This is a genomic window from Rhodococcus sp. 3258 (assembly GCF_031456475.1).
Classification (GTDB): domain Bacteria; phylum Actinomycetota; class Actinomycetes; order Mycobacteriales; family Mycobacteriaceae; genus Rhodococcoides; species Rhodococcoides fascians.
This window is the reverse complement of record NZ_JAVDUT010000011.1, coordinates 1-57,671: the sequence shown is the minus strand read 5'-3', so window position 1 is coordinate 57,671 and position 57,671 is coordinate 1. Positions and strand designations below refer to the sequence as shown.

Here is a 57,671-nt window from a genome sequence, read left to right as displayed (position 1 = left end):
AGGTCGGTGCGCATGCGCGGACTGCGCTGGGAGCGGCCGCATTGCCCATGAACAACACCGTCGTCGTGTCAGCGGAACTGGAGATCGACGGGTAGGTTTTTCTCCACTCGTCATTACAGCGAAAGCAGGCCTAGATGGTGCGCAGATCCACTCTGGTTCTGGTCGCGATTCTGATCGGCATACTCGGATTGTCCGGGTGTAGTTCGTCGTCGCAATCCCTCCTGGACCGAGTGCGCGACGACGGTGTACTCGTCGTCGGCACCGAGGGCACGTACAGCCCGTTCAGTTATCAGGGCGGGGACGGCCAACTCACCGGCTACGACATCGACGTCATCAACGCGGTCGGCGACGAACTGGGCGTCCGCGTCGACTTCGTGCAGACCCCCTTCGACTCGATCTTCGCCGGGCTGCAATCGCAACGCTTCGACCTGATCGCGAACCAGGTGTCGATCACCCCCGCCCGGCAGTCGACCTACGACCTGTCCAAGCCCTACACGGTGTCCGAAGGCCAGATTCTCACCGCCGCGAACAACACCACGATCACCTCGACGGCCGATCTGGCCGGCAAGACCACCGCCCAATCGTCGACGAGCAACTGGGCCGAGGTCGCTGCCGACGCGGGCGCGAACGTCGAGGCGGTCGAGGGATTCGTCCAAGCGGTCGCGCTCGTCAAGGACGGCCGGGTGGACGCCACCGTCAACGACTCGCTCGCCATCGCGGAATACCTGCAGCAGACCGGCGACACGGGAGTGCGGGTCTCCGGAAACACGGGCGACACGACGCTGCAGTCCTTCGTGGCCCGCAAGAACAGCGGCCTGATGGACGAGGTCGACGCGGCCATCGACACCCTCCGTGACAACGGCACCATCGCCGAGATCTCGAAGAAGTACTTCGGGAGCGACGTCGCGGCACCGACCGCCGACACCGCGGCACCGGTGAGCGAGGACGCAGGAACCACTGCGCCGTCGAAGATGCAGTTGGTACTCGACAACCTGTGGCCGATGCTCAAGGCGACGGTCACCATGACGATCCCGCTGACCGCCGTCAGTTTCGTTGTGGGACTGGTCATCGCGCTGGCCGTGGCACTCGCCCGGATCTCGTCGATCGAGCCCCTCGCCGCAGTGGCCCGGTTCTACGTCTCGATCATTCGCGGCACTCCCCTACTGCTGCAGCTGTTCATCATCTTCTACGGCCTGCCGCAGTTCGGCATCGTGATCTCGCCGTTTCCGGCGGCGGTCGTGGCGTTCTCGCTCAATGTCGGCGGCTACGCGGCCGAAGTCATTCGCGCTGCGATATTGAGCGTGCCCAAGGGCCAGTGGGAGGCCGCGCAGACGATCGGCATGGGATACCGAACCACGTTGCAGCGCATCGTGCTTCCGCAGGCACTGCGCACCGCTGTGCCGCCGCTGTCGAACACGTTGATCTCGCTGGTCAAGGACACCTCGCTGGCATCGACCATCCTGGTGACCGAACTGCTGCGCGTCGCGCAGCTGGCGGCGGCTCCGACGTTCGACTTCTTCACGCTGTACTCCGTTGCCGCCCTGTACTACTGGGTGATCTGCATTATTCTCTCGTTCTTCCAAGGCAAACTCGAAGTCCGACTCGACAGGTACGTGGCGAAATGACAGACCTGCTGGAAGTATCCGCACTGAAGAAATCGTTCGGACCGATCGAAGTATTGAAGGACGTCTCGTTCACCGTGCCGTCGGGCACCGTCACCGTCATCATCGGGCCGTCCGGCTCCGGCAAGACCACAGTGTTGCGAACGCTCAACGCTCTCGACCGAGCCGATGCCGGCCTGATCCGCATCGGCGACGTGTCGGTCGACTTCGCCGAGCCCGTGGACGCCGCGCGACTGCGCCACTTCCGCGCGCAGAGCGGCATGGTGTTCCAGAGCCACAATCTGTTTCCCCACAAGACCGTGCTGCAGAACATCATCGAAGGACCGGTGATCGTCCAGAAACGGGCCAAAGACGACGCCACTCGCGACGCACACGCGATCCTCGATCAGATCGGTCTCGACGCCAAGTCCGACCAGTACCCGTTCCAGCTTTCCGGCGGCCAACAGCAACGCGTCGGAATCGCCCGGGCCCTCGCCCTGCGCCCCAAACTGATGCTGTTCGACGAGCCGACCTCCGCGCTCGATCCCGAACTGGTCGGCGAAGTACTGGGTGTCATCAAAGGCCTCGCCGCCGAAGGCTGGACGATGGTGATCGTCACCCACGAGATCCGCTTCGCCCAGCAGGTGGCCGATCAGGTGTTGTTCCTCGAGAACGGCGTCGTCGTCGAACGCGGGACACCCGAGCAGGTTCTCGCGAACCCGACCGAGCCCCGTACTCGACAGTTCCTACAGCGAATCTTGGCCTAGAGGGGCTGCGCCCGATCGTGATTGGAGCCTGCGCAACGAATCCATCGAGGCATGTGAGTGGAGCCTGCGGAACGAATCCATCGAGGCATGTGAGTGGAGCCTGCGGAACGAATCCGTTGAGGCAGGTGAGTGGAACTTCGTAGCAGGGGTCGAGTTTCCACTCACATGCGGCGACGACGCTCTAGAGGTGCGGTAGCACCTTGTCCAGGGTGATCGGCAGGTCGCGGACTCGGATGCCGGTGGCGTTGTAGACCGCATTGCCGATGGCTGCCGACGAGCCCACCGCACCGATCTCACCGATTCCCTTACCGCCCATCGGTGCGAGCTCGGTGTCGACCTCCTCGATCCACACGGCCTCGAGATCGGTGACGTCCGCACAGGCCGGGATGTGGTACTCGGCGAGGTCGTGGTTGGCGAAGCCGCCGAATTCGTGATCGACGACGCCGCTCTCCATCAACGCCATCCCGAGTCCGAACGTCATGCCGCCGATGAGCTGCGACCGGGCCAGCCGTGGATTCATCACCTTGCCGATGCCGAACACACCCAGCATCCGGCGCACTCGTACTTCGCCGGTGTCGACGTCGACTGCCACCTCGGCGAACTGGGCACCGAACGCCATGCGCGCCAACTCTTTCTGGGCTTCGACGTCGTCGGTTGTATCGGCCTCGGCGGAGTTACCCGGCTGCAACGGTCCCTGGTCCCGCAACGCGTTACAGACCTTGGTGACCGCCCAACCCCAGGAGGAGGTGCCCGAGGATCCACCGGCACCGGGGGCCTTGGGCAGAGCGCTGTCGCCCAATTGCAGCGTGACGGCATCCGCATCGACCTCGAGCGCATCGGCGGCAATCTGTCGCAGCACGGTCCGCGCACCGGTTCCGATGTCGGATGCAGCGACGGACACCGTGATCGTGCCGTCCTGCTCGACACGCGCCGCCGCGGTACTCGGCGAGATCAGCACCGGGTAGCTCGCTGTCGCGACGCCCATTCCGAGCAAGACATTGCCTTCTCGGCGTCGGCCCGGCGTGGAGTCTCGACGATCCCAGCCGAATTTCTCGGCACCCTCGCGCAGGCACTGCACCACACTGCGGGAGCTGAACGGATTCCCACTCGCGGGATCGACGTCGGGTTCGTTGCGGATCCGGAGCTCGATCGGATCGATTCCGGTGGCCGTTGCCAATTCGTCGATCGCCGTCTCGACGGCAAACATGCCGGGTGCCTCACCCGGGGCTCGCATCCAGCGCGGGGTGCCGACATCCAGCGACGCGAGCCGATGCGTTGTGGCGCGGTTGGGCGAGGCATATATGTGCCGGGTCGATTCCGACGTCTGCTCACAGAACTCGAAGATCGTGCTCGTCTGTTGGAAGGAATCGTGAGCAATGGCCTGCAGCCTGCCACTCGAATCCGCACCGAGGCGAACGTGATTGAGGGTCGGGGTGCGGTATCCGACGACATCGAACAGGGCCTGCCTCGGTAGAACCAGCTTGACGGTCTTGCCGGTTGCTCGCGCCGCCATCGCAGCGAGAACTGCGTTGGGCCGAGTACTGCCCTTCGCTCCGAAGCCTCCGCCGACGTTCTCGGCAATCACGCGAACATTCGCGGGTTCCAGTCCGAACGCCGTGGCGAGATCGCCCTGAACTTCCGACGGTGCCTGCGTCGAATCCCAGACCGTGAGTACACCATCGGACCATTGGGCCGTGGTGGCATGCGGTTCCATCGGACTGTTGTGCATCGGAGCCGTCGAGTACCAGTTGTCGACGACGTGCTCGGCCGTCGTCAATGCAGCGTCCGGATCACCCACCGTGACGTCGGTGGGGAACCCCGCGTTGACGGACTCGGGCGCGTACAGCGAGCTGTGATCGGCGCTCAGGGTGTTGTCGGGTGAGCGAACGTCGGCGTAACGCACCTGTACTCGGGCAGCAGCCGCGCGGGCATCCTGGAGGGTGTCGGCCAGAACGACGGCCACGATCTGGCCGCGGTAAGCAACGGCATTCGATTGCAGCACATGCAATTCCGCATCTTCCACGTCGCCCAGCTTCTCGGCGTTGCCGTGCCACAGGAGCGCGTGCACCGACGGGTCCCCGTCAGCGAGTTCGACGTTCTCGACCGTCCCGACGGGAACCGTCGCGGGCACGTACCAGGCGTACACCTGGCCGGCGATCGGCGGCTGCTCGGCGGCGTAGCGCGCTCGGCCGGTGACCTTGTCGACGGACTCGGTGCGCTGAATCGACTGGCCGATCGATGCCGTCATGACCGATCTCCCAATTCTTCGTGTGTGCCCAGCTCAGCCAATTCCACCAAAGTGCGCGTCACCAGGTTCGTGACCAGAGGAACTTTGAAAGCGTTGTCTCGCAACGGCTCTGCTGCGTGCAGCTCCTCGGTGATCGCAGCCCGGAACGACGCCTCGTCGGGAGCGGTTCCGAGCAATGCATGTTCGGCGGTTCGGGCCCGCCACGGTCGGTGCGCGACGCCGCCCAGCGCGATCGCCACCCCACGTACGATTCCGTCCTCGACGTCGAGCACAGCACCGATGGACGCGACCGCGAACGCGTACGACTGCCTGTCCCGTACCTTGCGATACGTCGAGACAGTGCCGCCGGCAGCCTTCGGAATTTCGATGGCTGTGACGATCTCGTCTCGGGCGACAGTGTTGTCTCGCGTCGGATCATCGCCGGGCAATCGGTAGAACTCGTCCATCTCGAGTTTCCGTTCACCGTCGACTCCGCGCACGACGATGCGCGCGTCGAGAGCCGACAGCGCGACGGCCATGTCGGACGGATGCGTCGCCACGCACGACGACGAGGCTCCGAGGATGGCGAGGTTTCGATGCTCGCCATTACGTGCCGGACAGCCCGAACCGGGTTCGCGCTTGTTGCACGGCTTGGATGCGTCCATGAAGTAGACGCATCGGGTGCGCTGGAAAAGGTTTCCACCGGTGGTGGCCATGTTGCGTAGCTGGCCCGAGGCCCCGGACAGCACTGCCCGCGAGAGCACCGGATACCGCTGGCGGACAACCGGATGCACCGCGAGATCACTGTTGGACACCCCGGATCCGATCCGCAACGCTCCGTCGTCGGCGACGTCGATGTCGTGCAGCGGCAATCGCGTGACATCGATCAACGCCGATGGTGCGGCCACACCCAGCTTCATCAGATCGACCAGATTGGTGCCGCCACCGAGCAACATCGCGTTCTCGTCCCCCGCCAGGCGTTCGAGAGCGTCGTCGACCGCAGTGGCGGTTCGGTACTCGAATGTTTTCATGACGCGTCCTGCACTGCGGGAACGATGTTCGCGTACGCACCGCAGCGACACAGGTTGCCGCTCATGCGCTCGCGCACTTCGCCGGAGTCGAGTTCGACGTCGGTGGCCTCCAGGTCCTCGGTGACCGCACTGGGCCAACCCTGTTTCGCCTCCTCGATCACCGCGACCGCCGAGCAGATCTGCCCGGACGTGCAGTACCCGCACTGGAAGGCGTCACGGTCGACGAAAGCTTGCTGCACGGGATGTAGCGTGTCGCCGTCGGCGAGGCCCTCGACCGTGGTGATCTCGCGCCCGCCCTGCGCGACGGCGAACGTGAGACAACTGTTGATTCGGCGGCCATCGACCAGGACGGTGCACGCACCACACTGACCGTGGTCACAGCCCTTCTTGGCCCCGACTAGATCGAGGTTCTCGCGAAGTGCGTCGAGCAGAGTGGATCGAGTGTCGCAGTCGATCTCGCGATCGGTTCCGTTGACACGCAGAGTGACGTTGGTCATGCCCGAGCGGATACCCGGGGTCCGGGCCACCAAACGCTCGAGCCGGCGGGTCGTGTGCGGAACTTCGTAGTGGACTACGAAGTTCCGCGCACGTGGTGCTAGCGCTTGCCCTTGAACTTTCCGCCGCCGCGCGGACTGCCACTACGTCCGGGAGGACCGGAGTCGGGCTGCAGCTGAATCAACACGCCGCTGATGCGGGTGCGGCGCAGCGCCTCGACCGTCTCGTCGGCGAGGTCGGCAGGCAACTCGACCAGCGAATGGTCGGGACGAATGCTGATGTGCCCGAAGTCGCTTCGACGCAGACCGCCTTCGTTGGCGATGGCACCGACGATGGCACCGGGAGCGACGTGATGACGCTTACCGACGCTGATGCGGTACGTCGCCATTTCCTGGCCGGTCTTGCGGTGGTGCGAGCTGGCCGCATCCTCGTCGAACGTCCGCGGTGGCCGCGGCTCCCGAGGCTCGCGGGGTGCCCGCGGCGGGGCAGGCGGCTCGGGCTTGAGCAGGAAGGCTTCGCCGTCGCGCGACTGGATGGCCAGAGCTGCTGCGATATCGACCAGCGGCACGTCGTGCTCGCGCTCGTAGTCCTCGATGAGCCGGCGGAACAGCGCCAGATTCTCGTTGCCGAGGCTCTCGGTGATGGAGTCCTTGAACTTCGTGACGCGCTGCGCATTGACGTCGTCGACGCTGGGGAGCTGCATCTCGGTGATGGGCTGACGCGTCGCGCGCTCGATGGCCTTGAGCAGGTGACGCTCCCGGGGCGCGACGAACAGCAGAGCCTGACCGGCGCGACCCGCGCGGCCGGTACGGCCGATGCGGTGTACGTAGGACTCGGTGTCGTGCGGGATGTCGTAGTTGATGACGTGCGAGATGCGGTCGACGTCGAGACCACGAGCCGCAACGTCGGTGGCCACCAGAATGTCGATCTGGCCATTTTTGAGCTGGCCGATGGTGCGTTCGCGCTGTGCCTGCACGATGTCGCCGTTGATCGCGGCGGCGGAGAATCCCCGTGCGCGCAACTTCTCGGCGAGCTCTTCGGTGGCCTGCTTGGTGCGCACGAACATGATCATGGCCTCGAACTCTTCGACCTCGAAGATTCGAGTGAGCGCCTCGAGCTTGCGCTGATGGGCCACCTGGACGTAGCGCTGCGTGATGTTCGGTGCCGTCGACGTCTTGGTCTTGACGGTGATCTCCACCGGGTCGTGCAGGTACTGCTTGGAGATCTTGCGAATCGCGGCCGGCATCGTGGCCGAGAACAACGCGACCTGCTTGTATTCGGGAGTGTCGGAGAGGATGCGCTCGACGTCCTCCTGGAACCCCATCTTGAGCATCTCGTCGGCCTCGTCGAGCACGAGGTATTCGAGCCCGGAGAGGTCGAGTGTGCCCTTCTCGAGGTGGTCGATCACACGGCCCGGGGTTCCGACGATGATCTGGGCACCCTTGCGCAGGCCGGACAACTGGATCCCGTACGCCTGACCGCCGTAGATGGGCAGAATGTGCAGACCCGGAATGTGGGTGGCGTACTTCCCGAACGCCTCGGCCACCTGCAACGCGAGCTCGCGGGTCGGTGCCAGCACCAAGGCCTGCGGCGTCCGACGCGAGACATCGAGACGAGACAGGATCGGCACCGCGAACGCGGCGGTCTTACCCGTTCCGGTCTGCGCGAGGCCGACGACGTCGTTCCCCGCCATCAACGGCGGGATGGTGGCCGCCTGGATGGGCGACGGGCTCTCGTATCCGACGTCGCGCAGGGCCTTCAGGACCCGCTCGTCTATTCCGAGATCGGCAAAAGTGATGTCGTCATCCGCTGTCGAAGAAGACTCACCTGCGTGGACGGGAGGGGACGAACTCGTCTCGTCAGACGTCACGGCGGCATCCTGATCAGATTCTGAAGTGCTCATATACACCCGAGTTTAGTACCTGCCCGGCCCCCGCGACTCCTTCTGCGCTGATCAGGTGACGAAAACAGCGGTGATGGGGGCACGCACACGCGGCCCTGCGAGGGCGACCCGACGGAGACACACGACCGGACACCGTTATGTTGTACCCCGAGTCACACTCACCTCCCCCGAAAAACGACCGAAAATTCACAAAGCGGACAACCTCGGTGGTGCGTTACGGACTCGGGTGTGATGAAATGCACAACTACCACGCTATTTATCCGTAAGGGGTCCAGCAGTGCGCGAATATTCTGTGCCGGCGTCATTCACCATTCCCGACGACGCATCCATGGCCGACACCGTCTTCCGGTACCAGAAGGAATCACCGAACTTCGTCCCGTTCCAGCGCCTGGTGAACGGCACCTGGACCGACGTCACCGCGGGTCAGTTCGCCAAAGAGGTCACCGCCGTGGCCAAGGGCCTGATCGCGTCGGGCGTCGAACTCGGCGACCGCGTCGCGATCCTCAGCGCGACCCGCTACGAGTGGGTCGTCCTCGACTACGCCATCTGGACCGCCGGCGGGTGCACCGTCGCGATCTACGAGACCTCGTCGCCCGATCAGGCGCAGTGGATCCTCGAGGACTCCGCGACCAAGCTGCTGATCGTCGAGACCGCGTCTCACGTCTCGAACCTGAAGGACGTCACCGACGGGGCCGCCGACCTGCGTGAGGTACTGCAGATCGACGCCGGAGCCATCGACGAGCTGACCACGCGCGGCGCAGGAGTCAGCGACGAGGACGTCCATACCCGTCGACACCAGGTCACTGCCGCCTCCCCCGCGACCCTGATCTACACCTCGGGCACCACCGGCCGCCCCAAGGGTGTGCAGCTGACACACGCGAACTTCTACGCCGAGGTCCAGGCCACCCAGATCGCGCTGCACGACTCCATGCGCGAGGGCAACCGCACCTTGATGTTCCTGCCGATGGCGCACGTGTTCGCCCGCGCGGTGTCGTTCGGCTCGTTCGAGTCCAAGGTGACCGTCGGTCACACCTCGGACGTATCGACCCTGGTGGATCAGTTCGCCGTCTTCAAGCCGAACTTCATTCTGTCGGTGCCGCGCGTGTTCGAGAAGGTCTACAACTCGGCCAAGCAGAAGGCACACGACGGCGGCAAGGGCAGCATCTTCGACAAGGCCGCCGCGACGGCCATCGAGTGGAGCGAGGCCCAGGAGAAGGGCGGCGCGGGCCTGGTCCTCAACCTCAAGCACACCGTCTTCGACAAGCTCGTCTACTCCAAGTTGCGGGCTGCGCTCGGCGGCAACTGCGATCGTGCGGTCTCGGGCGGCGGCCCCCTCGGCGCTCGCCTCGGCCACTTCTTCCGCGGCGCAGGGGTACCGGTCTACGAGGGCTACGGACTGACCGAGACCAGCGCGGCCGTCACCGTCAACACCACCAAGGAACAGCGCGTCGGCACCGTCGGCAAGCCCATCGACGGTCACGCGGTCAAGGTCGCCGAGGACGGCGAACTGCTGCTCAAGGGCCCGGTGGTGTTCAGCGGCTACTGGCACAACGAGAAGGCCACCGCCGAAGCGATCGTCGACGGCTGGTTCCACACCGGCGACCTCGGCTCGATCGACCAGGAGGGCTTCGTCTCGATCACCGGCCGCAAGAAGGAAATCATCGTCACCGCAGGCGGCAAGAACGTCGCCCCCGCAGTGCTCGAGGACGCGCTGCGCGCCAACGCGATCATCAGCCAGTGCCTCGTCGTCGGTGACGCCAAGCCGTTCATCGGTGCGCTCATCACCCTCGACCCCGAAGCAATGCCGGGCTGGCTCGAACGCCACAACCTCGCTGCCGACATCCCGTTCTCGGAGCTGTCGAAGAACGCCGACCTCGTCGCCGAAATCGACAAGGCCGTGGCCGAGGCCAACAAGAAGGTCTCCAACCCCGAGCAGATCAAGAAGTACACGATCCTCGAGAACGACTTCACCGTCGAGACCGGCGAGCTGACTCCGACGATGAAGCTCAAGCGCAACATCATCCACACCGAACGTGGCAGCGACATCGAGGCCATCTACTCGTAGATCACCCAGCACGAGTGCCGAAGGGCCCGACGCGAGCAGGCGGATTCTAGGGGTCCTCGCAACACCTGATGGTCAGATGCCTGTCAGTAGATCACGTAAACGCTCGGCTGGAGTTTTCCAGCCGAGCGTTTTGCGTGGACGGGAGTTGAGGCGGTGGGCAACGTTCTCGAGGTCGGTGGCGCTGTACACGGACAGGTCCGTGCCTTTGGGGAAGTACTGGCGTAGCATGCCGTTGGTGTTCTCGTTCGATCCGCGTTGCCATGGTGAGTGTGGATCGCAGAAGTACACCGGCACCCCGGTGGCGACGCTGAACTGCTTGTGCGCTGCCATCTCGCACCCTTGGTCCCACGTCAGTGAACCGCGCAAATGCGTTGGGAGAGAACCGATCAGAGGAACCAGAACGTCCCGGACCTCCTCTGCAGTGTGCCCGCCGGGGAGGTGACCGAGAAGCAGGTACCGGGTAGAACGCTCGACCAATGTCACGATCGCCGACTCCGATCGAGTACCGACGATCAGATCACCCTCCCAGTGCCCGGGCACGGAGCGGTCGGCGACCTCCGCCGGCCGCTCGGAGATCATCACCATCGCATCGACGAATCGTGAGGTGCGCTGCTCGGGTGAGCGGTGCTGTACGCGGCGAGTACGTCCGGTGCGCAATGCGGCAGCAACTTCTCGGCGTAGTCCGCCGCGCGACTGTACGTAGATGGCCTGGTAGATCGTTTCGGTGCTCACACGCATCGCCTTGTCATCGGGGAAGTCGACAACTAGAGCGTGGCAGATTTGCTCGGGCGACCACTGCAGGGCGAGTTTGCCGGCGACGTAGAACCGGAGCGAACCCTGTGCCGCCAGCTTCGCCGGTTTCGGCCGGGCACGCGAGATAGCCCACAGCCGATGTGCCCGGTGCGGGTGGTACTCGTCGGCGATGCCGTAGGTGTCGATCTCGCGTTTGACGGTCGAGGCCGCCCGGCCGAGGCTGCGTCCGATCTCACGCAGCGAACACCCGGCTCGACGCAGGTCGGCGATCTGTTCACGGTCGGTCACCGTCAGATACCGAGGGTGCAGTGTGGACTCGATGCGGGCCAGCGACGGCCTCTGAGCAGCGGTGACGAACGTTGTCATACCGGTTTTGTAGTCGATACGTCGACCATCCGGGTGCAGGCGCGCACCACCGATCTTGCGGATGCCCCCGTCCCAGTCCTGCGCGGTCCGGAGGTGGACCCCGACCTCCCGAGCAGCCTCGCGCCGCGAGATTCCCGACGAGCGAAGTTCCTCGTATCGTCCCCGACCCGAATGCTCGGCCCGGCCGCTCTTTCCGCGCCCTTGCACACCCGCCTGACGAACCCACCCGAAGGCAGTGTTCCGGTTCACCCCGACACAGCGTGCGGCCGCGCTGACATTCCCGTCCTCACGGTCCAACGCCTCGAAAAACCGCACCTTCAACCCAGCACATGCCACGATCCCCGCAACTCCCTCAAATCGAGGGTGTTGCGGGGATCGTTAGAACCCGCCGCAATCGCGTCGGGCCCTTCGTCGTACAGCATGTGATCGTCAGTGCATGTGGTCGTCAGTGCATGTGGTCGTCAGTGCATGTGGTCGTCGAGGAATTCGGCGACCACCGTGGTCACGGCCTGGTGAATCTTTTCGTGCAGCAGATCGTGTCCGCCGTCCTCGAACTCGCGCAGGCTCGCCTGCGGAACGCGTCCGATCCATTCACGCACGGCATCGACCGGTGCCAGACGATCGTCGACGCCGTGGACGGCCAGCAACGGGATGACGTTGTCGGACAGGTCGTCGACAGAACCGGTCACGGACTTGGGCGTGCCGCACAGGATTGCGCATCGGACGGCCTCGGGATGCGCACCCAGCGCTGCGATGGCCGTCGCGGCACCGAGCGAGTGGCCCATCAGGGCGAACGACAGTTCGGGGTGCTCGGCCTCGGCGATGTCGATCAACTGCAGCGCGTTCTGTGCGAGACCGGGGATCTGCGCTGCGTCGGTCAGTTCACCCTCGGTCAGGCCGTGCCCCACGTGATCGACCGCCCACACGTCCACCCCACGCTCGTTCAGCAGCCGCGCGAAGCGGTGGTAGTGGGCGCTGTTCTGGCCGAGACCGTGCAGGAAAACGAGACCGAATCGAGCGTCGGCGACGGTCCAGGTTCGATAGTGGACAGCACCGGTGGCTCCGTCGAAAAAAGGCATTGAATCATTTTGCCTGTTCCCGCCGGCTTCCGCGCGCAACGTGACCGGTGCCGCTGTCGTGGGTCGCTAGGGTGGACGCTTGTGTTCCTCCTCGGCGATCAGGTCGTCTACAGCGCCAGCGACCTCGCCGCGGCGGCGTCCTGCGAATTCGGCCTGCTCCGACGACTGGACGCTGTATCCGGCCTGATCCCCCGGCAGAGCGTCGCAGCCGATCCGATGCTCGACCGCACGTCCACGCTCGGATTCGAGCACGAACGACGCCAACTCGAGGCGTTCGAGCAGCGCTTTCCCGGTGGCGTCCTGACCATGGACCGACCGGGCCGTACCGCACAGGAACTGGCGGACGCGGCGTGGGCGACCTTCACCGCCCTGACCTCACGCACGCCGGTGCTCTATCAGGCCACCTTCTTCGACGGACGATTTCTCGGTTTCTGCGACTTCCTGGTTGCCGACGGTTCTCGTTACACCGTCTACGACACGAAACTGTCGAGACATGCAAAGGTGCCGGCGCTGCTGCAGTTGGCCGCGTACGCCGACGCCCTGCAGGCCGGGGGTATCACTCCGAGCGAGCAGGTCCATCTGATGCTCGGCGACGGCAGCGACTCCGCGCACGCACTGGCCGACATTCTTCCGGTCTACCGGCAGTCGCGAGCACACCTGCAGCACATTCTCGACGAGCATCACGCCGAGGGCACCGTCGTCGAGTGGTTCGATCCGCGGTATTCGGGATGCGGGCAATGCGATGCCTGCACCGCCGAGGTGGAGCAGCATCGCGATCTGGTGCTCGTCGCCGGCATGCGCGGCAGCACCAGGGACCGCCTACTGGACGCAGGTATTTCATCGATCGACGAGCTCGCCGAGTCGAGTACCCCGGTGGACGGCATGTCCTCCCGGACACTGGAGAACCTGCGGTCGCAGGCGGCCTTGCAGGTACGCCAAGAGCGCAGCGGGGCAGTCGAATTCGAGATCTTCGACGCCGAGGCACTGGGGGTGATTCCCGAGCCCGACGACGGGGACATCTTCTTCGACTTCGAGGGAGATCCGCTGTACGCGGAGTCCGGTTCGTCCGACTGGGGTCTCGAGTACCTGTTCGGCGTCTACACCGCGGACGGCGACTTCCTGCCGTTCTGGGCTCACGACCGTGCGCAGGAACGTCGTGCGCTCATCGACTTCCTCGACTATGTCGCCGCCCGCCGAGCCGAGTATCCGAAGATGCACGTGTATCACTATGCGCCGTACGAGAAGACGGCTCTGCTGCGGCTGGCCGGCCGGTACGGAGTGGGCGAGGACGCCGTCGACGATCTGCTGCGGGAGAACGTTCTCGTGGATCTCTACCCCGTCGTACGGTCGGCTGTTCGGATCGGTGCCCGCTCGTACAGCATCAAGAAACTCGAACCGCTGTACATGCCCGCGGCCCGTGACGGAGACGTCACCGACGCGGCGGCGTCGATCGTCGAATACGCGCACTGGTGCGAACTGCGCGATCGAGGCAAGGACGCCGAGGCGGCAATTCTGCTCGCCGACATTGCCGAGTACAACCGCACCGACTGCGAATCGACACTGCGACTGCGTGATTGGCTGCTCGATCGGGCATCGGACGCCGGGGTGGCACCGCGGTCCCCGCAGCAGCTGGACCTCGAGGACGTCGTCGACCGCACCGCGACCCCACTCGAACTCGAACTGGCCGAGCACGCCGGACTGCCGTGGGATCGCACGCCGACGCAGCACGCGCTCGGATTGTTCGCCGGTGCCATCGGATATCACCGACGAGAGAACAAGCCGTTCTGGTGGGGCCACTACGACCGCCTGACCCATCCGCTCGACGAATGGGCCGACGCCGCGGACGTATTGAAGGTCGAGCGCGCCGAGCTGGTGCACGACTGGATGAAAACTGCACCCGGACAACGGGTGCTGCGTCGTCAGGTCAAACTGGTCGGGCACCTGAGCAACGGCGTGCTGTCCGGCTCGAAGGTGAAGCTGCTGTACGAGAACCCGGCGCCGGAGGGGTTGACGAAGCAGCAACCGACGCATCGGGCCACCACATCGGTCGAGATCGTGCAGACCGGGTACGAGGGAACCCTGGATGTGGTTGTCGTACAGGAGAATCTACGCAAGGGCGTGGAGGAGTACACCGATTTCCCGGTTGCCACCGCGCCCGAGCCGCCCCCGAACACCAAGCATCTCGAGCAGGCGATCGTCTCCGTCGCGACCGAGGTTCTCGGCGGGTTGCCGGAACTACCGCGTACGGCCGTCGCCGATCTGCTGACGCGCTCGACGCCTCGAACCCGTTCCGGTGCCGGCCTTCCCGTGGTCCACGACAACGACTACGCACATGCGATCACGGCCACGCTGCTCGATCTCGACAATTCGTACGTGGCGGTGCAGGGCCCGCCCGGCACCGGGAAGACCTACACGGCGGCGCGCGTCATCGAACACCTGGTGAACACACATCATTGGCGGATCGGAGTGGTCGGCCAGTCGCATCACGTGGTGAACAACCTGCTCGACACCATCGTCGGGGCCGGGGTCGACGCCTCGAAAGTCGGCAAGAAGGCCCCGACCGCGCACACCGTCGTGGACATCGCCGGATACTCGCACTTCGTCACCGAGGCCGACGAGGGCTGCGTCATCGGCGGCACCGCTTGGGACTTCTCCAACCCCGGCCGAATTCCACCCGGCTCCCTCGATCTACTCGTCGTCGACGAGGCCGGTCAGTTCTCCCTCGCCAACACCATCGCCGTCTCGGTATCGGCGCCCAATCTGCTGCTTCTCGGCGACCCGGCGCAGCTCCCCCAGGTCAGTCAGGGCACCCACCCCGAGCCCGTCGACGAATCGGCCCTCGGATGGCTGACGACCGGGCACGCCACCCTGCCCGCCGACCGCGGCTACTTCCTGGCGACGACGTGGCGGATGCATCCGGATCTGTGCGCGCCGGTGTCGACGCTGTCCTACGAGGGCAAGCTCGAATCGAACAAGGATGTGACACAGTCACGTTCGCTGTCGGGTCTGGAACCGGGCCTGCACGTCGTCCTTCTGGACCACCACGGCAATTCCACCGACTCGATCGAGGAAGCCGACGAGATCGTCACGCGGGTCCGGTCGTTGCTCGGTCGGCCGTGGGTGGACCCCGCACACGGCAGCGACCCGCGACCGATGCAGCAGTCCGACTTTCTGGTGGTCGCGGCCTACAACGCGCAGGTCGCCGTCATCGTCGAGCAACTCGCAGCCGCCGGGCTCGACGAGGTGTCGGTGGGGACCGTCGACAAATTCCAGGGCCGTCAGGCACCGGTGGTCCTCATCTCCATGGCAGCGTCGGCCATCGAGGACGTGCCCCGCGGAATGGGATTCCTGTTGTCGCGCAACAGACTCAACGTCGCCATCTCCCGCGGTCAGTGGGCCGCGATCCTGGTGCGCTCGCGCGCGCTGACCCATTATCTGCCGTCGACCCCGGACGGACTCGTCACGCTCGGCACGTTCATGCGGCTGTGCGAGAACGCACGTCAGCCGAACGCCATACCCTCGCCGCGGTAGGTGGGAACGGCGTCGACCGATCCGTCGGAATGCACCAGGGTCAGGGTGTCGAACCGCTCGCACAACTCCCCGGCCTTGGCGTGGCGGAACCAGATTCGATCGCCGATGCGCACCTCCTCGGCCCCGCTCACCGGGGTCTGCACCTCCCCCGCGCCCTCGTTGCGCAGCAGTTTCAGGCCCGACGCGACAACGCCCGCTGCCCTCCTGGACCAGCCCACCGGTCGGGGTGATCGCGACCAGGACGCCGGGCCCGACGCGATGTAGCCGCCGCCGAACGCGGTGGCGATCCGCGGAGTCGGCTTGCGCACCACCGGCAGTGCGAAGAACAGCGAGGGTTCGGCCGAGAACGCGCGATACCGATCGAACAGGGTCGGCGCGAACAGACCCGAACCCGCGGTGACCTCGGTGACGGCCGGATCCGCAGCAGAGAAATCGATCGACCCGGTACCACCGCTGTTGACGATCTCGAGCGGCCCGATCGCCGCGGTCACGGCGTCCACCACTGCTGTTCTCCGCGCACCGATCTCACGAGACGACAGCGACTTCATCAGCTCGACAGCGACGTTGGCGTCGGGAACACCGGCGATCTGTGCCTCGTAGAACATCAACCCCACCACCCGGAACCCCCGCGAACGAGCCTGACGGGCGAACTGCGCCACCTGCTCCGGATCCCGAAGCGGAGAGCGCCTGACCCCGATGTGCAGCGGCCCCACCCGCAACGATGCGTCCACGTCGATACAGACGCGGGGCTTGAGTAGGTCGCTCCGCGCGGCGTCTCGGACGAGGTCCAGTTGCGCGACGTCGTCGACCATCAACGTGATGCGTCCCGACAGCACGCGGTCGTTGACCACCTCGGCGAGCGCTGTTCGATCGACCGTCGGATACCCCATCAGAATGTCGTCGACGCCGGACTGCGCCAACCAGATCGCTTCGCGCAGCGAATAGGCCAGCACTCCGGATACACCCTGCGCCGCGAGGACCCGATTCAACACGGCTCGGCACCGCACCGACTTGCTGGCGATCCTGATCGGTACACCGTTCGCGCGTGCGCGCAGTGCTGCAGCATTGGCATCGAGAGCTGTCAGATCGACTGCTGCCGAAGGAGATTCGAGACCCTCGGTGGCTGCGGCAATGCGGGACAGCGGGGTCGTAGCGGTGGTGGTGTCACCGGCGATCGAACTCATTCGGCACATTCCTTCGTCGTCGTTGCCGGGCCGACACAGTCAAACACTCCGCAGCCGAGAAGTCCCGTCGAGCGGTTTTCCACTCAGCGATCTTCTGCCTTCGCGGCGATCAACCCGGACAGGTCGTCGATCTGGGCCAACACTTCGAGATCGTCGCCGTCGACCAACCACCGCAGCACCAAACCGTCGAGAGTCGCCATCCCGAAGCGGGCGATCGACTCCACTGGTTCGAGCCACCGCGTGCCGGTGTGGTCGGAACAATTCTCGAAGAACAGCTGCGCCTCGGAATCCCGGATTCGATACTGCCCGCTGGCGATCTCGGCGGCCGTGGCCGAACCCAGTGCGCGATGCCGCAACAGATACGTCTTGATCTCGTACGCCAACAGCTGCCGACCGTGCGATTTCTCGATCAGCAGCCACACCGCGCTCAGCCCGCTGTGCACCAGCTCGCGCAGCCCCCGAACACCGGGTAGTTCGTGTGTTCCGACCGCGCTGTCCAACGCGGCGTGCAGTATCTCGGTGACGTCGACGATGAGGTGCTCGCCCATCGCGATCACCAGATCCTGCTTGGTCTCGAAGTGGTATTGCACGATGCCTTTGGTGACGTCGGCATATTCCGACAGCGCCCGAACGGTGAGCGACTCGATACCGACCCGCTCGGCGACGTCGATTGCCGACTGCACCAGTTGTGCGCGGCGCACGTCGGCGGGCAGCCTCGATTGCATGACCCGATACTAGGTCGCGGTCGACATCTGTGCCTTGGATTGCCCCAGGGGAGCGCGCTGCGAGATAGTGTTTCGATGATCGAGCGGTCGTGGCAGAACTGGGCGGGCAATCAACATGCATTCCCGGCGCGTCGAGCCGAGCCCTCGTCGGTCGAGGAGCTGCGTGCGATTCTGCGCGATGCCGCCGAACGCTCTCTGCCGGTGCGCTGCGTCGGGGCAGGGCATTCCTTCACTCCCATTGCCGTCACCGACGGTATCCAGATCGTCTTGGACGCGCTGAGCGGTATCGAATCCGTCGAACGCGACGACGGATCTGCTCAGGTGACGGTGCTGGCCGGCACTCGACTCCGGGAGTTGTCGGCGCGGTTGTGGGAGCTCGGGCTGGCGATGACCAATCTGGGCGACATCGACGAGCAGTCCGTCGCCGGGGCCATCTCGACGGGCACTCACGGAACCGGTGCCGGATTCGGCGGCATCGCCACCCAGGTGCACGCGCTGGAGCTGGTGACCGCAGACGGACAGTCGGTGCAGTGCTCCCGAGACGAGAACACAGAAATGTTCGACGCGGCCCGCATCGGTCTCGGCGCTCTCGGCGTCATCACGCGTGTGACGTTGAACTGCGTCGCGGCGTTCGCGCTGCAGGCCGTCGAGACGCCGTCGACGCTGACGGCGACGCTGCGTGATCTCGATGCCACCGTCGCCGGCGTCGACCATTTCGAGTTCTATTGGTTTCCGCACACCGATCGTGTGCTCACCAAACGCAACACCCGCCTGCCCGGTGACACCGATCTGCGTCCGCTGGGCAAGGTGCGCTCGTATCTCGACGACGAACTGCTGTCCAACACGGTCTTCGAGGGCCTCAACCGACTGGTGACGCGAGTGCCTGCGTTGATTCCCAGGGTGAACGCGGTCTCGGCCCGAGCGCTGTCGGCTCGCGAGTACACCGACCGCTCGTACCGGGTGTTCGCGTCGTCGCGGACGGTCAAGTTCGTCGAGATGGAATACGCCGTGCCCGTCTCCGAGATCGCCTGGGTGCTCCGCGAAGTGGATCGCTGGCTCGAGCAGTCTTCGATATCCATCGCGTTCCCCGTCGAAGTACGATTTGCCGCCGCCGACGACATCTGGCTCTCCACGGCATCAGGACGTGCGACGGCGTACATCGCCGTGCACCAGTACCACCGGCGTGATCACCGCGAGTACTTCGACGCTGTCGAAGCCATCTGCCGCAGCGTCGGGGGTCGGCCGCACTGGGGCAAACTGCACTCTCTCGGCAGCGCCGAGCTGCGTGATTCCTACGAGCACTTCGACGATTTCCTGCGCATCCGCGATTCCCTCGACCCGACGCAGCTGTTCCGCAACGACTATCTGGACCACCTGCTGTCGTGAGCGGTATCTCGTACCCTGCTACGAAATACCGCGCACGACGAGTTCGCTTACATTGGACTCGGTGAGCACAGGAAAACGCGCGCTGTCCGGCATCATCGCCGCCGGAGTCGTCCTCGGCGTCGGCGAATTGATCGCCGTCCCCATCGGACCGAACTCGTCACCACTGACCGCCGTCGGATCCTCGGCGGTCGACAACAGTCCGGCACCGGTCCGTGAATGGGCCATCGACACGTTCGGCACCTCCGACAAGCTCGCCCTGTTCATCGGCATGGCCGTGGTCATCGGTGCTATCGCCGCCGCGGCAGGAATCGCTCGCAAACCGATCGGGGCCGCGGTGTTCGCCGCCCTGGGCGTAATCGGCGTCCTCGCCGCGGTGACCCGACCCGACGCGACGGTGTTCTACGCAGTCCCGACCGTCGGCGGCGTCATCGTCGGCATCGTCGTGCTGCACGCCCTCATCGGATCCGCCACCCCGGCGACCGACGGAATGAACCGACGCAGTTTTCTGACCCTCGCCGCCGGTGCCGCAGTACTCGGAGTCGTCGCAGGGACGGCCGGACGAATGCTCACCTCGGCGCGAGCGGTCACCGCCGATCGACTCGGCTTCATGCTCCCGACCCCGACGCCGCAAACGCCGATACCGGCGGGGGCGGACCTGAAGATCGACGGCCTCGCGTCGTACATCACCCCGAACGAGGACTTCTACCGCATCGACACCGCGTTGGTCGTGCCACGCGTGGCGTCGGATACGTGGTCGCTGCGGATCCACGGCATGGTGGACCGCGAGATCGAGTTGACTTTCGCCGATCTGGCACAGCGTCAGGCGGTGGAGAAAACAGTCACGTTGACGTGCGTGTCCAACATCGTCGGCGGCGACCTCGTCGGCAACGCGACGTGGATCGGCTACCCACTGAAGGACATCCTCGAAGAAGCGGGCATCTCCCCCGACGCCGACATGGCCCTGTCGTCCAGCAGCGACGCCTTCACCGCAGGCACTCCCCTCGAGGTGCTGCTCGACGGCCGCGACGCACTGTTGGCCGTCGGGATGAACGGCGCCCCGCTACCCGTGGAGCACGGTTACCCGGCCCGACTGGTCGTGCCCGGACTGTACGGATACGTCTCGGCCACCAAGTGGGTCACCGACATCGAAATCACCCGATTCGACAAGGTGACGGCGTACTGGACCGACCGCGGCTGGGGCGCACTCGGTCCGATCAAGACCGCTGCCCGCATCGACACTCCGCGGTCGGGCAGCTCCGTATCCGCGGGTAAGACCGTGTTCGCGGGTGTCGCCTGGGATCAGCACACCGGCATCGAGGCCGTCGAAGTACAAGTGGACGACGGCAATTGGATGCCGGCAACCCTGTCGGAGGAGTACTCCAAGGACACGTGGCGGCAGTGGATGATCGAGCTCGACCTGCCGGCGGGACAGCACGCGATCCGCGCCCGGGCTACCAACTCCGCCGGGGAGCTGCAGACCAACAAGACCGCAGACACCGTCCCCGACGGAGCAACCGGCTACCCGAAAATCTCGGTGACGGCGAACTGATTCAGGAACTCGCGAAGCTGGCGCGAACCGAGTTCTCCGCCAACTGCTTCCGCTCGTCCGCGGTGAGGCCCATGCCGGCTTCGAGGGCGGTGAAGTTGTCGTCGACGTACCCGCCGAAATAAGCGGGGTCGTCGGAATTGATCGACACCGACAATCCACGTTCGAGCATCTGCCGTAGCGGCAACTGCGCGACGTCGTCGATCACCTTGAGCCGAACGTTGGACAACGGGCAGACGGTGAGCGGAATCTGTTCCTCGACAAGTCGATTCACCAGCGCCTCGTCTTCCAGGCATCGCACGCCGTGATCGATGCGCTCGACCTTCAGCAGATCCAATGCCTGCCAGATGTAGTCGGGCGGGCCTTCCTCACCGGCGTGGGCGACCACGTGCAGGCCCTCGGCGCGTGCCTTGGCGAACACGTCGACGAACAGCGACGGCGGGTAGCCGACCTCGGCGGAGTCGAGACCGAGGCCGATGATCGGTGCCTTCATCGCCAACAGGTCGTCGAGCAATTGGTTGGCGTGCAGCACCGGCTTGTCTCGCAGGATCGACGCGATCAACCCGCTGGTGACGCCGAATTCGCGCTCACTGGTCGCGCAGGCGTCGGCCAATCCCTCGACGACGGCCTGGAGCGGTACACCGCGCTCGGTGTGCGCCTGTGGATCGAAGAAGATCTCCGCATGCGTCACCCCGGCCTGCGCGGTGCGGCGGAAGTACGCGCGCGCCAGATCGGCGAAGTCCTCGGCGGTGCGTAACACGGCCATGTTCGCGTAGTACAGATCGAGGAAGGACTGCAGGTCGGTGAACTCGTACTTCGCCTGCAGTTCGTCGATATCGTTGTACGGCAGCGTGATTGCGTTGCGCTCGGCGAGATCGAAGATCAGCGGCGGTTCGAGCGACCCTTCGATGTGCAGGTGCAGTTCGGCCAGTTGATCATTACTCACTCATACGATTCTACTTGCCGGTGTACGTCGCCTTACCAGGGCCGACCTCGAGGAAGCTCGTCACCGCACCGCGCAGATCCTCGGTCTCGAACAATGCGCCCGACACCTCCGACGTGATGTCGTCCGCGTGCGCCACACCGCCCGAACGCCACGCCGCCACAATCTGTTTCGTGGCCGCATGGGCGACGGTAGGGCCGTCGGCCAGTCGGTGTGTCAACGCGAGCGCCGCGGCATCGACGTCGTCGTGGATCTGGTTGACCACGCCCCACTCCTTCAACGTCTGGGCGTCGTACAGATCACCGGTCATGACGAATTCACGTGCCCGACCCGACCCGGCCCGCTCGGCCAGACGCTGCGGCCCACCCATCGACGGAGTCAACCCGACGACGGTCTCGACCAGACCGAACTTGGCCTTGGGTCCGGCCAGGATGATGTCACACGCCAGCGAGATCTCGAACGCCGCGGTGAGCGTCAAACCGTGCGCGGCGTAGATCACCGGGCACGGCAACGCCTCGAGCGGATGAATGATGCCGGCGAACAAACCGCGCCACAGATCGGCACCCTCGGCCGCGGACAATCCCTCGAACACGTGCACGTCGACGCCCGCCGAGTTGACCTTGCCCTCGGCGCGCAGCAGAACCGCACGCGGCGGGTTCGCGGCCAGATCGGCAACGTTCGCGGCCACCGCGTCGAACATTGCCTGATCGAACAGATTGAGGGGGCCGTGATCGAACGTCAGGACAGCGACCTCGGCGCCGGCCGCAGTGGTCGATCGGACGAGCGAGGTAGGTGCGTCAGCCATGCCTCGCATAGTGCCATACGCGTTCCGGGGCGTAGTTACCGACGAGTATTGTGCGCGTATCAGCCGTTACCGAGAGGAACAAGTAAGTGAAGCGCAGCCTGTTCGAGTCCGACCACGACGACTTCCGCGCATCGGTACGCGAGTTCGTCACCAGGACGATCACACCGGTCGAGGAAAAGCTGGTCGAACAGCGATACATCGACCGCGAGATCTGGCTCGAAGCAGGACGCAACGGTTTCCTCGGCCTCGAAGTGCCCGAGGAATACGGCGGCAGCGGAGCCGAGGACTACCGATTCAACGCCGTCCTCGGTGAGGAACTCGCCCGCTCGAGTGCCGCGGTGGCGTCGTGCTTCGGTATCCACGTCGACATCGTCGCGCCCTACCTCGTCAAGCTCACCACCGAAGAGCAGAAGAAGCGCTGGCTGCCCGGGTTCTGCAGCGGCGAGATCCTCACCGCCATCGCCATGACGGAGCCCTCCGGCGGCTCGGACCTCGCCGCGCTGAAGACCACCGCCGTCAAGGACGGCGACGACTTCATCATCAACGGCTCGAAGACGTTCATCACCAACGGTAATTCCGCCGACCTCGTCATCGTCGCCACGCGCACCACGCCCGAGAAGAAGGCGAAGGGCATCACGCTGTTCGCCGTCGAGAACGGAACCGAAGGATTCACCCGCGGCCGCAAACTCGACAAGGTCGGCCAGCCCGAATCCGACACCGCGGAACTGTTCTTCGAGAACGTGCGAGTACCCAGCGCCAACATGATCGGCGAATTCGACGGCGGCTTCATCCACATGATGCAGCTGCTCCCCCAGGAACGCATCAGCTGCTCGGTGGCCAACCTCGGACACGTACGGCCCATTCTCGAAGAGACGCTGCAGTACGCCAAGGACCGCAAGGCATTCGGTCAGCAGATCGGCTCGCTGCAGTGGAACAAGTTCCTGCTCGCCGAGCTCGTCACCAAACTCGATGTGGCGCAGGCATACATCGACAACTGCATCGTCGCCCACGGCCAGGGCGAGCTGACGGCCATCGACGCAGCCAAGGCCAAATGGTGGAGCTCGCAGGTGCAGAACGAAATTCTCGACCACTGCGTCCAGCTGCACGGCGGCTACGGATTCATGAACGAATACCGCGCCGCCCGCGCGTGGAAAGACGCTCGCGTGACCAAGATCTGGGCCGGATCGAACGAAATCATGAAGGAACTGATCGGCCGGGATCTGGGGCTGTAGAGCGGCTTCGCCGCATGTGAGTGGAACTTCGTAGCAGGGGTCGAGGTTCCACTCACATGGGTTTCTCGAACGCAGGCCGGGCGTAGAAGCAGACCGCGATCATGCCGACCAGGAGCACGACGGCGGGCAGAATCAGCGACTGCGCCATGGCGGTGGTGAAGCCGTCACGCAGCATCTCGGGCACTCGGCCGGCGAATTCGTTTGCCCCCGAAGCCGATCCACCGGCAGGTAGTTCGGCGGCCAAGCGCGATTGGATGAGCGCGCCGATGCCCGCGCTGCCGAGCACGGACCCGATCATGCGGGTGGTGTTGTAAATTCCCGAACCGGCACCCGCCTGGCTCATCGGAAGATTACGAGTGGCCGTCGCTGCCAACGGAGACCAGATCAACGCATTAGCCACACCCATTGCAGCGACGGGGAGCAGCAACTTCCAGATGGCCGTCGTGGGCGTCATCTCGTAGGCGAACCACAGCAGCGACGCGGCGAGGATGAACAGTCCCGATCCGGCGATGTACCGCGGATGCGTCTTGTCGACGAGCTTGCCGATATTGGGTGCGAGCAGTCCGGTCAGCAGCGCCATCGGAACGAACAGCAGTGCCGACCGGGTGGGCGTCAGACCGGTGACGCTCTGCGCGTAGAACATGATCGGCAGCATCATGCCGGACATCGCGAAACCCATTGCGGCGATACCGATATTGGACAGCGAGAAGTTGCGGTCGCGGAACAGGGCCAAGGGCACCAGCGGCTCGCTGGTATTCACGGACTGCCAGTAGACGAACCCCGCGAATACCAGCAGACCGACACCGATGAGGATCCACACGCCGGTACCCCAGTCGTACTTCTGACCTTCCTGGATACCGAAGACGATGCAGAAGAGTCCGACAGCGCTGAGCGCAACGCCCAGCAGATCGAACTTGTGATCGTGGGTCGGCAGCACCGGAACGAACTTCAGCGCCAACGCAATTGCGAGAATGCCCACCGGCACGTTGATGAAGAAGATCCATTCCCAGCCGAGCGAGTCGACCAGCACACCGCCGAGAATCGGCCCGACGAGCGTAGCGACGCCTGCGACGGCGCCCCATGCCCCCATCGCCGTTCCACGCTTCTCCGCCGGGAACACACGAGTGATCACCGCCATCGTCTGCGGGGTGATCATCGCCGCGCCGAGACCCTGAACCGCGCGCGCCGCGATGAGCATCTCGATCGATCCCGACAGTCCACACCACACCGATGCGAGAGTGAACAGCACCAGGCCGGCGATGTACAGATTCCGCGGACCGAACTTGTCACCCAATCGTCCCGTGACCAGCAGTGGAACGGCGTAGGCGAGGAGATACGCGCTGGTGACCCAGATGACGTTGTTGATGTCGGTGTTCAGCCCGGTGAGGATCGCAGGTTGCGCGACCGCGACGATCGTCGTGTCCACCAGGATCATGAAGAAGCCCAAGCACAGTGCCCACAGCGCCGGCCACGGTCTGATCTCGTGCTGCGACGGGGCAGTCTCGACGGAATTCATGTAGCGCTCCCTATCCCCGAAGTCGGGTTCGTGTGATGTGCGGAGATGTGATGCGGCCAGTCGAGCTCGCCGCTGTCGATCCGATCGAGGTAGCGCGTCAGCCACTGCACTTCTGCGCGCAGCATGTGGTGAATGTAATCAATTCCGGCCCAATAGATTTCGGATATCTGGCGATCTGCTGCGAGCTGTTGATAGCCCGACAGTTCGTCGATGTCCGCGGTCAGGTCCACGATTCGCTCCCGCAACAGGGCGGTCGCGTCGGATGCGGGTAGGTTGTGCATTTCGGACAGGCCGAGGACGAACTGCGGGTATTCACGCACCGGGGTTCTCAGAATTTCGGTCAGCCGATCGGTCAGCACGTGCCGTCCGGCCGAGGTGATCCGATAGGTGGTGCGCTCCGGACGGTTGCCACCCCGGTCGGTTCCGACCTCGTCGACCAGTTCCTGCTCGTGCAGACGTGCGACCGCGTGATAGAGCGAACCCGGGCGAATCTTGACAATTCGATCTTCCTTGCGGGAGAGCAGCAATTGATACATCTCGTAGGGATGCATCGGGCCCTCCGAGAGCAGAGCCAGAATCGAGACGCCCAGCGGATTGACGGTTCCAGCTCGCATCGATCCCCCTGTCACGTATCCCGCACGAATTATTCCAACTGGAATATAGGGCCGGCGGTAGCCTCGGAGCAACCCGGACAATGCGCCCACCAGGGGACAAAGGCGTCTTTCGACGCAGAATGGGCACCGACCACGGTCGATGCCCTCACCGAACAGACGAAGGCCGGATACTCGGAATTGCTTCCGTGTATCCGGCCTTGTCACCGAGTTTCTGGTGCTGAAAAAGTCTAGAGTTTCAGTCCACCAGGAGAAATCGGGTTACGAAGCTTGAATCAGATGGCGCGGACGCCGGTAGCCTGGGGGCCCTTCTGACCCTGGCCCACCTCGAACTCCACGCGCTGGCCCTCGTCGAGCGACTTGAAGCCGCTACCCTGAATCTCCGAGTAATGAACGAAAACGTCCGGTCCGCCACCATCCTGCTCGATGAAGCCGAAGCCCTTTTCGCCGTTGAACCACTTCACACTGCCCTGCGTCATTCTGTAAACCTTCTGTAAGCGAGCTAGATCTTCACGTCGAAGCTCTAATCTCAAAACCGAGTCTGCCATCTATCGGCGCTGAGCGAAACACCGGGGGCGAAAAAGTTCGAAAGATTGCTTTGGGACGGTGAAACAGAAATGCCGCCACAGCTGCCGCAGCCCGTCGGTTCAAGTGCCGTCGCTACTGTCGAACCGTGGAATTGCCTGCCTACGATGCCGACCGATTCGATCCCCACCGACTCGACATCGTCCGACTCGCCTGGTGCCGACGGCTGTCGTTGGACGACCGTGCCCTCGATACCACCGCGGACCGCGTCGAACATCGGACCGACACCGAGAACATCGTCGTACTCCGACTGGCACAGACCACCCTGATCGTCGGTCCTTCCTGGGCCGTGGACGCCGCACGCGGCATCGAGGGCCAGGCAGACACCGGTCGGACGTGGTTGGCGACGCTGCTGGGCGATCGCGTCGAGCAGTACGAGATCGACTCCCACACGCTGGCCTACGGATCCGAGATCGGCCACACCATCGACGTCCACGATCCGCTGATCTCCCACGACGCAGAGCACGCCCGTGCTCTGGCGGAGCACTGCAGCGAGGCCGACGTGACGGAGGCATTCGGCGAGCCGGTGTCGCGGCACTGGTTCACTTTGCTCGGAGACGACCGACCCGCGGATTCGGCGCGATCCCTGGCCTCGGCCGGGTACTCGGAAGAAAACATGATCCTGGCCGACATGCGCGTTCTCACCGACCCGGACCACCGACGACACGGATACGCCGCGGTCGTCGGGCGGCTCGCGACCAACGATGCCATCGACGACGGCCTGATACCGCAGTGGCGAGCGCGACCGGAGAACACGACCGCTCGACGCCTTGCCGCCCGACTCGACTACGTGGAGATCGGCGCCTGCCACACCGCCGTGCGTCGAACCTAGGCGCTTGAATCCGGTCCGGACTGGGTAGCGTTCGTGAAACCGACCGATGTGAGGAGTTCGATCATGGCCGAGGACGCCACCTACGTGAAGCCGGGCGAGGAATTCAAGCGCGATACCAACTACATCCCGACGCGCATCACCGCCGACGGCCGGGACGGGTATCCGGTGGAGCCCGCGCGTTACCGGTTGATCGCGGCGCGGGCCTGCCCGTGGGCCCATCGATCCATCATCGTGCGTCGGCTCCTCGGACTCGAAGATGTTCTGTCCCTTGGCATTCCGGGCCCGACCCACGACCCGCGCAGCTGGAACTTCCAGGAGGAGCCGGGCGGCGTCGACTCGGTTCTACAGATCCCTCGGCTGCAGGACGCCTACTTCGCACGGTTCCCGGACTACGAACGAGGCATCACCGTGCCGGCGATCGTCGACGTTCCCACCGGCCAGGTCGTCACCAACGACTACCCACAGATCACTCTCGACCTCAGCACCGAGTGGACGCAGTACCACCGCGAGGGCGCGCCCGATCTGTACCCGGAGGCGCTCCGCGGCGAGATCGACGAGGTGGCCGATCTGGTGTTCAAGGATGTGAACAACGGCGTCTACCGCTGCGGATTCGCCGGCTCGCAAGAGGCATACGAGAAGGCGTACGACCGCCTGTTCGCTCGCCTCGACTGGCTCGTCGAACGGCTGTCCACCCGGCGGTATCTCGTCGGCGAGCACATCACCGAGGCCGACGTGCGACTGTTCACCACCCTCGTTCGTTTCGATCCCGTCTATCACGGCCACTTCAAGTGCAACCGCAGCAAGCTCACCGAGATGCCGGTGCTGTGGAACTACGCACGCGACCTGTTCCAGACTCCCGGATTCGGTGACACCGTCGACTTCGATCACATCAAGCGGCACTACTACGAGGTGCACACCGACATCAATCCGTCGGGCATCGTGCCGAAGGGGCCCGATCTGGCCGGCTGGCTCGAACCGCACGGACGTGAATCACTCGGCGGATCGCCCTTCGGCGACGGCACCGCGCCGCAGCCGCCGAAGCCGGACGAACTGGTCCCGCCCGAGCACTGGGTCTGACGACCACTGGGTCCGACAACTACTGGGTCCGACAGGTACGGCTATGCCCCGGCGTAGGTACCGAAGCTCCAGTAGACCCCCTCGGCGTCGCGACAGGTGAAGCCGCGGCTGCCGTAGTCCTCCTCGCGCAGGCTCTGCGTGACGGTGCCGCCCGCCGCGACGACGCGATCGTGGATGCCGTCGGGGTCGTCGGTGACGATGTAGATCGACCCGACACCCGGCGGCAGTTCGCCGATGGCACTCCCGTCGCGAACACTGCCCAGCATCACCCCGCCGCCGTCGGGCCAGCGCAGTTCCGCATGATCGACGCGGTCGCCTTCGCCGTGAACCGCGCGCTCCTCGAATCCCAACACGTCGACGATGAATCGGATCGCGTCGCGAGCGTTGTCGTACTTCAGAGTGGGCCAAACGCGTGTCGTCATGACGCCATACCTTCCTCGTCGGCCGCGCGGATCGTCACCGGCAACGCCGCTCGACAGAGTCTCGAACACGCCTGCACCCCGACGCGGCGCGCGCCACCGGACACCACCTCGCTCGCAGGAATCTGCACGCCACCAGTCTAAATTGCCCCGAACGTGTGCAACGAGGAATTCGCGGGTAACTCCCCCGACCAGCGTCACCGACGCTCGCAACCGAAAGAGGTATCGATGGCAGGCAAGAAGGACGACGCTCAGGTCGAGATCTCGAGCGGAGGCAAGCTCGAACGGGCCCTAGTCAACATCCTGGACAACGCCAGCCGCCTACAGGGACCCGCCGTCGACAAATACGTCGCGCACGTGCGTCGAGCACACCCGTACGACACCCCGGCCCAGATCATCGAACGGCTCGAGAAGCGATTCCTGCTGGCGGTCACCGGCAGCGGATCGGCAGTGGGAGGCGCAGCGGCGGTCCCCGGAATCGGTACGGTCGCATCGCTCGCCGCCGTCGGTGCCGAGACCGCGTTCTTCATCGAGTCGTCCGCTCTGCTGACGCTGTCGGTCGCGTCCGTGCACGGCATTCCCGTCGAGAATCACCAGCAGCGACGCGCGCTGGTGCTCTCGGTGGCACTGGGCGAATCAGGCATGCAGATCGTTCAACGAACAGTGGGCAAGACAGCCAAGAACTGGGGCCCGCTCATCACCTCACGCATTCCGGGCGGCTCGATGGCCAGCATGAACAAATCGCTGGTGAAGAAGTTCGTCACCAAATACCTGGCCAAGCGCAGTGCACTGCTGGTCGGCAAGATGCTTCCCGCCGGAATCGGCGCGGCGATCGGCGGCGCGGGCAACCGAGTGGTCGGCAAAGGCGTCATCAAGAACGCCCGTGACGCCTTCGGTCCGCCGCCCGCACGGTTCCCGGAAAATCGCATCATCGAACCGGACGAATGAGAATGCCCGGAATCTTCGAGAGGCTGCTGCGTTGACTTCGAACATGACTTCCACACCTGAACTCGGCAAGTACGGCGTCTGGCGACTGCACTCGGCGTTCACGCCGGAGTTGTCCCGCGCCATCGAGTCCTTCGGCTACGGGACCATCTGGCTCGGCGGATCCCCGCCCGCGGACCTGACGACCACCGAGGAGATCCTCGACGCCACGGACACCATCGTCGTCGCCACCGGCATCGTCAACATCTGGTCCGATGCAGCCGCCGACGTCGCCGCGTCGTATCACCGCATCGAGAGCAAGCACCCCGGACGGTTCGTCCTGGGCATCGGTGCCGGTCACCCCGAGGCCACCCAGGAATACCGGAAGCCGTACGACGCATTGGTGAGCTACCTCGACGACCTCGACGAGGCCGGAGTCCCGATGGAGCGTCGGGTCCTCGCCGCGCTCGGCCCCAAGGTGCTCGCGTTGGCCGCGAGCCGTACCGCAGGCGCGCACCCCTATCTGACCACTCCCGAACACACTCGTGAAGCCCGAGAAGCAGTGGGGCCGAACAAGATTCTCGCTCCCGAGCACAAGGTGGTACTCGAGACCGATCCGGAGAAGGCACGCGCGATCGGTCGGCCACCGGTGAACAATCCCTACCTGCATCTGCGCAACTACACCAACAATCTGAACCGGCTCGGCTACTCGGACGAGGAAATCGGCGACGGCGGCAGTGACCGACTGATCGACGCGCTCGTCGCACACGGCGATGCCGACGCCATCGCGGCGCGACTCGACGAGCACCTCACTGCAGGTGCGTCGCACGTGACGCTGCACTCGCTGCCCGACGACGCCGACCCGCTCGAGACGTACCGGGAGATCGCTGCGGCGTTGCATCGCTGAAACCGGGGTCATCCCGCCCGTCGGTCCCACCCCGTAACCTCGTGTACCGGTTGCCGCCAAGCAACCGGCACACGAGGTGCACCGACGGCCAGGGGGACACCGCACAGATGACCAGCTACTCGGCTCCGGCGCTGGAAGCGCAGGCTCTGACGAAACAATTCGGTACCGTTCGCGCGGTCTCGGACCTGAGCTTCGTCGTTCCACGCGGAACCGTCACCGGCTTTCTCGGGCCGAACGGCTCCGGCAAATCCACGACACTGCGGATGCTGCTCGGCCTCGTCGCCCCGACTTCGGGCGTCGGCCTCGTCAACGGCGTTCCGTTTCGCACGGCGACCCACCCGGCCCGTACCGTCGGGGCCGTTCTCGACTCGCTGAGTTTGCACCCCAAACGCAGCGCCGAGCACCACCTGAAGATCTACACCGCGGCGATCGGGGTACCCGACAGCCGCGCCCTCGACGTCCTGAACCTCGTCGGTCTGGGCGACGCCGCACACCGCGCAGCAGGCGGGTTTTCTCTCGGCATGCGTCAGCGATTGACCTTGGCAACAGCTCTACTCGGCGATCCCGAGATCCTCGTACTCGACGAACCCGCGAACGGCCTCGATCCCGAGGGGATCGCCTGGCTTCGAGACTTCCTCAAAGCGTTCGCGGCATCGGGGAGAACCGTCCTGGTATCGAGCCACATCCTGCGCGAGATCGAGCAGACCGTCGACACTCTCGTCATCGTCAGCGCCGGCACCCTGATGTACCAGGGATCCATCGCTCAGCTGCGATCCACCCGCCCGAGCCGCGTGCTCGTCGCCGCGTCCGACCCGGCGAAACTAGCCCTGGCATTGGCGTCCACCGGACTCACCGACACCCAACTGCTGCCCGACGGCCGCATCGGCGTCGCGGGTGCCGACGCTGGCACCGTCACGCGCATCGCGGCCGACGCTGGGGTCACGGTCTTCGGCACCACCAGCGAACACGTCGACCTCGAGCAGGTGTTCCTGTCGATGACCGCCGGTCAGTACACCGCAGCACCGGTCCAACCCACTGCGTACGGACCGCCGCCGGGATACGGACCACCGCCTGGATACGGGCCACCGCCTGGTTACAACCAGGGGTACTCACCGCCGCCACAGAACTACGGACCACCGCAGAACTGGAACGGGGGTTCGCGATGAACGCGCTGTTGACATCAGAGATCCGCAAGGTCACCACACTGAAGTTCTGGTGGGCGCTGGCGATCGCACCGATCGTTGTCGGCGTGTTCGCGTCCGTCATCACCTCGGTGATCGCGAACCAGCTGGGCGAGTTCGAGGAAGATCTTCAGATCGCCGGCGGAGTCGCCTCCATCGGCCTGTACGTCGCCGCGGGTGCCGCCATCCTGTTCGCCGGCATCTTCGGCGCGGTCAACGCCGGAACCGAGTTTCGACACAAGACCATCACCACCAGCTTCCTGACGGCCCGCGGCAGAGACGGCGTCGTTGCCGCCAAACTCATCGTCACCGCCCTGTTCGGCCTGGGGTACGGCCTCGTCGTGCTCCTGGCGAGCCTGGTGTGTCTGCTGATCTTCAGCCAACGAACAATCGACCTCGACGGCGCTTTCATCGGCGTCGTCGCGTCGTGCCTGCTCGCCGTGGTGCTGTGGTCGCTCATCGGAGCCGGGCTGGGGTTGCTGCTCAAATCCCCGACCTGGGCCGCCATCGTGCTCGTCGCCTGGCTGCCGTTCGGTGAAGGACTGCTGTCCCTGATTCTGTTCGGAGTCGGTTTCGGACCGGTGGCAACCGCGCTGCCGTCGAACCTGACATTGCCGACGATGGCCGCGACACAATTGGACGATGCGGGCGACCTCGCGTCGTGGCCGTGGGCTCCGCTCGGACTTGCCCTGTGGGCCGTGATCCTCACCGGTGGCGGTTGGTTCCTCGCCCGTACCCGGGACATCGACTGACCACCGCATCGGTGGGGATGTTCGCCCGATCCTGCTGTCGGTAGCCGGGTCTACCGTGTGAATCGATGGCACACAGCGAATACGTGAAGGATCGAGCAGCGTCGGGCAGCAATACGGGCAGTACCCGTCTGCTGGAAACCGACCCCGGCTCGTCCGGCGTACCCACCGACTCCCGGCCGACCACCGCGTCGTCGATCACACGGCGTGGCTGGATCAGACGTCTGCTCGCGCAGTGCATGTTGCACCGGCGGACGGCACTCGGCGCACTGGGCGTGACGATGATCGCCGCCCTCATCGACATCTCGTTTCCGCTGCTGACGCGCCTCGCGATCGACGACGCCAGCGCAGGCAAGAACGACGTGATCGCCGGAGTCGCGATAGCCATCGCACTGCTGGGTGCTCTGCGATTCGCCTGCCAATTCGGTCGGCGCATGCTCGCCGGGCGCCTGTCGATCGATGTTCAACACGATCTGCGGATGGACCTGCTGGCATCGCTGCAGCGGCTCGACGGTCGCAAGCAGGACGAAATCCGAACCGGCCAGGTCGTGTCGAGATCGATCACCGACCTACAGTTGGTGCAGGGTCTGCTCGCCATGGTGCCGCTGTCGGCCGGGGCAATTCTGCAGTTCGTCCTGGCCCTGGTCGTGATGGCCTACCTCTCACCGCTGCTCACCCTTGTCGCGGTCGTCATCGTTCCCGCGGTCAGCGTCGTCGTCTACCGAATGCGACCCACCCTCTTCGCTGCCACCTGGTCCGCACAACAGCGCGCCGCCGATCTGGCCCAGCACGTGGAGGAGACCGTCACCGGAGTCCGGGTGGTCAAGGGCTTCGGGCAGGAAGCGCGTGCGGTGGATCGCATCGAAGCTCTCGGGCGCAGGCTGTTCGCCGAACGCATGCGCTCGGCCCGCATCAATTCACGTTTCGCACCGACCATGGCAACCATTCCTCAGCTCGGACTGGTCGGCGTCATCGCTCTCGGCGGCTGGTTGGCACTGCACGGCCACATCACCATCGGCACCTTCCTCGCCTTCGCCACCTACGTGGCCACGCTGTCCGCCGTCACCCGAACCGTGTCGTCGGTGGTGATCATGGCGCAGCTCTCCCGCGCGGCCGTCGAGCGCGTCTACGAAGTGGTCGACACCGAGCCGACCGCACCGGAACCGGCGCACCCCATCGCACTGCCCGACGGCCCCCTCGGCGTCCACCTCACCGGCGTCACGTTCGGATTCGAGGCAGAGCGCACCGTCCTCGACGGCCTCGACCTGAGCATCGCCCCCGGCGAGACGGTGGCCGTCGTGGGACACGCGGGCTCGGGAAAGACCGCGCTCTCCCTGCTGCTCCCCCGCTTCTATCGCCCTACTCGCGGCCGGATCGCGGTGACCTCCGGGGACACGTCCATCGACATCGACGACCTGGATTCCGCGTCACTGCGCGAAGCGGTGTCGTTGGTCTTCGACGAGCCGTTTCTGTTCTCCGACACCATCGCCGCCAACATCGCGCTCGGCAGGCCCGAGGCAAGCGCGGAGGAGATCGAACACGCGGCTCGGCTGGCTCAGGCCTCGACCTTCATCGACGCTCTGCCCGAGGGCTACGACAGTCTCGTCGGCGAACGCGGCCTCACCCTCTCGGGCGGGCAACGCCAACGCATCGCCCTGGCTCGCGCCCTGTTGGTCGAGCCGCGGATTCTCGTCCTCGACGACGCCACCTCCGCCGTCGACGCCGAGACCGAGGCCGCCATCTTCGACGCACTGCGCGGCGTGCGTACCCGGGCGACCCTCGTCCTCGCACACCGCCGATCGACACTGACGTTGGCCGACCGAGTAGCCGTCCTCGACGGTGGACGCATCATCGACACCGGCACAGTCGACGAACTCGACGAGCGCTGCCCACTGTTCCGCGCTCTCCTCGCCGGCGGAGACGAGAACGAACACAGCGACGCCGCACCGGAACCGCGCACGGAACCGTCGGCGGCGATGCTCTGGCCGGACGATGCTCTGGAAGCCGCATCGAACCCCGGTGGCGCGATGCCGCCCGCAGGTGCCGGAGGCGGAGGCACCCACGGCGCAGCGATGGCCGGCGCATTCGGCTCGTTGGCACCGACGCAGGCCATCTCCGACGCGGTGGCAGCCCTGCCACCGGCAACGGAGGAACCAGGCGGATCGGGACAACAGTTGCGTCGACCCGACCCGGAATTCCGGCTCTCACGACTGCTGAGTCCTGTCCGGCTGCTGCTGGCAGGTGTCGTGGTGCTGCTGGCGCTCGACTCGATCGCCTCCATCGCCTTCCCTTCACTCGTCCGGTACGCGGTGGACAGCGGCGTGGCCCGCGGGGACTCCGACACCCTATGGATCGCAACGTCGATAGGCGTCGCCCTGGCTGCTGCCAGCTGGTTCGTGGTCTGCGCGACGACCGTGCTCACCGCACGAGCCGGCGAGCGGGTGCTGTTCGGATTGCGAGTACGCAGCTACGCGCACATTCAGAGACTCGGGCTGGACTACTACGAGCGCGAGCTGTCCGGGCGCATCATGACGCGAATGACCACCGACGTCGATGCGCTGTCGTCGTTCATCCAGACCGGCGCGTCCACGGCCGTGGTCAGCGTGCTGACCGTCGTCGGCATCGCGATCGCGCTGCTCGTCACGGATACGACACTCGGGCTGGTCGCCCTGGCGGTCGTGCCGCCGCTCGCCGTCGCAACCGTCGTCTTCCGACGCATCTCCTCGGCTGCGTACTCGACCTCGCGCGAACGCATCTCCATCGTCAACGCCGATTTCCAGGAGAACGTCACCGGACTGCGCGCAGCGCAGGCATACCGACGTGAGGAGTACGCAGCCTCCCGCTTCGCCGAACGCAGCAACCGCTACCGAGCGAGCCGCATGCGATCGCAGACCGCGATCTCGGTGTTCTTCCCGTTCATCACGCTGCTCTCGGATGTCGCGCTGGCCGTCGTCGTCTTCGTCGGTGCGCATCAGATCGCCACGGGCACCGCCACCGCGGGCACCCTGGTGGCGTTCGTGTTGTACCTCGGACTCCTCTTCGGCCCGATCCAGCAACTCTCGCAAGTATTCGACGGCTACCAGCAGGCCCGCGTCGGCGTCGGCCGAATCGGAGACCTCCTACGCACGACGAGTTCGATCGAAACAGCGACAGCGACCGGGTCCGGTGCAGTCGTCGGCGATCGCCTGCACGCCGACATCGACCTCGTCGACGTCAGCTTTCGGTATGCCGGAGCTCACTCCGACGCGCTCAGTGAGGTATCTCTCAGCATCCCGGCCGGCACCACCGTCGCATTGGTCGGCCGCACCGGAGCAGGCAAATCCACCGTCGTGAAGCTGCTCGCTCGGTTCTACGACCCGACCTCGGGATCGGTACGCGTGGGTGGCCACGACCTTCGCGACTACCGGTTGTCGGACTACCGCCACCGGCTGGGCGTCGTACCGCAGGAAGCCCACCTGTTCACCGGAACCATCGCGTCGAACATCGCGTACGGCAGGCCCGACGCCAGCAGGGCCGACATCGAGAACGCGGCACGCTCGGTCGGGGCCCTCGACACCATCGCTGCACTTCGCGGCGGTATGCAGCAACCTGTCGGAGAACGCGGCCAAGGGTTGTCGGCCGGCCAACGACAGCTCATTGCGCTGGCCCGCGCCGAACTGGTGGATCCCGATCTACTCCTGCTCGACGAAGCGACCGCGACCCTCGATCCGGCCACCGAACGCAAGGTCCTCGAAGCCAGCAACGCCGTTGCGCGAACCCGCACCGCAGTGGTCGTCGCGCACCGATTGGCCACCGCCGCACGAGCGGATTTGATCGTGGTCGTCGACGGTGGTCGTATCGTGGAAGTCGGACGACATTCCGAACTTCGCAAACGGGACGGCTTCTACGCCACATTGTGGGCTGCAGCCGAAACGAACCGGGGGAATAATTCGATAGTCAACGGGGTCATCGACAACGAGGCCGATGGTTACCGGTGAGTACATATCACAGCTACGTCCCGGACGCACGCGATCTCGACCGGAGGTCTAGCCTGGAGTCGTACGCGCGCTGATCGGGAACGAAGACAGAAACGAGGCGAACTACTGCCGTGAGCAGCAGCTCTACTACCCAATTCGGACAAAATCAATGGCTGGTCGACGAGATGTACCAGCGGTTCAAGCAGGACCCGTCCTCCGTCGACGCGAGCTGGCACGAGTTCCTCACCGATTACGACCCCGAAGCCGTGATCGACGAGAACCCCATCTCCAACGGTAAGTCCGGTTCCAACGGCTCGGCCTCGAACGGCAGCTCGGCCAAGTCCGCTCCTCCCGCAGCACCCGCGCCTCCTGCGAAGCCCGCCGCCTCGGCCGCGAAGACCGAAGCTCCCAAGAAGACCGAAGCCCCCGCGAAGGCCGCAGCTCCCAAGGCTGCTGAATCCAAGCCTGCTCCGGCGAAGTCGGCCCCGGCCAAGCCGGCCGAGAAGAAGGCAGCCCCGGCCAAGCCCGCCGCTGCCGAATTCGGTGAAGAGTCGAGCAAGATTCTGCGCGGCGCAGCTGCAGCGGTTGCCAAGAACATGTCCGCTTCGCTGCAGATTCCGACAGCTACCAGCGTGCGAGCCATCCCGGCCAAGCTCATGGTCGACAATCGCCTCGTCATCAACAACCACCTCGCGCGTACCCGCGGCGGCAAGATCTCGTTCACGCACCTGCTCGGCTACGCCATCGTGCAGGCCGTCAAGGCGTTCCCGAACATGAACCGCCACTTCGCAGAGGTCGACGGCAAGCCCAACGCCGTCACTCCGGCGTCGATCAACCTCGGTCTGGCGATCGACCTTCCCGGCAAGGACGGCAACCGTTCCCTCGTCGTCGCGGCCATCAAGAACACGCAGGACTTCACGTTCACGCAGTTCTACAACGCGTACGAGGACATCGTCCGGCGTGCCCGCGACGGCAAGCTCACCGGCGAGGACTTCCAGGGCGTCACGATCTCGCTGACCAACCCCGGCGGAATCGGCACCGTCCACTCCGTCCCGCGCCTGATGAACGGCCAGGGTGCCATCATCGGTGCCGGTGCCATGGAGTACCCGGCGGAGTTCCAGGGTGCCAGCGATGAGCGTCTCGCCGAGTTCGGCGTCGGCAAGCTCATGACGCTGACCTCGACGTACGACCACCGCATCATTCAGGGTGCGGAGTCGGGCGACTTCCTCAAGACGATCCACAATCTGCTGATCAGCGACGAGTTCTACGACGAGCTGTTCCATTCGCTCAAGATCCCGTACGAGCCGATCCGCTGGCGCAAGGATCTGCCCGAGGGCACCGTCGACAAGAACACCCGCGTGCTCGAGCTCATCGCGGCGTACCGCAACCGCGGTCACCTGATGGCCGACACCGACCCGTTGCAGTTCACCAAGGACAAGTTCCGGATGCATCCGGACCTCGACGTGATCAGCCACGACCTGACGCTGTGGGATCTCGACCGCGAGTTCAAGGTCGGCGGATTCCACGGCAAGGACAAGATGAAGCTGCGCGACGTGCTCAGCGTCCTGCGCGACTCGTACTGCCGCCACGTCGGCGTCGAGTACACCCACATCCTCGAGACCGAGCAGGTCTCGTGGCTGCAGGAACGCGTCGAAGCCAAGCACGTCAAACCGACTGTGGCGCAACAGAAGTACATCCTCAGCAAGCTCAACGCAGCCGAGGCCTTCGAGACGTTCCTGCAGACCAAGTACGTCGGACAGAAGCGCTTCTCGCTCGAAGGTGCCGAGTCGGTCATCCCGATGATGGACTCGGTCATCGACCAGAGCGCCGAGTACGCCCTCGACGAGGTCGTCATCGGCATGCCGCACCGCGGTCGCCTGAACGTGTTGGCCAACATCGTCGGCAAGCCGTACTCGAAGATCTTCACCGAGTTCGAGGGCAACATGAACCCGGCTGCCGCACACGGCTCCGGCGACGTGAAGTACCACCTCGGTGCCGAGGGCACGTACATCCAGATGTTCGGCGACAACGACATCAAGGTCTCGCTCACGGCGAACCCGTCGCACCTCGAAGCCGTCGACCCCGTCCTCGAAGGCCTCGTCCGGGCCAAGCAGGACCTCCTGGACAAGGGCACCGGCCAGGGCGGTTACTCCGTGCTGCCGCTGATGCTGCACGGCGACGCGGCCTTCGCCGGCCAGGGCGTCGTCGCGGAAACGCTGAACCTGTCCGATCTGCGTGGCTACCGCACCGGCGGAACCGTGCACATCGTCGTCAACAACCAGGTCGGCTTCACCACCTCGCCGGAGTTCTCGCGCTCGTCCGAGTACTGCACCGACGTGGCCAAGATGATCGCCGCGCCGATCTTCCACGTCAACGGCGACGACCCCGAGGCATGTGCCTGGGTGGCTCAGCTGGCAGTGGACTTCCGTCAGAAGTTCCACAAGGACGTCGTCATCGACATGATCTGCTACCGCCGTCGCGGACACAACGAGGGCGACGACCCCTCGATGACCCAGCCGGCGATGTACGACGTGATCGACACCAAGCGCAGCGTCCGCAAGAGCTACACCGAATCGCTCATCGGCCGTGGCGACATCTCGCTCAAGGAAGCCGAGGACGCGCTCCGCGACTACCAGGGTCAGCTCGAACGCGTCTTCAACGAGGTACGCGAACTCGAGAAGTACACCCCGGAGCCCAGCGAATCGGTCGAACTCGACCAGCAGTTGCCGACCAAGCTCACCACCGCCGTCGACAAGGCCGTCCTGCACCGCATCGGTGATGCGCACCTCGACATTCCCGAGGGATTCAACGTGCACCCCCGCGTCAAGCCGGTGCTCGAGAAGCGTCGGGAAATGGCGTACGAGGGCAAGGTCGACTGGGCCTTCGGCGAACTGCTCGCACTCGGCTCGCTCGTGGACGAGGGACGCAACATTCGTTTCTCGGGCCAGGACACTCGCCGCGGCACGTTCACGCAGCGGCACTCGGTGATCATCGACCGCAAGACCGGTTCCGAGTACACGCCGCTGCAGAACATCGGCAGCGACAACCCCGGCAAGTTCATGGTCTACGACTCCGCACTGAGCGAGTTCGCTGCCGTCGGCTTCGAGTACGGCTACTCCGTGGGCAACCCGGACGCACTGGTGATGTGGGAAGCGCAGTTCGGCGACTTCGTCAACGGTGCCCAGTCCATCATCGACGAGTTCATCTCGTCCGGTGAAGCCAAGTGGGGACAGCTCTCCGACGTCGTGCTGCTGCTCCCGCACGGCCACGAGGGTCAGGGCCCGGACCACACGTCCGGACGCATCGAACGCTTCCTGACGCTGTGCGCCGAAGGATCGATGACCGTCGCACTCCCCTCGACCCCCGCGAACTACTTCCACCTGCTGCGTAGGCATGCGCGTGACGGAATCCGTCGCCCGCTGATCGTCTTCACCCCGAAGTCGATGCTGCGCAACAAGGCAGCAGTGAGCAACATCGAGGACTTCACCGACGGCAAGTTCCACTCGGTGTTCGACGAGCCCACCTACGACACCGGCACCGGCGACCGCAGCAAGGTCAAGCGCGTGCTGATGGTCAGCGGCAAGCTCTACTACGAGCTCCTCGCTCGCAAGCAGAAGGACAACCGCGACGACGTCGCCATCGTCCGAATCGAGCAGCTCTACCCCGTGCCGACGCGTCGAATCCGGGAAGCACTCGAGAGCTACCCGAACGCAACGGAATTCCGCTGGGTTCAGGAAGAGCCTGCGAACCAGGGTGCCTGGCCGTTCTTCGGTCTCGCACTGCCCGAACTCATGCCCGAAAAGCTGGTCGGCATCAAGCGCATCTCCCGTCGCGCCATGTCCGCACCGTCCTCGGGATCGAGCAAGGTGCACGCCGTCGAGCAACTCGAAATCATCGACGAGGCCTTCAACAAGGTCGGCGAAGACTAGATCTGCGACAGCGACAAGCGGCCCACTCCTTCGGGAGTGGGCCGCTTTCGTCGTTTCTGTGCGCACCCGGGTTGGGATCAATGTGGGATTCAGTCGGTCAGACTGCAACAGAGCCGCATTCATTCGGCTGTGGCCTCGGCCGCACTTCGGATGAATGCGGGATTCAGTCGGTCAGACTGCAACAAAGGGACATTGATCCCAACCGGGGAGGACCTGCAACCGGGGAGGACGTCGAACCGGGGGGACGCACACTAGGGCGGGGCTCAGGCGTCGGCGTCGGCTCCCAGGAGTGCGGAGATCATGCCAGGAGCCAGGGCGACAGCAGGTAGGGCGTTGACGTTCAGGTCGATCAACTCGTCGCGGGTGATCTGTGGATTTCTGAGCCAGGTGATGGTGGCTTCTTCGACGAAGGCGATCCATCCGCGGACGGCGACGTCGATGGTGGGGGTGACATCGACGTCGAGTTGAGCGAGTTGGACGAGAGTGCGATCGGCCATGGTGGTGCGGGTCTGCTCGAACACCTCGCGCATCTGGGGGTCTCCGCTTGCCGTGCCGCGGAGCAGGGAGATGAAGGTGTCGCGTTTCTCGCTGACGTAGTCGACGTAGTTGGCGATGGAGTCGCGCAGAATCTCGAAGGGTTCGAGGTCGGGGTCGGGTGCGGTCCGTTCGATCATCGACCGCGACGCCTCGCGGACTATTTCGAGGTGAAAGTCCTGCTTGGACGCGAAGTAGTGGAACAGTAGACCTCGGGAGACTCCGGCCTGATCGGCGATGTCCTCGACGGAGATCTGTTCGAGTGGCCGATCGGCGAGCATCTCGGTGCCGAGCTCGATCAGCTGCGCTCGTCGTTGCTGCGGACTGAGTCTGGTCCTTTTCGTCGTCGATACTCCAGCGCGGTTCACATCCGCCATGCAATCATCCTATTGAATAGTAGTCAATAACTATTGACTCACACTCAGTAAGCTTCTAGTCTGCTCTACATGAGTCTTCCCGTAACAGATACTTCGGACCGCGCAACGTCGCCGCGTCACGTCGATACGCTGATCATCGGCAGTGGTTTCGCCGGGCTCGGAGCAGCGATCAAGCTGACCAAGGCAGGCAAGAAGAATTTCGTCGTCGTCGAACGCGGCCACGATGTGGGCGGTACCTGGCGCGACAACACCTACCCCGGTGCAGCCTGCGACGTGCCCTCGCATCTGTACTCGTACTCGTTCGCGCTGAACCCGGAGTGGACTCGTTCGTTCTCCACCCAGCCCGAGATCCAGAAGTACATCGCCGGAGTTGCGCGCAAGTACGGCGTCATGGACAAGCACGTCTTCGGCACGGACGTGACGTCGGCGCGATGGAACGCCTCCACCAGCCGCTGGGACGTCGAGACGACCACCGGCAACTACACCGCCAAGATCGTCGTCTCGGCCGTCGGCGCACTGTGTGAGCCGAACCTGCCCGATATCAAGGGAATTCACGATTTCGAGGGCGACGTCTTCCACTCCGCTCAGTGGAACCACGACGTCTCGCTCGCCGGTAAGCGCGTCGCCGTCATCGGGACCGGCGCGTCGGCGATCCAGATCGTTCCCGCCATTGCAGGCCAGGTCGAGCACCTCGACGTCTACCAGCGCACCGCGCCGTGGATCCTCCCTCGCGCCGATCGCCCGTACACCAAGCTCGAGCGCTTCGCCTTCAAGCATGTGCCCGGCTTCCAGCGCCTCGCCCGCGCCGGCATCTACGCGATGCGTGAGACCCAGGTCGTCGGGCTGGCGAAGAACCCCGCGTTCATGAAGCCGCTGCAGTGGGCGTCGGAGAATCATCTGCGCACGCAGATCAAGGACAAGGCGCTGCGCGCGAAGGTGACTCCGAACTTCCGCATCGGCTGCAAGCGCATGTTGATCTCCAACGCGTACTACCCCGCTCTCGCGCAGAGCAACGTCGACCTCGTGACCGACGGCATCGCCGAGATCCGGAAGGGATCGATCGTCACCAAGGACGGCACCGAGCGCCCGATCGACGCACTCGTCGTCGCCACCGGCTTCCACGTCACCGATTCGCCTGCATACCAAGCCATCGTCGGCAAGGACGGCCGGACGCTGGCGCAGACGTTCGACGACGGCGGACAGCAGGGCTACAAGGGCGCCGCGGTGGCGAACTTCCCGAACATGTTCTTCCTCGTCGGCCCCAACACCGGCCTCGGGCACACCTCGATGGTCTTCATGATCGAGTCGCAGATCAACTACCTGGTCGACGCCTTGAACACCATCGACAAGCACGACATCGGGACCATCGAAGTGCGCAAGGACGTGCAGGACGAGTACAACGTGACTCTGCAGGACCAGCTCGCCAAGAGCGTCTGGATGAACGGTGGCTGCGCCAGCTGGTATCTGGACAAGCACGGAAACAACACCACCCTGTGGCCCGGGTTCACGTTCGAGTTCCGTCGTCAGACCAAGCATTTCGATCTCGATGCGTACCGTAGCGTCGCAACCGCAGATCTGACCTCCGCGTCGGCGAGCACGGCCGCCGGCAACAACACAGACAAGGTGTCCGCACGATGAGCACATTCACAGGCAAGGTGGCCGTCGTCACCGGCGCGGGTTCGGGAATCGGCCGGGCCCTGGCCCTCGAGCTGGCCGGACGCGGAGCCAAGCTCGCACTGTCCGACGTCGACACCGCCGGACTCGACGAGACGGTGCGCCGCGTCGAGGCACTCGGAGCCGAGGTGAAGTCCGATTTCCTCGACGTCTCGCAGCGCGAGACCGTGCTGGACTACGCCGAGGCCGTCGTCGCGCATTTCGGCAAGGTCAACCAGATCTACAACAACGCGGGCATCGCCTACCACGGTGACGTGGAGAAGTCCTCGTTCAAGGACATCGAGCGCATCGTCGACGTCGATTTCTGGGGCGTCGTCAACGGCACCAAGGCATTTCTGCCGCACATCAAGGCCTCCGGCGACGGCCACATCGTCAACATCTCCAGCCTGTTCGGCCTGTTGGCGATGCCGTCCCAGTCCGCGTACAACGCTGCGAAGTTCGCCGTCCGCGGATTCAGCGAGTCGCTGCGCATGGAGATGTTGATCGCGAAGGCTCCGGTGAAGGTGACCGTGGTGCACCCCGGCGGCATCAAGACTGCCATCGCCCGCAACGCCACCGTCGCCGAGAATTTCGACCAGGCCGACGTGGCGAAGTTCTTCGACAGCAAGTTGGCGAAGACCACCCCGATCGACGCGGCCAAGACCATTCTCAAGGGCGTCGAGAAGGGCCGGGGTCGCGTGCTCATCGGTTCCGACGCCATCGCGCTCGATCTGCTGCAACGCATCACCGGCTCGCGGTACCAGGGCCTGATCGCTGCGGTGTCCAATCGGGCCATGCCACGGTCGAAGAAGTAGGCGGGCCGCGTCGTGAAAGCCTTCTACGTTCCACTGCCGATCGTTGCGGCGACGCTCAAGCCCTTCTATCGCCTCGCGCTGAATCCGCGTCTGTCCTTCCGGGCGCAGCGGGCGGTCCTCGAGGCCGCGGCTCCCGTGCAGACGCTCCCACACGGGACCGTCGCGCAGAAACTGACGCTTGCGGGCAGGCGAGCCGAGCGCATCACCGTCGGAGCCACCGAACGCGACACCGCGATCCTGTACCTCCACGGGGGCGCGTTCACGATCGGCTCGATCAACACCCACAGATCGCTCGCCGCCCATCTGGCCCGAGAGTCGGCCAGCGCCGTGTACGTGCTCGACTACCGCCTCGCCCCGGAGAACCCGTACCCGGCCGCGCTCGACGACGCCGTGGCGGCGTTCCGAGAACTCGTGCGTTCGCACGGCTTCACCCCGGATCGCATCGCCATCGCCGGTGATTCGGCCGGCGGCGGGTTGACCGTCGCGACGGCGAGGCGGCTGGTGGACGACGGCGCGAGGCCGGCAGCACTCGGACTGATCTCACCGTGGGTCGATCCGGGCGCACGCGACGCGGTCAAGCCGCGCGACCTGGTGGTCAACACCGGGTGGTCGAACTCCTCGGCCGACGCGTATCTCGGGGCGGGCGACCCGCTGGATCAAGGCTTCGCGCCGCTCCAGGGCAACCTCGATGAGCTGCCTCCGGTCGTCATGCACGTCGGGACGGACGAGGTGCTCTATCCGCAGATCACCGCGTTCGCGGACAAGCTGCGCCTGTCCGGCGTCGAACTCGAGTACATCGAGTACAAGAGGCTCTGGCACGTGGCGCATCTGCAGGCGTCGATCCTGCGGGAAGCAGCCGAAGCCGTCCAGCACATGGGTTCCTATCTGGGCCGCAAGCTCAGAGCAAAGCAGAAGTCCGACGTGTCAGAGGCTGTGCTCGCCGAGCCAGCGGCCGGCGACATCGCCTGACGCAGCACCCCCGCGGACCTCGCCGATCATGTCGGCGAGGTCCGCTGTCGTCAGCTCCCCCGCCACCACCGAGAACGACTTCACCGCACTCTCGTCCAGCACACCGGTGCGGTACAGCGGAACGACGTTCTGCGCCGGATACACATGATCGTCGTCGGGCAGAGTCGTCAGATCCTTGGCCAGCGGACCGAACGACGCAGTCCGAATCGCGAGAGCATCCACCGCACCGGAATTCAGGTCGTCGACGGCGAACTGCGCATCCGGGTAGACCATGAAATCTGTGGCACTTGCCCCGGTGAAGGCCGGAGCCGTCCGCGGCGCATTCATGACGTTCATCGGGTCGACTTGGCCATCGACCGTGCCGACTGTCACGTCGTCCCGACGAAGAAATTCGGTCACCGTCGCGTCGTCGTCCACTGCATTGCTCGACGCGACCGCGAGGGCCAATCGATCCTCGGCGGTTGCGTAGTCTCCCACCGACAGTCCGGCGGGCAGCGATCGGTTCAGTTCGGTGAACACGTCCTCTGCTTCGGTTGCCCCGGCCAGGGTGTCGAAGGTTCGCAACAGGTCCCCGGTCAGGTCAGGGATCATCGATACCTCGCCGCGGTCCAGCGCCGCGAGGTACGCCGTCCGATCCCCCAGGTTCTCGGCGACGGAGACCTCGGCTCCCGTCGACCGGAGTCCTCCTGCGTAGATCTGTGCGAGCAACCGGGAGAGGTCCGAATTCCCTGCTCCGACGACGACGGGCATGTGCCCGGGTTCGGCCCGGTCGGCCGCACTGCACCCACCGACGGAACCTGCAATAGTGACCGCGAGGGCCGCTGCCAGAATCGACGAACGCACTCTCATTTTCTCCTGTTCACTGCCCGTGGGGTTTACCGATCCCGACCGCGGGGCACAGATGCGAACGAGAGGGTAGTCGAACCAACCTTATGGGCACGGCGACGTCGACTACCATCCCGAGCAGCCCGAGTCCTGGTTCGGCGGTGTCCCCGGTGATCGGGCGGCACCCGTCGGAGTTGGGGCTTCGTCTGTGCCCGAACCGATGGAAGGACACCATGACCACCTCCCGAATCACGCGCGCGTTCTCCGCCCCGAAGGCAGTGGCGGCCGTTGCCGCGCTCGCCCTGTCGGTCACCGCACTGACCGCCTGCGGCGGAAATTCGGATCCGCTCTCGAGCGGAGGCGGCGAGAGCAACGACGATACGAACTCGATCATCGTCGGCTCGGCCAACTTCCCGGAGTCCGAGACCGTCGCGAATATCTACGCAGAAGCATTGCGCGCCAACGGTTTCGAGGTGAGCACCAAGCTGAACATCGGTAGCCGCGAGGCGTACATTCCCGCCGTCCGCGACGGCTCGATCGACCTGATTCCCGATTACACGGGCAACCTGCTCCAGTACTTGGACGAATCTGCCACGGCCACCTCGTCCGAGGACGTGCTGGCGGCACTGCCCGCTGCACTCGGCGACGACCTCTCGGTGACGGCCCAGGCACCCGGCGAGGACAAGGATGCCGTCGTCGTCACCCGCGCGACCGCAACCGAGCGCAATCTGAAGACCGTCGGGGATCTCGCACCGTTCTCCTCGGAGGTGACGTTCGCGGGCACGCCGGAATTCCAGGAGCGCGTCGGCGGACTGCCGGGCCTGAAAGCGAAGTACGGCCTGGACATCTCCCCCGGTAACTACGTGCCCATCTCCGACGGCGGCGGACCGGCCACGGTCGAGGCACTCGTGTCGGGCCAGGTCGTCGCGGCGGACATCTTCACCACCTCGCCTGCCATCGCGCAGAACGATCTCGTGGTTCTCGAAGACCCGGAGAACAATTTCGCCGCTCAGAACGTCATCCCGGTGCTGCGGACGTCCAAGCAGTCCGACAAGCTCACTCAGGTTCTCGACGCCGTCTCGGCGCAGATCACCACCGAAGAGCTCATCGCACTGAACACCTCGGTGTCCGGCGACCAGAAGGTCGAACCGGCTGCGGCGGCAACGGCGTGGGTCAAGGACAAGGGTCTGGACCAGCCGGTCAGCTGATGATCACCTTCGAGAACATCACCAAGACGTACCCGGACGGCACCACGGCAGTCGACTCGTTGGACCTGGTGATCCAGCCACACTCGTTCACCGTGTTCGTGGGGCCGTCCGGCTGCGGCAAGACGACGTCGATGCGGATGATCAACCGGATGATCGCGCCCACCTCGGGTGTCATCACGGTCGACGGCCGCAACATCGCCGACACCGACGCGGTGAAGCTGCGCAGGGGAATCGGCTACGTCATCCAGAGTGCCGGGCTGCTGCCCCACCGTTCCGTCGTCGACAATGTTGCGACGGTTCCGGTGTTGAACGGTCAGTCCCGGCGCGCGGCCCGCAAGGCGGCGCTCGAGGTACTGGAACGAGTGGGCCTGGATCCGGCTCTCGCGTCCCGCTACCCGGCACAGCTGTCCGGCGGGCAGCAACAGCGCGTCGGGGTGGCCCGCGCGCTCGCCGCGGACCCACCGATTCTGTTGATGGACGAACCCTTCAGCGCCGTCGATCCGGTGGTGCGTGAGGATCTGCAGACCGAGATGCTCAGGCTGCAGGCCGATCTGAAGAAGACGATCGTGTTCGTCACGCACGACATCGACGAGGCCGTGCGGCTGGGCGACCACATCGCAGTCTTCGGACCGCAGGGTCGTCTGCAGCAATACGACAAGCCCGAGACCGTGCTCGCGGCACCGGCGACGTCGTTCGTGGCGTCGTTCGTCGGCCGCGACCGCGGCTACCGAGGCCTGTCTTTCCGCTCCGCGCAGTCGGTGACGATGCATCCGATCCATACCGCGACCGAGGACGAGATGAGCACCCTGCGACTCGACCAAGGGCAGTGGGTTCTGGTCGTGGACTCCCAGCGTCGTCCCCTCGGCTGGATCGACGCCACCGGCGTCGAGAAGGTACGCGGCGGCGGCAGCCTGGACGAGAGCACCGCGGCCGGTGGGTCGCTGTTCCTCGAGGGCGGGGATCTACGGCAGGCGCTCGACTCGGCGATCTCGTCTCCGTCGGGAATCGGCGTCGCCGTCGATTCGACCGGTGCCGCCGTGGGTAGCGTCGACGGTGCGGAGATTCTCGAAAACCTGGCCGTACAGCGCAAGTCGGAGGACGAGGAGCGCAATCGCCACCACTTCGGCGCGGCCGGGAACGACGCACAGTGACCTGGCTGTTCGACAACTTCGGCGTCGTACTCGGGTACACGAAGACACATCTGTATCTTTCGCTCGTGCCCCTGCTCATCGGACTGCTCATCGCGGTTCCGGTCGGCACTCTGATTCGCAACACGCGGTGGGTCCGCCGAATCACGTTGACGGTGGCCAGCATTGCGTTCACGTTGCCGTCACTGGCACTGTTCGTCACCATTCCTGCGGTCGTGGGACTGCCTGTGCTCGATCCGCTGAACGTGGTGATCGCACTGACGGTGTACTCCACGGCTCTGCTCGTTCGCGCGGTTCCGGAGGCACTCGATTCGGTTCCGTTCGCCGTCGTCGATTCGGCTCAGGCCATGGGCTTTTCGTCGTTACGACGGGCGGTGACCGTCGAGCTACCGCTGTCCTTGCCGGTGCTCATCGCCAATATTCGAGTTGTCACGGTCACCAACATCTCGTTGGTCTCGGTGGGTTCGGTGATCGGTATCGGTGGGCTCGGCCAGCTGTTCACCCAGGGCTACCAACGTGACTATCCCGATCAGATCTTCGCCGGCATCATCTCGATCGTGTTCTTGGCGTTGATCTTCGACGCCGCCCTGTACCTGGTGGGCCGTCGACTCACGCCGTGGACCCGGCAGGGCACGAGCTCGTCGACGAGGAAGGCGCGCGCATGAATCTGTTCTCCGAAGCGTTCTCGTACATCCTCGACGGCGCCAACTGGGCCGGGCCGACGGGAATCGGTGCTCGACTGCTCGAGCACATGTGGTATTCGCTGTTGGCCGTTGTGCTTTCGGCCGCTGTCGCGATTCCCATCGGACTGATCATCGGTCACCTGCGCCGCGGCGAAGCAGTGGTCGTGGGACTGGTCAACGCTCTGCGCTCACTGCCGACTCTGGGTGTGTTGGTGTTCCTGGTCCTGGTGATCGGATTGGGTCTGATCCCGCCGATCATCGCGCTGGTTCTGCTCGGGATACCGCCGCTGCTGGCGGGCACCTACTCGGGAATAGCCAACGTCGACGCCCACGTGGTCGACGCCGCCCGTGCAATGGGGATGACCGAATCACAGGTGCTGCTGCGGGTAGAGATCCCCAATGCACTGCCACTGATCCTCGGCGGACTACGGAACACCACCCTGCAGATCATCGCGACCGCGACCGTTGCGGCGTACGTCAACCTGGGCGGGCTGGGTCGCTACATCTTCGACGGTCTCGCGCTCTACGACTACGGCCGGGTTCTGGTCGGGGCGATCCTCGTCGCGCTGCTCACACTCGTCGTCGACGGCCTTCTCGCCCTAGCGGTGTGGACGTCGGTGCCGGGAACCGGTCGCCTCCGGCGCATGCCGACCGGACTGGCAAAAATCTGACGACGACTCACGCAAACTAAAAGCACCCCGAACCACCGGCCCGGATAGGGCGGGGTTCGGGGTGCTTTTTCTGTTTTCCTACGCGACGCCCTCGGCTCGCGCTGCTGCCGCAACTGCGTCCGCAACGGCCGGGGCGACGCGAGGATCGAGCGGGCTCGGGACGATTCTGTCCGCGGCCAACTCGTCGCCGAGAACCGAGAGGATTGCCTCGGCAGCGGCGAGCTTCATGCCTTCGGTGATGCGGCGTGCGCCGGCGTCGAGCGCGCCCTTGAACACACCGGGGAAGGCCAGAACGTTGTTGATCTGATTGGGGAAATCGCTGCGTCCGGTCGCGACGATGGCCGCGTACTTCCTGGCCACCTCGGGGTGGATCTCCGGATCCGGGTTCGAGAGCGCGAACACGATGGACTCGGGGGCCATCGAGGCGATGACGTTCTCGTCCACCTTGCCTGCGGACAGTCCGAGGAACACGTCGGCTCCGGCCAGCGCATCGCCCGGTCCCCCGCTCAGTCCACGAGGGTTGGTCCGTGCGGCGAGGTCGGCCTTGACGCCGGCGAGGTCACCGCGGTCGGCCGAGACGACGCCTTTGGAGTCGAGGACCACGACGTCGGAGATGCCGGCGGCGAGCAACATATTCGCGCACGCAACGCCTGCAGCGCCTGCACCCGAGACGACCACTCGAAGCCCGGCCAGTTCCCGGCCCTGTACCCGTGCAGCACCCGTCAGCGCCGCGAGGACGACGATGGCGGTGCCGTGTTGGTCGTCGTGCATCACGGGGCAGTCCAGTGCCTCGACGACGCGTCGTTCCACCTCGAAACACCGCGGGGCGGAGATGTCTTCGAGGTTGACGGCTCCGAAACTGTGTCGCATCCGCACGATCGTCTCGACGATCTCGTCGACATCGTGGGTATCGAGCACGATCGGGATGGAATCGAGGCCGGCGAACTTCTTGAACAGCGCCGCCTTGCCCTCCATCACCGGCAACGACGCGCGCGGACCGATATCGCCCAGGCCGAGCACCGCGGAACCGTCGGAGATGACGGCGACCAGCCGGTCGGTCCAGGTGTAGCGCTTGGCCAGTGCCGGGTCGGCGGCGATGGCACGGCTGACCTGGGCCACTCCCGGGGTGTAGGCGATCGAGAGATCGCGCTGGGTCTCGAGCGGCGCGGCCAACTGGACCGAAAGCTTGCCGCCGAGATGCCCGGCGAAGATCTCGTCGTCGGTGATCGCGGCCGCAACTGCCGATGGTGTTCCTGTGGTGTCTTCGACTGCCGTCACGGTGAAAGCTCCTCGCACTGTCGGCCTCGACGAGGCAACACGTGTCTACGAAGTGATTGATGCTCGAAAGGGTCGCGGACTACCGGAGGGCGCCAGTACTGGCTGCCGACTGCCGAAAAGCGTGTCTCGCACGTGCGGCGGGTGTGCCTGCACAGTCAACGATGGGCTGTAGCCGCATCGCTGCAACGGCCCAAGTGTGCCATACCGCCCACCGAACTGACCACAGAGTCAGAAACCAGCGTGAACTACTGCCACCACTGCGCTACTGCCACCACTGGGTCCACAGGACGAGACCGGTGACCACGAAGACCACGATCGCTCCGAGGAAGGCGGTGAATCCGCGTCGGTGATCGGCGATGCGCTGCGCTGCGATGGCGACGACAGCGGCAACGATGTGCACGGTGACCGACAGCGCGCCCGGTCCCGGGTAGCCGCGGGACTGACCGAGATATTGGGTGACGCCGACGCCGATCGCCAGCACCACCAGTCCGGCGGTGACGATGCCGCTGAGCCCGCGTAGGAAGCGCAGCCCGGCGCCCGCTCCGGCCCCGCTCATGCTCCGGCCACGAATCCGCGGACGGAGTCCGCGATCAACTGCACCGCGATGGCGGCGAGCAACAGGCCTGCGATGCGTGCCAGCAGCGAGATGCCGCCCTCGCCGAGCAGCCGGATGAGGACGGTGGAGAAGCGCAGAATCACGAAGAACAGGACGTGAATCGTGATGATGCCCAAGGCAATTGCGAGCAACGAGCTCGCGTTGCCGTCGGCCTGACTGACGTAGACGATCACCGCGGCGATGGCTCCGGGGCCCGCCATCAACGGCGTTCCCAGCGGCACGAGTGCGACGTTGACGTCCTCGGCCGCCGCGTCGCCGCCCGCGCCCTTACCGGTGAGCAACGACAGCGCGATGAGCAGGAGCAGAAGTCCACCCGCGCCCTGCAGTGCCGGAATGCCGATGTGCAGGTAGCTCAGAATGGCCTGGCCGCCGATCGCGAAAACCGAGATGACGGTGAGCGAGACCGCGGGTGCCTGCCATGCGGCCTTGTTGCGCACTTCCTTGCTCTTGCGTCCCACCAGGGACAAGAACACCGGAATCGCGCCCGGTGGATCCATGATCACGAACAGCGTGATCAGAACCGTCAGGTACAGCGTCACGTCGAAGTTCATGACCGGGCCGCCGCGATCAGTCGGTCGTACTGCTCCGGGGCGGTGGTGTACTCGCCCAGCTTCACGGTCTTGTTGGTGCCGTGATAATCCGAGGACCCGGTGACGATGAGGTCCAACTCCGCGGCCAACTCGGCCATCACCACGGTGTCCTCCGGCGAGTGGTCCATGTGGTGGACTTCCACACCGCCGAGCCCGAGCGGGGTGAGTTCTCGGATGTGGTCCAGATCCAGGATGCGTCCGCGCTTGCGGGCCCGGGCATGCGCGAGCACGCTGACGCCGCCTGCGGCGGCGATCATCTCGACGGCGACGTCGAGTGGAGTGTCGACCTTGCCCACGTAATACTTGCCACCCGTTGCCAGCGGACCGGCGAACGCCGCGTCCATGTCCGAGACGTAGCCGGCCTCGATCAGAGCCTGGCCCAAATGGGGACGACCGGCGGCCTCCCCGGCCGAGGCGAGAACCGCGTCGGGATCGATGGGTAGGCCGTCCGCGGCCATGTTCTCGGCGATGGCCCGCAGCCGGGTCACCCGCTCACCGCGCAGTCGTGCACGCTCGGCGGCGAATGCCTCGTTCTCGGGGTCGAACAGGTACGCCAGCAGGTGCACCGGGACGGGCGTGCCGTCCTCCCCACGACCGGTGCACGACAGTTCCATGCCGCGCACGAGCGTCAGGCCGGCGGGCGATGCGGCAGCGGCCTCGTCCCATCCCGCCGTGGTGTCGTGATCGGTGAGCGCCACCACCGACAGGCCCGCTGCCGACGCAGCGCGAACCAGCTCGGCCGGGCTGTCGGTACCGTCGGACGCTGTCGAGTGGGTGTGGAGATCGATGAGCACCAGAACAGTGTCCCAGGCGTACCGCCGTGATGTTCCGGGCCCACTGTTCTGTCGTTTTCCTGGCGTACGATTGCCCGCCATGCCGTCCCTTCCACCGCGTCCCTCACTGCCCTCGCTGCACCGACGAGGAAACAAGGCCGTTCCCGATTCGAGTCCACGAATACCGGTGCCGACGGCGCGCGCCATCGTCGACTGCGCTGTCTACGTCGACGGCTCCCGACTACCCGGCCGGTTCACTCACACGTCGGCGATCGCCGAAGTACGAGCCCGCGGCGAGGGGTTCGTCTGGGTGGGCCTGCATGCGCCGGACGACCGTCAGATGAACGCGATCGCTCAGTGTTACGACCTGCACGAGTTGATGGTCGAAGACACCGTGCACGCGCATCAGCGGCCCAAGCTCGAGCGATACGACGACGTCGCATTCCTCGTCCTGCGCACGGTCAAGTACGTCGAACACGAATCGGTGACGACGGCGAACGAGATCGTCGAGAGCGGCGAGATCATGGTGATGGTCGGTCGAGATTTCGTCATCACCGTCCGACACGGCGAACACTCCGGATTGGCCGGCGTGCGCCAGCGCCTCGAGGACAATCCGGAGCAGCTCGCGCTCGGCCCGTCGGCGGTGCTGCACGCGGTGGCCGACCACGTCGTCGACGAGTACCTCGCCGTCACCGACTCGATCGAGAGGGACGTCGACGGCATGGAGGAGGAGGTGTTCTCTCCGCATCACCACGTGCCGATCGAGAACATCTATCTGCTCAAGCGAGAGGTCGTGGAACTACGCCGGTCGGTGACTCCGCTGTCGACGCCGCTCGCACGACTGGTCCAGGAGCCCAGTGTTCCGAAGTCCGTCCGGCGGTACCTGCGCGACGTGCAGGACCATCACACCACCGTCGCCGAACGTATCTCCGAATACGACGAGGTACTCAGCTCGCTCGTCGACGCCGCCCTGGCTCGGGTGACGATGCAGCAGAACCTCGACATGCGCAAGATCTCGTCCTGGGTGGCGATCGCGGCGGTGCCGACCATGGTGGCCGGCATCTACGGCATGAACTTCGACAACATGCCCGAGCTGCACTGGACCTACGGTTACCACACGATCGTCGCGATCGTCGCCTGCGTGTGCGTCGGTCTGTGGCGCACGTTCCACAAGAACAACTGGCTGTAGATCCTGCGCCTGAGATCTACAACCAGGGACGACCTCCGACAGAAGCGGGTAGCCACCGGAAATCGACACCCTGTGCGCAGGAGCCCGATCAGAGGCTGGCTGCGGACCGGTTGGGGTCTCGAACGTCGATCCCCGCTTCCTTCCAGGCCTCGCGCAACGCGTCCGCCCCGCGCAACCGCACCCAGGCGGCCTCGGTTCCGGTCAACGGCACCGCGGCGAAGAAATGAACCGGATCGAAAGGCTCCGGCAGCGGCAGGTCCGCGATGTCGCTCGGCCCGAGCAGCACGGCCGTGAACGGCGCGTTGGTCCACAGCGGCTCACCGAGATCGAGCAGGGCGTCCTCCACCAGCACGACGCCCTCCACCGCAGGCGAGGCCGCGAGCACGGCCAAGCTCTTGTGGACGCCCGACGCCACGCCTGCGCCACCGCGAAGGGTCAGTACCAGTTCGGCGCGAGGGCCACGGGACGGATCGGCGACCATGTCGTTCGGGTCTGCCATGGGATGACGCGAGCAGCCGAGGCTGACGTACCGCACCACCTCGGAGTCCGCTCCGAATCGCAGCACGTCCAGTGACTCCAGGCCGAGGAACGTCACGGACGCGGACGACGGGTTGTCGTCGCCGATCTCGGTCACCAGGTGTGCGCGTACCGCGGTAATGACACTCTCGCTCACGAGACCCATCCAACACCACCGGTGCCCGAGAAGTCCGTTCGGAGGTGCCACCGCGGACGAGGTGGGTACCGTCGTACCCGTGGTATCCGTTCTCGCTGTGTCCGACGAAACGATCGAATCTCTGTGGAGTCCGCAGGTGAAGTCGCTCGGCGTCGATCTGATTCTCGGCGCGGGTGACCTTCCGTTCGATTACCTCGAGTATCTGACCGACGCGTTGAACGCTCCGTGCGTGTTCGTGCCCGGCAATCACGACGCGGACCTGACGGGTTATTCGGCCGGGAAGGCCGGCTGGATGCGCGCCGGGCTGCCTGCCACCTGGCCGGGGCCGGTGGGTGCGATCAACGTCGACCGGCGGATCGTGTCCGCTGCCGGTCTGCGTATCGCCGGTCTCGGCGGGTCGATCCGCTACAACGGCGGCCCCAATCAATGGACGCAACGTCAGCAGCGCAGACGCTCACGCACCCTCACTCGAACATTCGCGTGGAATCGCAACGTCCGCAAGGACGTACGGCCGGTGGACATTCTGCTCACTCACAGCCCACCCCTCGGAGTCGGCGACGACACCGACCCGGCACACGTCGGCTTCGACTGCCTGGACGAGGTGACGCGTCGGCTCTCCCCACAGTTGTTGTTGCACGGCCACATTCATCCACACGGCCACACCCCGGACGATCTGACCCTGCACGGGGCGACGGTGATCAACACCGTCGGATACACCCTGCTCGACGTCGAACCGGGTGGGCAGCGACAGCACGTCGAAGCACCGAGGATCGTGAGGCGCAGACATGGCACGTGACACCGGATTTCCGGCCGCCGACGCGGAGAACGACTTCACCCGCCAGCGTCGACGCGCCGACGTGGCGAGACTCGTCGGGTGGCTGCGGCGTCAACCCGACGACGTCAACACCATCCTGCCGTTCGACGAAGTGGTTGCTGCCCTCGGCAAGGTCGGTGAACGGCACCTGGGTCTGCAGGTCATTCGCGTCGAGACCATCGTCGGAAGTGTCGACCGCACCCGCGACTTCGACAGGTTCTTCAGGCCGACCTCGGCGCGGATCAGGGAACGCTGGCAGCGGTTGGCGGCGGCGCAGCGCCGCGGTGAAGCGATGCCGCCGATCCAGGTGTATCGCATCGGCGGCATGCACTTCGTCGTCGACGGGCATCACCGGGTGTCGATTGCGTTCGCGATGCATCGCACGACGATCGACGCCGTCGTCACCGAGATCATCACGCGTATCTCCCCCGAGGGCATCACCCGGCGCGGCGATCTGTTGATCAAGGATCATCGCCGCATCTTCCTGAGTCGGGTGCCCCTGGTGGGACGCGCACGCGAGGCGGTACAGGTCACCGACCCGTTCGATTACGCGCAACTGAGCGAGTCGGTGGAGGCCTGGGGATTTCGGCTGATGCAGGAACTCGGGGAGTTCGTCGACCGCGGAACGGTCGCACGACGCTGGTTCGGTGAGGAGTACCTGCCGGTGGTCCGCATGGTCCGGGCGGCCGAGATTCTCGAGGACCGCACCGATGCCGAGGCCTATCTGTGGATGAGCCGTGAGCGCTATCGGTTGGTGCGCGAGCACGTCTGGAACGACGAGATCGTCAGTGAACTCCGGCAGAAGGCCCTGGGGAAGCCCAACCGGGCGCAGTAGCTCGTCCGAGGCACCTCGGCTCACACCGGGGAAACCGGTACCCGATAATTAATTAGATGCGTTCAACATTTTAGTTAGATCGGTTCGTATTTTCGGTTGTCATAGGTAACGAGGTAGCTCTTCCATGTCCACCCGCCGCACACTGCTGCCAGGACTCTGTTTCATCGTCATGACCCTCGCCGTTTTGCAGACGATGGTCGTTCCCATCGTGGGCACCATCGGCACCCAACTGGGCGTCAGCACCACCGCTGCCGGGTGGGTGCTGACGGCGAACTTGTTGGCCGCGGTCATCGCCACCCCCGTCATCGGCCGACTCGCCGACCTGCACGGCAAACGCCCCGTGCTCATCGGCGTCCTGACCGTCGTGCTGGCCGGGTCGCTGCTGGCAGCGTTGACCGATTCACTGACCTGGCTGCTGGTCGGCCGCATTCTGCAGGGCGTCTCGTACGCCCTGTTCCCCATCGCCCTGGCGGTGTTGCGCGACGAGATGCCACCGCGCGCACTCGTCGGCTCGATGTCGATCCTGTCCGGCACTCTCGGCGTGGGCGGGGGATTCGGATTGGTGCTGACGGGGCTGCTCACGGCCAACGGCGCCGACTACCACCGCGTCTTCTGGCTCACCGTCGCCATCGTCGTGGTTGCACTCGGCATCGCGTGGTTCGGTGTCCCGGCCCGACCGCGTAGCGGCAGCGGGTCGGTCGACTGGTGGGGTGCCGTGCTGCTGGCGGGCACACTCCTGCTGCTGTTCCTGGCCCTCACCCAGGGCCGCACGTGGGGCTGGGGTTCGGTTGCCACCATCGGATGCGCTGTCGCGGGCGTGCTGCTGGGAACGATCTGGTGGATCTTCGAGAAGCGCATCGATGCCCCACTCGTCGCACCCCGCATGCTCACTCACGGGCCACTGCTGGCCACCAACGTCGCCACCCTGTTCGTCGGCGTCGGAATGTTCGCCAACTTCCTGGCCTGCTCCTACTTCGTGCAGACCCCACGTGCCGTCGCCGGCTACGGATTCACGGCCAACGTTCTGGAAGCGAGTGTCGTGTACCTGCTACCCGGTGCAGCGGTAGGAGTGGTGGCCGCGGTGATCAGCGGTCGCCTCATCGGATCGTTCGGGCCGCGCCGAGTTCTCGTCGGCGGCGCGGTGATCGGCGTTCTCGGATTTGCGTTCGTCGCGGTGGCCCACGATCACACCTGGCAGCTCATCACCGCGGGCATCGTCATCAACACGTTCGTCAGCCTCGCGTTCGCGGCCCTGCCCAACCTGCTCATGGCCGAGGTCAGCGCAGCGGACACCGGCGTGGCCAACAGCGTCAACTCGATCGTGCGCACCGTCGGCACGTCGATCGCGAGTGCGTCGCTGTCCACCGTGCTGGCGATGTTCACCATCGACGGCACAAACGTGGCCCGCGAGAGCGCGTACACCGCAGCCTTCGTCGCCGGTGCCGTGGCCTGCGCCGTCGTCGCTGCGGCAGCCCTGGCCATCAGAAGCACCCCGGCAGCGCGGCAATCGGTGCGGGTTGCCGAGTCCGAACCGAACACCACGTCGAACGTGCCACTGTAGAGCCTGCGGTATGTGAGTGGAACTTCGTAGTGGGCTACGGGCGGATTCGAGCGGTGGTTGCAACGTGCCTGATCATTAGGGATGTTTGCGATGGTTCACCCGGGTTTCTCACATCAGGTTCGGATGACGTTCTG

The 57,671-nt window shown here is 65.1% G+C and carries 49 protein-coding genes (1 of these 49 running past the window's edge); 27 read left to right on the top strand and 22 right to left on the bottom strand.

All coding sequences use genetic code 11. The features are described 5' to 3' along the window. The 3 genes in view from J2X62_RS23585 to J2X62_RS23575 are tightly spaced (at most 39 nt apart) and all read left to right on the top strand, a layout consistent with a single transcriptional unit that may run on beyond the window. Positions 1-95, top strand: partial view of a RidA family protein gene (locus J2X62_RS23585; protein WP_032371653.1) — the final stretch only. It extends 388 nt beyond the left edge of the window; 95 of the gene's 483 nt are visible here — the last part of the coding sequence; its start codon lies off the left edge, out of view; its stop codon occupies positions 93-95. 39 nt (positions 96-134) lie between these two features. Further along, a complete protein-coding gene (locus J2X62_RS23580) occupies positions 135-1,625 on the top strand; it encodes an ABC transporter permease subunit (protein ID WP_222084448.1) in 1,491 nt (496 codons plus the stop codon). Next, positions 1,622-2,368, top strand: coding sequence for an amino acid ABC transporter ATP-binding protein (locus tag J2X62_RS23575; RefSeq protein WP_027497994.1), 747 nt, complete (start codon positions 1,622-1,624; stop codon positions 2,366-2,368). Before J2X62_RS23580 ends, J2X62_RS23575 begins: the two co-directional genes overlap by 4 nt. Positions 2,369-2,549: 181 nt before the next feature. Here J2X62_RS23575 and J2X62_RS23570 read toward each other — a convergent pair whose 3' ends face one another. The 4 genes from J2X62_RS23570 to J2X62_RS23555 form a co-directional block, all read right to left on the bottom strand. Further along, positions 2,550-4,616, bottom strand: a complete 2,067-nt coding sequence (locus J2X62_RS23570; protein ID WP_310183769.1) for a xanthine dehydrogenase family protein molybdopterin-binding subunit — start codon at positions 4,614-4,616, stop codon at positions 2,550-2,552. Continuing rightward, positions 4,613-5,626, bottom strand: a complete 1,014-nt coding sequence (locus tag J2X62_RS23565; protein ID WP_310183768.1) for a xanthine dehydrogenase family protein subunit M — start codon at positions 5,624-5,626, stop codon at positions 4,613-4,615. The genes J2X62_RS23570 and J2X62_RS23565 overlap by 4 nt, the downstream gene beginning before the upstream one ends. Further along, complete coding sequence (locus J2X62_RS23560) at positions 5,623-6,123, bottom strand: 2Fe-2S iron-sulfur cluster-binding protein (RefSeq protein ID WP_032401318.1); 501 nt, start codon at positions 6,121-6,123, stop codon at positions 5,623-5,625. The genes J2X62_RS23565 and J2X62_RS23560 overlap by 4 nt, the downstream gene beginning before the upstream one ends. A 98-nt stretch (positions 6,124-6,221) precedes the next feature. Next, positions 6,222-8,024, bottom strand: a complete 1,803-nt coding sequence (locus J2X62_RS23555) for a DEAD/DEAH box helicase (protein WP_032392503.1) — start codon at positions 8,022-8,024, stop codon at positions 6,222-6,224. A 277-nt stretch (positions 8,025-8,301) separates the two neighbouring features. Here J2X62_RS23555 and J2X62_RS23550 point away from each other — a divergent pair, with 277 nt between their 5' ends. Then, the gene (locus tag J2X62_RS23550) at positions 8,302-10,089 is read left to right on the top strand and encodes a long-chain fatty acid--CoA ligase (protein WP_032392504.1); all 1,788 of its coding nucleotides are present in this window, start codon (positions 8,302-8,304) and stop codon (positions 10,087-10,089) included. 72 nt (positions 10,090-10,161) lie between these two features. Here the strand turns inward: J2X62_RS23550 and J2X62_RS23545 are convergent, their stop codons facing one another. After that, positions 10,162-11,340 carry an IS30 family transposase gene (locus J2X62_RS23545; protein WP_310183816.1) on the bottom strand — a complete coding sequence of 393 codons (1,179 nt, stop codon included), beginning with the start codon at positions 11,338-11,340 and terminating at the stop codon, positions 10,162-10,164. A gap of 329 nt (positions 11,341-11,669) precedes the next feature. Next, a complete protein-coding gene (locus tag J2X62_RS23540) occupies positions 11,670-12,287 on the bottom strand; it encodes an alpha/beta hydrolase (RefSeq protein ID WP_094665806.1) in 618 nt (205 codons plus the stop codon). A gap of 81 nt (positions 12,288-12,368) precedes the next feature. On the opposite strand from J2X62_RS23540, the gene J2X62_RS23535 reads away from it, so the two are divergent. Then, a complete protein-coding gene (locus tag J2X62_RS23535; RefSeq protein WP_310183767.1) occupies positions 12,369-15,818 on the top strand; it encodes a TM0106 family RecB-like putative nuclease in 3,450 nt (1,149 codons plus the stop codon). Here the strand turns inward: J2X62_RS23535 and J2X62_RS23530 are convergent. Together J2X62_RS23530 and J2X62_RS23525 are read right to left on the bottom strand one after the other, a co-directional pair. Further along, positions 15,788-17,002 carry an alanine racemase gene (locus J2X62_RS23530; protein ID WP_310183765.1) on the bottom strand — a complete coding sequence of 405 codons (1,215 nt, stop codon included), beginning with the start codon at positions 17,000-17,002 and terminating at the stop codon, positions 15,788-15,790. The two genes, J2X62_RS23535 and J2X62_RS23530, sit on opposite strands and share 31 nt — an antisense overlap. 83 nt (positions 17,003-17,085) lie before the next feature. Then, entirely contained in the window at positions 17,086-17,727 is a 642-nt protein-coding gene (locus J2X62_RS23525) for a TetR/AcrR family transcriptional regulator (RefSeq protein WP_027498003.1), read from the bottom strand. A 75-nt stretch (positions 17,728-17,802) separates the two neighbouring features. Between J2X62_RS23525 and J2X62_RS23520 the strand changes: the two genes are divergently transcribed. Next, complete coding sequence (locus tag J2X62_RS23520) at positions 17,803-19,113, top strand: D-arabinono-1,4-lactone oxidase (RefSeq protein ID WP_310183761.1); 1,311 nt, start codon at positions 17,803-17,805, stop codon at positions 19,111-19,113. Positions 19,114-19,174: 61 nt separating this feature from the next. Then, a complete protein-coding gene (locus tag J2X62_RS23515) occupies positions 19,175-20,662 on the top strand; it encodes a molybdopterin-dependent oxidoreductase (protein ID WP_310183759.1) in 1,488 nt (495 codons plus the stop codon). Between the two features lies 1 nt (position 20,663). Here J2X62_RS23515 and J2X62_RS23510 read toward each other — a convergent pair whose 3' ends face one another. Together J2X62_RS23510 and J2X62_RS23505 are read right to left on the bottom strand one after the other, a co-directional pair. Beyond that, positions 20,664-21,605 carry an adenosine deaminase gene (locus J2X62_RS23510; RefSeq protein WP_032392507.1) on the bottom strand — a complete coding sequence of 314 codons (942 nt, stop codon included), beginning with the start codon at positions 21,603-21,605 and terminating at the stop codon, positions 20,664-20,666. Between the two features lie 10 nt (positions 21,606-21,615). Next, entirely contained in the window at positions 21,616-22,407 is a 792-nt protein-coding gene (locus tag J2X62_RS23505) for an enoyl-CoA hydratase/isomerase family protein (protein WP_032392715.1), read from the bottom strand. Positions 22,408-22,493: 86 nt separating this feature from the next. Here J2X62_RS23505 and J2X62_RS23500 point away from each other — a divergent pair, with 86 nt between their 5' ends. Beyond that, a complete protein-coding gene (locus J2X62_RS23500) occupies positions 22,494-23,639 on the top strand; it encodes an acyl-CoA dehydrogenase family protein (protein WP_027498008.1) in 1,146 nt (381 codons plus the stop codon). 52 nt (positions 23,640-23,691) lie between these two features. Here J2X62_RS23500 and J2X62_RS23495 read toward each other — a convergent pair whose 3' ends face one another. The 3 genes from J2X62_RS23495 to J2X62_RS23485 all read right to left on the bottom strand — a co-directional run bounded on the left by J2X62_RS23495 (position 23,692) and on the right by J2X62_RS23485 (position 26,245). Continuing rightward, on the bottom strand, positions 23,692-25,155 hold the full coding sequence (locus tag J2X62_RS23495; protein ID WP_310183756.1) for a DHA2 family efflux MFS transporter permease subunit: 1,464 nt from the start codon (positions 25,153-25,155) through the stop codon (positions 23,692-23,694). Further along, positions 25,152-25,769, bottom strand: a complete 618-nt coding sequence (locus J2X62_RS23490) for a PadR family transcriptional regulator (RefSeq protein ID WP_052054800.1) — start codon at positions 25,767-25,769, stop codon at positions 25,152-25,154. The genes J2X62_RS23495 and J2X62_RS23490 overlap by 4 nt, the downstream gene beginning before the upstream one ends. 272 nt (positions 25,770-26,041) lie before the next feature. After that, a complete protein-coding gene (locus J2X62_RS23485; RefSeq protein WP_008714360.1) occupies positions 26,042-26,245 on the bottom strand; it encodes a cold-shock protein in 204 nt (67 codons plus the stop codon). Between the two features lie 194 nt (positions 26,246-26,439). Here J2X62_RS23485 and J2X62_RS23480 point away from each other — a divergent pair, with 194 nt between their 5' ends. Both J2X62_RS23480 and J2X62_RS23475 read left to right on the top strand, forming a co-directional pair. Beyond that, positions 26,440-27,183, top strand: coding sequence for a GNAT family N-acetyltransferase (locus J2X62_RS23480; protein WP_201011219.1), 744 nt, complete (start codon positions 26,440-26,442; stop codon positions 27,181-27,183). 63 nt (positions 27,184-27,246) lie between these two features. After that, positions 27,247-28,260, top strand: a complete 1,014-nt coding sequence (locus J2X62_RS23475; protein ID WP_283550912.1) for a glutathione S-transferase family protein — start codon at positions 27,247-27,249, stop codon at positions 28,258-28,260. Positions 28,261-28,301: 41 nt separating this feature from the next. On the opposite strand, the gene J2X62_RS23470 is transcribed toward J2X62_RS23475, so the two are convergent. Both J2X62_RS23470 and J2X62_RS23465 read right to left on the bottom strand, forming a co-directional pair. Then, positions 28,302-28,682, bottom strand: a complete 381-nt coding sequence (locus tag J2X62_RS23470; protein WP_310183749.1) for a VOC family protein — start codon at positions 28,680-28,682, stop codon at positions 28,302-28,304. Next, positions 28,679-28,810 carry a hypothetical protein gene (locus J2X62_RS23465; protein ID WP_268793665.1) on the bottom strand — a complete coding sequence of 44 codons (132 nt, stop codon included), beginning with the start codon at positions 28,808-28,810 and terminating at the stop codon, positions 28,679-28,681. The genes J2X62_RS23470 and J2X62_RS23465 overlap by 4 nt, the downstream gene beginning before the upstream one ends. A gap of 97 nt (positions 28,811-28,907) precedes the next feature. On the opposite strand from J2X62_RS23465, the gene J2X62_RS23460 reads away from it, so the two are divergent. The 6 genes from J2X62_RS23460 to J2X62_RS23435 all read left to right on the top strand — a co-directional run bounded on the left by J2X62_RS23460 (position 28,908) and on the right by J2X62_RS23435 (position 40,325). Further along, a complete protein-coding gene (locus J2X62_RS23460) occupies positions 28,908-29,627 on the top strand; it encodes a hypothetical protein (protein WP_032365401.1) in 720 nt (239 codons plus the stop codon). Positions 29,628-29,670: 43 nt separating this feature from the next. After that, positions 29,671-30,510: an LLM class F420-dependent oxidoreductase gene (locus tag J2X62_RS23455; RefSeq protein WP_032375503.1), complete on the top strand. Its 840-nt coding sequence runs from the start codon at positions 29,671-29,673 to the stop codon at positions 30,508-30,510. 107 nt (positions 30,511-30,617) lie between these two features. Further along, complete coding sequence (locus J2X62_RS23450) at positions 30,618-31,676, top strand: ATP-binding cassette domain-containing protein (RefSeq protein WP_204858932.1); 1,059 nt, start codon at positions 30,618-30,620, stop codon at positions 31,674-31,676. 8 nt (positions 31,677-31,684) lie between these two features. Next, the gene (locus J2X62_RS23445) at positions 31,685-32,443 is read left to right on the top strand and encodes an ABC transporter permease (RefSeq protein ID WP_283549023.1); all 759 of its coding nucleotides are present in this window, start codon (positions 31,685-31,687) and stop codon (positions 32,441-32,443) included. A 65-nt stretch (positions 32,444-32,508) separates the two neighbouring features. After that, positions 32,509-36,417 (top strand): ABC transporter ATP-binding protein, encoded by a 3,909-nt coding sequence (locus J2X62_RS23440; protein WP_371832486.1) that lies wholly within the window; start codon positions 32,509-32,511, stop codon positions 36,415-36,417. 110 nt (positions 36,418-36,527) lie between these two features. Then, positions 36,528-40,325, top strand: coding sequence for a multifunctional oxoglutarate decarboxylase/oxoglutarate dehydrogenase thiamine pyrophosphate-binding subunit/dihydrolipoyllysine-residue succinyltransferase subunit (locus J2X62_RS23435; RefSeq protein WP_222063377.1), 3,798 nt, complete (start codon positions 36,528-36,530; stop codon positions 40,323-40,325). A gap of 263 nt (positions 40,326-40,588) precedes the next feature. Here J2X62_RS23435 and J2X62_RS23430 read toward each other — a convergent pair whose 3' ends face one another. Further along, complete coding sequence (locus J2X62_RS23430; protein ID WP_310183745.1) at positions 40,589-41,236, bottom strand: TetR/AcrR family transcriptional regulator; 648 nt, start codon at positions 41,234-41,236, stop codon at positions 40,589-40,591. Between the two features lie 69 nt (positions 41,237-41,305). Between J2X62_RS23430 and J2X62_RS23425 the strand changes: the two genes are divergently transcribed. From J2X62_RS23425 to J2X62_RS23415, 3 genes are read left to right on the top strand one after another with little or no spacing between them, the layout of a single operon-like run. Further along, positions 41,306-42,874, top strand: a complete 1,569-nt coding sequence (locus tag J2X62_RS23425; protein ID WP_027498020.1) for an NAD(P)/FAD-dependent oxidoreductase — start codon at positions 41,306-41,308, stop codon at positions 42,872-42,874. Next, a complete protein-coding gene (locus J2X62_RS23420; RefSeq protein WP_027498021.1) occupies positions 42,871-43,704 on the top strand; it encodes an SDR family oxidoreductase in 834 nt (277 codons plus the stop codon). Before J2X62_RS23425 ends, J2X62_RS23420 begins: the two co-directional genes overlap by 4 nt. A 12-nt stretch (positions 43,705-43,716) precedes the next feature. Next, complete coding sequence (locus J2X62_RS23415; RefSeq protein WP_310183744.1) at positions 43,717-44,673, top strand: alpha/beta hydrolase; 957 nt, start codon at positions 43,717-43,719, stop codon at positions 44,671-44,673. Here the strand turns inward: J2X62_RS23415 and J2X62_RS23410 are convergent. Beyond that, the gene (locus tag J2X62_RS23410; protein WP_310183743.1) at positions 44,629-45,522 is read right to left on the bottom strand and encodes a glycine betaine ABC transporter substrate-binding protein; all 894 of its coding nucleotides are present in this window, start codon (positions 45,520-45,522) and stop codon (positions 44,629-44,631) included. The genes J2X62_RS23415 and J2X62_RS23410 overlap by 45 nt on opposite strands. A 209-nt stretch (positions 45,523-45,731) precedes the next feature. On the opposite strand from J2X62_RS23410, the gene J2X62_RS23405 reads away from it, so the two are divergent. From J2X62_RS23405 to J2X62_RS23390, 4 genes are read left to right on the top strand one after another with little or no spacing between them, the layout of a single operon-like run. Further along, positions 45,732-46,706 (top strand): ABC transporter substrate-binding protein, encoded by a 975-nt coding sequence (locus J2X62_RS23405; RefSeq protein WP_032365502.1) that lies wholly within the window; start codon positions 45,732-45,734, stop codon positions 46,704-46,706. After that, entirely contained in the window at positions 46,706-47,857 is a 1,152-nt protein-coding gene (locus J2X62_RS23400; protein ID WP_032390505.1) for an ABC transporter ATP-binding protein, read from the top strand. The genes J2X62_RS23405 and J2X62_RS23400 overlap by 1 nt, the downstream gene beginning before the upstream one ends. After that, the gene (locus tag J2X62_RS23395) at positions 47,854-48,519 is read left to right on the top strand and encodes an ABC transporter permease (RefSeq protein ID WP_032390316.1); all 666 of its coding nucleotides are present in this window, start codon (positions 47,854-47,856) and stop codon (positions 48,517-48,519) included. The genes J2X62_RS23400 and J2X62_RS23395 overlap by 4 nt, the downstream gene beginning before the upstream one ends. Further along, positions 48,516-49,208, top strand: a complete 693-nt coding sequence (locus tag J2X62_RS23390) for an ABC transporter permease (RefSeq protein ID WP_032382479.1) — start codon at positions 48,516-48,518, stop codon at positions 49,206-49,208. Before J2X62_RS23395 ends, J2X62_RS23390 begins: the two co-directional genes overlap by 4 nt. A gap of 78 nt (positions 49,209-49,286) precedes the next feature. On the opposite strand, the gene J2X62_RS23385 is transcribed toward J2X62_RS23390, so the two are convergent. The 4 genes from J2X62_RS23385 to J2X62_RS23370 all read right to left on the bottom strand — a co-directional run bounded on the left by J2X62_RS23385 (position 49,287) and on the right by J2X62_RS23370 (position 52,486). Further along, on the bottom strand, positions 49,287-50,486 hold the full coding sequence (locus J2X62_RS23385; protein WP_310183739.1) for an NADP-dependent malic enzyme: 1,200 nt from the start codon (positions 50,484-50,486) through the stop codon (positions 49,287-49,289). Positions 50,487-50,748: 262 nt separating this feature from the next. Further along, positions 50,749-51,042, bottom strand: coding sequence for a hypothetical protein (locus J2X62_RS23380; protein WP_051365246.1), 294 nt, complete (start codon positions 51,040-51,042; stop codon positions 50,749-50,751). Then, positions 51,039-51,653, bottom strand: a complete 615-nt coding sequence (locus tag J2X62_RS23375; RefSeq protein ID WP_027498030.1) for a MarC family protein — start codon at positions 51,651-51,653, stop codon at positions 51,039-51,041. Before J2X62_RS23375 ends, J2X62_RS23380 begins: the two co-directional genes overlap by 4 nt. Then, a complete protein-coding gene (locus tag J2X62_RS23370) occupies positions 51,650-52,486 on the bottom strand; it encodes a PHP domain-containing protein (protein ID WP_094621242.1) in 837 nt (278 codons plus the stop codon). The genes J2X62_RS23375 and J2X62_RS23370 overlap by 4 nt, the downstream gene beginning before the upstream one ends. 79 nt (positions 52,487-52,565) lie before the next feature. Between J2X62_RS23370 and J2X62_RS23365 the strand changes: the two genes are divergently transcribed. Continuing rightward, positions 52,566-53,654, top strand: coding sequence for a magnesium and cobalt transport protein CorA (locus J2X62_RS23365; RefSeq protein WP_027498032.1), 1,089 nt, complete (start codon positions 52,566-52,568; stop codon positions 53,652-53,654). A gap of 88 nt (positions 53,655-53,742) precedes the next feature. Here J2X62_RS23365 and J2X62_RS23360 read toward each other — a convergent pair whose 3' ends face one another. Beyond that, the gene (locus tag J2X62_RS23360; protein WP_174557311.1) at positions 53,743-54,336 is read right to left on the bottom strand and encodes a suppressor of fused domain protein; all 594 of its coding nucleotides are present in this window, start codon (positions 54,334-54,336) and stop codon (positions 53,743-53,745) included. Positions 54,337-54,406: 70 nt separating this feature from the next. On the opposite strand from J2X62_RS23360, the gene J2X62_RS23355 reads away from it, so the two are divergent. From J2X62_RS23355 to J2X62_RS23345, 3 genes are all read left to right on the top strand, one after another. Continuing rightward, on the top strand, positions 54,407-55,123 hold the full coding sequence (locus tag J2X62_RS23355; protein WP_310183736.1) for a metallophosphoesterase: 717 nt from the start codon (positions 54,407-54,409) through the stop codon (positions 55,121-55,123). Continuing rightward, positions 55,113-55,976 carry a hypothetical protein gene (locus J2X62_RS23350; RefSeq protein WP_032371672.1) on the top strand — a complete coding sequence of 288 codons (864 nt, stop codon included), beginning with the start codon at positions 55,113-55,115 and terminating at the stop codon, positions 55,974-55,976. The genes J2X62_RS23355 and J2X62_RS23350 overlap by 11 nt, the downstream gene beginning before the upstream one ends. A gap of 124 nt (positions 55,977-56,100) precedes the next feature. Further along, positions 56,101-57,537: an MFS transporter gene (locus J2X62_RS23345; RefSeq protein WP_310183735.1), complete on the top strand. Its 1,437-nt coding sequence runs from the start codon at positions 56,101-56,103 to the stop codon at positions 57,535-57,537. The last annotated feature ends 134 nt before the right edge of the window (positions 57,538-57,671 follow it).

Coding starts and splice junctions, on each gene's coding strand:
- J2X62_RS23580 (WP_222084448.1), top strand. CDS start 135: ATGGTGCGCAGATCCACTCTGGTTCTGGTCGCGATTCTGATCGGCATA.
- J2X62_RS23575 (WP_027497994.1), top strand. CDS start 1,622: ATGACAGACCTGCTGGAAGTATCCGCACTGAAGAAATCGTTCGGACCG.
- J2X62_RS23570 (WP_310183769.1), bottom strand. CDS start 4,616: ATGACGGCATCGATCGGCCAGTCGATTCAGCGCACCGAGTCCGTCGAC.
- J2X62_RS23565 (WP_310183768.1), bottom strand. CDS start 5,626: ATGAAAACATTCGAGTACCGAACCGCCACTGCGGTCGACGACGCTCTC.
- J2X62_RS23560 (WP_032401318.1), bottom strand. CDS start 6,123: ATGACCAACGTCACTCTGCGTGTCAACGGAACCGATCGCGAGATCGAC.
- J2X62_RS23555 (WP_032392503.1), bottom strand. CDS start 8,024: ATGAGCACTTCAGAATCTGATCAGGATGCCGCCGTGACGTCTGACGAG.
- J2X62_RS23540 (WP_094665806.1), bottom strand. CDS start 12,287: ATGCCTTTTTTCGACGGAGCCACCGGTGCTGTCCACTATCGAACCTGG.
- J2X62_RS23530 (WP_310183765.1), bottom strand. CDS start 17,002: ATGAGTTCGATCGCCGGTGACACCACCACCGCTACGACCCCGCTGTCC.
- J2X62_RS23525 (WP_027498003.1), bottom strand. CDS start 17,727: ATGCAATCGAGGCTGCCCGCCGACGTGCGCCGCGCACAACTGGTGCAG.
- J2X62_RS23520 (WP_310183761.1), top strand. CDS start 17,803: ATGATCGAGCGGTCGTGGCAGAACTGGGCGGGCAATCAACATGCATTC.
- J2X62_RS23505 (WP_032392715.1), bottom strand. CDS start 22,407: ATGGCTGACGCACCTACCTCGCTCGTCCGATCGACCACTGCGGCCGGC.
- J2X62_RS23495 (WP_310183756.1), bottom strand. CDS start 25,155: ATGAATTCCGTCGAGACTGCCCCGTCGCAGCACGAGATCAGACCGTGG.
- J2X62_RS23490 (WP_052054800.1), bottom strand. CDS start 25,769: ATGCGAGCTGGAACCGTCAATCCGCTGGGCGTCTCGATTCTGGCTCTG.
- J2X62_RS23485 (WP_008714360.1), bottom strand. CDS start 26,245: ATGACGCAGGGCAGTGTGAAGTGGTTCAACGGCGAAAAGGGCTTCGGC.
- J2X62_RS23475 (WP_283550912.1), top strand. CDS start 27,247: ATGGCCGAGGACGCCACCTACGTGAAGCCGGGCGAGGAATTCAAGCGC.
- J2X62_RS23470 (WP_310183749.1), bottom strand. CDS start 28,682: ATGACGACACGCGTTTGGCCCACTCTGAAGTACGACAACGCTCGCGAC.
- J2X62_RS23460 (WP_032365401.1), top strand. CDS start 28,908: ATGGCAGGCAAGAAGGACGACGCTCAGGTCGAGATCTCGAGCGGAGGC.
- J2X62_RS23455 (WP_032375503.1), top strand. CDS start 29,671: ATGACTTCCACACCTGAACTCGGCAAGTACGGCGTCTGGCGACTGCAC.
- J2X62_RS23450 (WP_204858932.1), top strand. CDS start 30,618: ATGACCAGCTACTCGGCTCCGGCGCTGGAAGCGCAGGCTCTGACGAAA.
- J2X62_RS23440 (WP_371832486.1), top strand. CDS start 32,509: ATGGCACACAGCGAATACGTGAAGGATCGAGCAGCGTCGGGCAGCAAT.
- J2X62_RS23430 (WP_310183745.1), bottom strand. CDS start 41,236: ATGGCGGATGTGAACCGCGCTGGAGTATCGACGACGAAAAGGACCAGA.
- J2X62_RS23425 (WP_027498020.1), top strand. CDS start 41,306: ATGAGTCTTCCCGTAACAGATACTTCGGACCGCGCAACGTCGCCGCGT.
- J2X62_RS23420 (WP_027498021.1), top strand. CDS start 42,871: ATGAGCACATTCACAGGCAAGGTGGCCGTCGTCACCGGCGCGGGTTCG.
- J2X62_RS23410 (WP_310183743.1), bottom strand. CDS start 45,522: ATGAGAGTGCGTTCGTCGATTCTGGCAGCGGCCCTCGCGGTCACTATT.
- J2X62_RS23405 (WP_032365502.1), top strand. CDS start 45,732: ATGACCACCTCCCGAATCACGCGCGCGTTCTCCGCCCCGAAGGCAGTG.
- J2X62_RS23400 (WP_032390505.1), top strand. CDS start 46,706: ATGATCACCTTCGAGAACATCACCAAGACGTACCCGGACGGCACCACG.
- J2X62_RS23390 (WP_032382479.1), top strand. CDS start 48,516: ATGAATCTGTTCTCCGAAGCGTTCTCGTACATCCTCGACGGCGCCAAC.
- J2X62_RS23380 (WP_051365246.1), bottom strand. CDS start 51,042: ATGAGCGGGGCCGGAGCGGGCGCCGGGCTGCGCTTCCTACGCGGGCTC.
- J2X62_RS23375 (WP_027498030.1), bottom strand. CDS start 51,653: ATGAACTTCGACGTGACGCTGTACCTGACGGTTCTGATCACGCTGTTC.
- J2X62_RS23365 (WP_027498032.1), top strand. CDS start 52,566: ATGCCGTCCCTTCCACCGCGTCCCTCACTGCCCTCGCTGCACCGACGA.
- J2X62_RS23360 (WP_174557311.1), bottom strand. CDS start 54,336: ATGGGTCTCGTGAGCGAGAGTGTCATTACCGCGGTACGCGCACACCTG.
- J2X62_RS23350 (WP_032371672.1), top strand. CDS start 55,113: ATGGCACGTGACACCGGATTTCCGGCCGCCGACGCGGAGAACGACTTC.
- J2X62_RS23345 (WP_310183735.1), top strand. CDS start 56,101: ATGTCCACCCGCCGCACACTGCTGCCAGGACTCTGTTTCATCGTCATG.